Origin of the sequence: Kitasatospora purpeofusca, from assembly GCF_000718025.1 — a bacterium.
Taxonomy (GTDB): domain Bacteria; phylum Actinomycetota; class Actinomycetes; order Streptomycetales; family Streptomycetaceae; genus Kitasatospora; species Kitasatospora purpeofusca.
This window is the reverse complement of sequence record NZ_JODS01000056.1, coordinates 1-44,225: the sequence shown is the minus strand read 5'-3', so window position 1 is coordinate 44,225 and position 44,225 is coordinate 1. Positions and strand designations below refer to the sequence as shown.

Annotated in this window: 6 protein-coding genes and 2 pseudogenes; 7 read left to right on the top strand and 1 reads right to left on the bottom strand. The window is 76.1% G+C overall.

Features of this window, described 5'->3' with window-relative positions; all coding sequences use genetic code 11:
- On the bottom strand, nt 1-193 hold a 193-nt coding region (locus IF01_RS51705; RefSeq protein ID WP_244215787.1), incomplete at its 3' end, for a hypothetical protein.
- Between IF01_RS51705 and IF01_RS51300 the strand changes: the two genes are divergently transcribed.
- The 7 genes and pseudogenes from IF01_RS51300 to IF01_RS0139800 form a co-directional block, all read left to right on the top strand.
- Entirely contained in the window at nt 135-10,952 is a 10,818-nt protein-coding gene (locus IF01_RS51300; protein WP_375341027.1) for an SDR family NAD(P)-dependent oxidoreductase, read from the top strand. The two genes, IF01_RS51705 and IF01_RS51300, sit on opposite strands and share 59 nt — an antisense overlap.
- Before the next feature lie 16 nt (nt 10,953-10,968).
- A pseudogene (locus tag IF01_RS51845) lies at nt 10,969-11,016 on the top strand (polyketide synthase docking domain-containing protein); the annotation flags it as partial.
- A 72-nt stretch (nt 11,017-11,088) separates the two neighbouring features.
- Nucleotides 11,089-11,613, top strand: a pseudogene (locus IF01_RS50705) (beta-ketoacyl synthase N-terminal-like domain-containing protein); the annotation flags it as partial.
- A 103-nt stretch (nt 11,614-11,716) separates the two neighbouring features.
- Entirely contained in the window at nt 11,717-25,762 is a 14,046-nt protein-coding gene (locus IF01_RS43200; RefSeq protein ID WP_341845530.1) for a type I polyketide synthase, read from the top strand.
- Between the two features lie 37 nt (nt 25,763-25,799).
- Complete coding sequence (locus IF01_RS51700) at nt 25,800-31,871, top strand: type I polyketide synthase (RefSeq protein ID WP_375341026.1); 6,072 nt, start codon at nt 25,800-25,802, stop codon at nt 31,869-31,871.
- A complete protein-coding gene (locus IF01_RS51695; RefSeq protein WP_375341025.1) occupies nt 31,823-37,372 on the top strand; it encodes an SDR family NAD(P)-dependent oxidoreductase in 5,550 nt (1,849 codons plus the stop codon). Before IF01_RS51700 ends, IF01_RS51695 begins: the two co-directional genes overlap by 49 nt.
- 100 nt (nt 37,373-37,472) lie before the next feature.
- The coding region (locus IF01_RS0139800) for a type I polyketide synthase (RefSeq protein WP_030398527.1) at nt 37,473-44,225 on the top strand (6,753 nt) is incomplete at its 3' end.

The window sequence follows — 44,225 nt, the reverse complement described above, 5'->3', positions numbered from 1 at the left end:
TGAGATCGCGGCCGCCTGTGTGGCCGGCGGCCTGAGTCTCGACGACGGGGCCAGGGTCGTCGCGTTGCGTTCCCGCGCGATCAAGGTGCTGGCGGGGCGTGGCGGCGCTCGCCTTGTGGGCGGGGCGGTTGTCGGTGGCGGCGGTGAACGGTCCGTCGTCGACGGTGGTGTCGGGCGACGCGGACGCGGTCACGGCACTCGTGGAAGAACTCGTCGGCGAGGGTGTGCGGGCCCGGGTGATCGAGGTCGACTACGCCTCGCACTCCGCGCACGTCGAGGAGATCCGTGAGCAGGTGCTCGCCGACCTGGACGGCATCGTGCCTCGCTCCGGTTCGGTGCCGTTCTATTCGAGCGTGACCGGTGGCCTGTTGGACACCAAGGCCCTCGATGCCGGGTACTGGTACCGCAACCTGCGGGAGACCGTCGAGTTCGAGCGGGCGACCCGCGAGCTCCTCGCGGCCGGGCACCGCGTCTTCGTCGAGTCCAGCCCGCACCCCGTGCTGGGCGTGGCGGTGGGGGAGTCGGTGGAGGCCGCCGGCGCGGACGCTGCGGTGCTGGGCACGTTGCGGCGTGAAGAAGGCGGCCCGGAGCAGATGTTGCGCGCGGTGGGCCGCGGCTGGGAGTGCGGACTGGAGGTGGACTGGTCGGGTGCGTTCCCGCAGGGCCGGCGGGTGGACCTGCCCACCTACGCCTTCCAGCGGCGGCGGTACTGGCTGACGGCCCCCGCCGCCGTCCCGGCCGGCTCCGCCGAAGACCGCTGGGACGACCTGGAACTGCAGGACCCCGCCCAGCTCGCCGAAACCCTCGGGGTCGGCCGGGAAGCCCTGGACGAAGTCCTGCCCGCCCTGACTTCCTGGCGCTCCGTCAGGAAGCGTGAACGGAAGGCGGAGTCCTGGCGCTACCACGTCGCCTGGGCGCCCCTGTCGGTCGCGCCGGCGGACGGCCTCCCCGGTCGCTGGCTCGCCCTGCGTCCCGAGCGCGACGACGCGGCGGCAGTCCTGGACACCCTCGGCGAGGCCGGAGCCGACCTCCTCCCCTGCCTCGTCGCCGATCCGGGTGCGACCCGCGAACAACTGGCCGCTCTGCTCACGACGACCGCGGGGGAGCAGCCGATCGCCGGCGTGCTGTCCCTGCTGTCCTGGGAGGAGCGCTCCCACCCCGGACACCCCGACCTGCCCGGTGGTCCGGCGCTGACCCTCGCGCTGATCCAGGCACTGGAGGACACCGGCCTCGATGCCCGGCTCTGGACGCTGACGAAGGGAACGGCGGTCCTGGGCGGCGCGGAGCGGCCCGGACACGTCGGTCAGGCCGCGTCCGCCGCCCTGGGCCGGACGCTGGCACTGGAGCACCCGCATCGCCGGGGCGGTCTGATCGACCTGCCCGAGGTGCTGGACCTCCGGGCCGCCCGCCGCCTGTGCGCGGTGCTCGCGGGAGCCGTGGCCGACGAGGAACAGGTGGCGGTGCGCTCCACCGGGGTGCACGGACGCCGGCTGCGGCCCGCGTCGCCCGTGCACCCCGCGTCGCCCGTGCCGCCGAAGGACCGCAAGCGCGGCGCGGACGGCGCGGACGGCGGCGCCGTCCCGGAGCGGACGCGACCGCGGTGGCAGGGCACGGTCCTCGTCACCGGCGGTACCGGTGGCGTCGGCTCGCACACGGCGCGCTGGCTCGCGGGCCAGGGCGCGGAACGGCTGCTGCTGGTCGGCCGCCGCGGTGCCGACGCACCCGGTACGGACGAGCTGCGGGCGGAACTGACGGCGCTGGGTACCGAAGTGGCCTTCGCGGCCTGCGACGTCGCCGACCCGGCCGCACTGGCGGCGCTGGTCGCCGGCATCCCGGCGCGACACCCGCTGTCCGCCGTGTTCCATGCGGCGGGCGTCCTCGACGACGGTGTGCTCGACGCGCTGGACCCCGCGCGGCTCGCCGTGGTGCTGCGCGCCAAGCTGACCGCCGCACGGAACCTGCACGAGGCCACCGCGGGTCTCGACCTGTCGGCCTTCGTGGTTTTCTCGTCGGTGATGGGCGTCGTGGGCAACGCCGGGCAGGGCAACTACGCGGCCGCCAACGCGGCCGTCGACGCACTCGTCGCCTCCCGCCGGGCCGTCGGGCTGCCCGGCACGTCCGTGGCCTGGGGCGCCTGGGCCGGGCCCGGCATGCTGGCGGACGACGTCGCCGCACGGCTGCGGGACTCGGGCATGCCGGTGATGGAGCCGGAAACGGCCGTCACCGCGATCGGCCGGGCACTCGCGGAGGACGACACGCTGGTCGTGGTCGCCGATGTCGACTGGAGGCGCTTCACCACGGGCATGGGCCCGTGGTCCGCCGCCCTGCTCGACGGGATACCGGACCCGGCCGCCGCGCGGCCCGTCCCGGACACCGCCGCACCGTCGGCGGCCCGGGAGGGCGGCGGCTCCGCCGACGTCCTGCGGCAGCGGATCGCCGTACTGCCGCGCCACGAGGACCGGGTGAGGACCCTCACCGAACTGGTGCGAACCCACGCGGCGACGGTCCTGCGCCACCCCGACGTCGACACGGTCCGGCCCGGAAAGGCGTTCTCCGCGCTCGGCTTCGACTCGCTGACGGCGGTGGAGCTGCGCAACCGGCTCGCCGCCGCCACCGGACTGGCCCTGCCCGCCACCGTCCTGTTCGACCATCCCACAGCGTCGGCGCTGGCCGACCGGCTGCTCGCGGACCTCGACCTCTCCCTGCCGCACGCGGCGAGCGTCACCACCGGTTCCGTCGGCGCCGTCGGGTCCCTCGGCGCCGGGGCGGTCCGGTCGGCGGAGCCCGGCAGCAACGAGCCGATCGCGATCGTCGGCATGGGCTGCCGCTTCCCCGGCGGGGTCGCACGGCCCGAGGACTTCTGGCACCTGCTCTCGAAGGGCACCGACGCCGTCGGCGACTGGCCGTCGAACCGGGGCTGGGACACCGAGGGTCTGTACGACCCGGACCCCGACCGCGCCGGCACCACGTACAGCAGGCAGGGCGGCTTCCTGCACGACGCCCCCGAGTTCGACGCGGAGTTCTTCGGCATCTCGCCGCGCGAGGCACTGGCCATGGACCCGCAGCAGCGGCTGCTCCTGGAGACCGCCTGGGAGGCGGTCGAGGGCGCCGGGCAGGATCCGACCGCACTGAAGGACCGGCAGGTCGGCGTCTACATCGGTACCAACGGCCAGGACTACTCCGCGCTGCTGGAGGGCGCCGAGGGAGTGTCCGAGGGCCATCTGCTGACCGGGAACACGGCCAGCGTGCTGTCCGGGCGGCTGTCCTACGTCCTCGGCCTCCAGGGGCCCTCGCTCACCGTCGACACCGCGTGCTCCTCGTCGCTGGTGGCGCTGCACCTGGCCGTGCAGGCACTGCGGCGCGGCGACTGCGAGCAGGCCCTCGCGGGCGGGGTGACGGTGATGAGCACCCCGCGGCTCTTCGTGGAGTTCAGCCGTCAGCGCGGGCTCGCCGCCGACGGGCGGTGCAAGGCGTTCTCGGCGGAGGCGGACGGCACGGGCTGGGGCGAGGGCGCCGGAGTGCTGCTGCTGGAGCGCCACAGCGACGCCCTGCGTCACGGCCACCCCGTTCTCGCGCTGATCAGCGGCACCGCCGTGAACCAGGACGGTGCCAGCAACGGGCTCACCGCTCCCAACGGCCCGTCCCAGCAGCAGGTCATCCGCGCCGCCCTGGCCGACGCCGCGCTGCGCGCCGACCAGATCGACGCGATCGAGGCCCACGGCACCGGCACGAGGCTCGGCGACCCCATCGAGGCGCAGGCGCTCCAGGCCGTCCACGGACCGGAGCGTCCGGCGGACCGTCCGCTGTGGCTCGGCTCGGTGAAGTCCAACATCGGGCACACCCAGGCGGCGGCCGGGGTGGCCGGGGTGATGAAGATGGTGCTGGCCATCCGCCACGGCGAACTGCCGGGGACCCTGCACGCCGGGACGCCGAACCCGCACGTGGACTGGTCCGGCGGCGGCATCCGCCTGCTCACGACACAGACCCCGTGGCCGGAGACCGGGAGCCCGCGCCGGGCGGGGGTGTCGTCCTTCGGCATCAGCGGCACCAACGCGCACGTGATCGTCGAGCAGGCGCCCGCCATCGCGGTCGTGCCCGGCCCGGACCCGACCGGTGCCCCGGACCCGACCGCCGTCCCGGACCGGACCGGCGCCGCGGCCGGGCCCAACCCGGACGCGGCCGCCACGACGGCCGCCACGACGGCCGTCGCGGCGGTCACCGCCGGCGCCACCGCCGCCCCCACCGCCCGCCGTACCGGCCCGCCCGTGCCGCTGCTGCTCTCGGCCGGCACACCGGAGGCCCTGCGGGCCCAGGCCGACCGGCTGGTGGGCCGGCTCGATGCCGACCCGGACGTCGAACTGGCGGACGTCGCCTACTCGCTCGCCACGGGACGGGCCCCGCTCGAACACCGGGCCGCCGTCCTGGGACGGGACCGGGAATCCGTCCGGCACGCGCTCACCGCACTCGCGCGCGGCACGGCAGCGGGCCGACTGCTCACCGGCGGCGCCGTGCGCTCCGGCCGGACCGCCTTCCTCTTCCCGGGACAGGGCAGCCAGCGGGCCGGGGCCGGCGCGGAGCTCTACCGCGAGGACCCGGTGTTCGCCGACGCCCTCGACGAGGTGCTGACCGCCCTGGACCCGCACCTCGACCTGGGCCTGCGCGACGTCCTGTTCGCCGAGCCCGGAACCCCCGGTGCGGAGCTGCTCGACCGCACCCGGTACACCCAGCCCGCGCTGTTCGCCCTGGGGACGGCGCTGTTCCGGCTGGTCCGGCACTGGGGCGTACGGCCGGACCTGCTGATGGGGCACTCCATCGGCGAACTCACCGCCGCCCACGTGGCGGGCGTGCTGGACCTGCCCGACGCGTGCGCACTGGTGGCGGCCCGGGGACGGCTGATGGACGAACTGCCCGAGGGCGGGGCGATGGTGGCAGTGGAGGCCACCGAGGAGGAAGTGCGCCGGGCCCTGCTGGACGACCGCGCCGGGCACCCCGTTCCGGAGCGGGAAGCGGACCTCGGCCGGAACACGGGCCGGGACGCGGGGCAGGACGCGGTGGACATCGCCGCCGTCAACGGGCCCACCTCCGTGGTTCTGTCCGGTGACGCGGACGCGGTACAGCGCCTGGCCGGGGCCTTCCGCTCCCGAGGACGGCGCACCCGGCGCCTGAGCGTGAGCCACGCGTTCCACTCCGCCCGGATGGACGGCATGCTCGACGCGTTCCGGGACGTGGCCGAGTCGCTGGCCTACCACGCGCCGGGCATCGAGATCGTCTCCAACCTGACCGGGCGTACGGCCACGGCCGCCGAACTCCGTTCCCCCGACCACTGGGTACGCCACGTCCGGGGCACCGTGCGCTTCCTGGAAGGGGCCCGCCGGCTGCGGGCCGAGGGTGCGACGACGTACCTCGAACTCGGACCGGGCGGCGTGCTGTCGGGCATGCTCCACGCCTGCCTCCCCGACCCCACCTCCGATCCCACCTCCGACTCCGACTCCGGCTCCACGCCCGGCTCCAGCTCCGGCTCCACGTCCGGCTCCAGCTCCGCCCCGGGCGGCGCCGGGACGGTGCCGCTGCTGCGCGACGGCCGGGGCGAGTCGGACGCGGTCCGCACCGCACTCGCCTCGCTGCACCTGCGCGGCGTGGCGGTGGACTGGTCGGCGGGCTGGAGCGGCACCGACGTGCGGCGGGTCGACCTGCCCACCTACGCCTTCCAGCGCAGGCGCTTCTGGCCGGAAGCCGCACTGGACCCGGCCCCCGCCGCCTGGCGCTCCCGCCGGGGGACCGCCGTCCCCGCGGTCCCCGCCGGCCCCCAGCGCTACCGCATCGCCTGGGAGCCGCTCACCGGGCCCGCGCAGCCCGCCCTCTCCGGCCGCTGGCTGCTCGTCACCCCGGACGGACCCGGCGCCGAGGACACCGCACTCGCCTGCGAACAGGCCCTCGCCGGGCACGGTGCCGACGTGGTCGTGATCCGGGTCGGGGCCGCCGTCGAACGCGCCGAACTGGCGCTGCTGATCCCGGAGTTCGGTGCTCTGGAGGGCGTCCTGTCCCTGCTGGCCCTGGCCGAGGGACCCCACCCGGACCTGCGGACGCTCGACGCCGGCCTGACCGGGACCCTGCTGCTGCTCCAGGCCCTGGGCGACAGCGGCATCGACGCACCCCTGTGGTGCGCCACCCGCGGCGCCGTGGCGGCGCGCGGCACGGAGGAGGTCCGCCCCGAGCAGGCCCAGGTGTGGGGCCTGGGCCGGGTGGCGGCACTGGAGCACCCGCAGCGCTGGGGCGGCCTGGTCGACCTGCCGGACCTGCTGGACGGGCCCGCGCTGGACGGGCTGTGCGCGGTGCTGGCCGGACGGGACGGCGAGGACCAGGTCGCCGTACGCGGCCCGGAGGCGCTGGGCCGCCGGCTCGTCCACGCGGCGGAGCCCGCGACACCCGCGCCCGCACCGTGGACGCCGCGCGGCACGGTCCTCGTCACCGGCGGCACCGGTGGCCTCGGCGCCCAGGTGGCGCGCTGGCTGGCGGAGCGCGGCGCGGAACACCTCGTCCTCCTCGGCCGGCGAGGCCCCGAGGCCCCCGGGGCCGACGCGCTGGTCGACGCCCTGGCGGCGCTCGGCGCCCGGAGCACCCTGCTGGCCTGCGACGTCGCCGACCGGGCCGCGCTGGAACGGGTCCTGGAGCGGCTGGACGACGAGGGCGACACCGTACGGGCCGTGGTGCACGCCGCGGGCCTCACCTCGGACACCGCGCTGACGGACTGCACGCCGGAGGAGCTGGCCCTGCGGACGGCGGCCAAGACGCGCGGCGCGGCCCACCTCGACGCCCTGTTCGAGGGTCGCCCGCTGGACGCCTTCGTACTGTTCTCCTCGATCTCGGCCACCTGGGGCAGTGGCGGACAGGGCGCGTACGCGGCGGCCAACGCCTACCTGGACGGCCTCGCCGCGGCGCGGCGCGGCCGGGGCCTGGCGGCGACCTCGGTGGCCTGGGGCCCCTGGGCCGGCGCGGGCATGGCCGACGGCGCCGTGGGCGACGGCCTGCGCCGCCACGGGCTGGTGCCGATGGCCCCTGCGGCGGCGCTCTCCGCGCTCGGCCTGGTGCTCGCCCTGGACGAGGGCGAAGCGGTCGTCGCCGAGCTGGACTGGAGCCGCTTCGCGCCCATCTTCGGTTCGGTGCGGGCCGGCGCGCTGCTGCGCGACCTGCCGGCCGCCCGGGCGGCGGCCGGCGGCCCCGCGGCTGCGGACACCTCCACCGGGTCCGGACCCGGTACCGGCGGCGACCCGGCGTGGTCGCACCGGCTGCACCGGCTGTCCGGGCCGGAGGGCCGCAAACTGCTGACCGAGCTGGTCCGGAGCGAAGCGGCCGCCGTGCTGGGCCACGAGTCGGCCGCCGGCTTCGCGGCCGACCGTCCGTTCCGCGAGGTGGGCTTCGACTCGCTCACCGCCGTGGAACTCCGCAACCGGCTGGTCGAGGCCACCGCTCTGCCGCTCACGCTCACCTCGGTCTTCGACCACCCGACGGCAACCGCCCTGGCTGCCCACCTCTTCGCCGGGCTGAGCGGCACGGAACCGGACGCCGACGGCACGATGGGCACGACCAGCACGGCCGGCACCACCGCGAGGGACTCCGCGGCCGCCCCTGCGGCGGCCGACGAACCCCTGGCGATCGTCTCGATGGCCTGCCGGTTCCCGGGCGGCGTCCGCTCGCCCGAGGACCTGTGGCGACTGGTGGCCGACGGAGTGGACGCGGTCGCCGCGCTGCCCGCCGACCGCGGCTGGCCGCTGGACACCCTCTACGACCCGGACCCCCTGCACCCGGGCACCTTCTACACCGAGGGCGGCGGATTCCTGGACGGGGCGGCCGAGTTCGACGCGGAGTTCTTCGGCATCTCCCCGCGCGAGGCACTGGCCATGGACCCGCAGCAGCGGCTGCTGCTCGAAACCAGCTGGGAGGCACTGGAGCGGGCCGGACTCGATCCCGCGTCGGTGCGCGGCAGCGAGGGCGGCGTCTACGTCGGCGTCGCCGCCCAGGGCTACGGCACCGGTCCGCAGGACCCGTCCGACGAGGTCGAGGGGCACCTCCTCAGCGGCACGGTCACCAGCGTCGCCTCCGGCCGCATCGCCTACACCCTCGGCCTCGGCGGCCCCGCAGTGACCGTGGAGACGGCCTGCTCGTCCTCGCTGGTGGCACTGCACCTGGCCGGCCAGGCCCTGCGGGCCGGGGACTGCACGTTCGCGCTGGTCGGCGGTGCCGCGGTGATGGCCAGCCCGGACGTCTTCGTCGAGTTCAGCCGTCAGCAGGGCCTGTCGCCCGACGGCCGCTGCCGCTCCTTCGCCGAAGGGGCGAACGGTACGGGCTGGGGCGAAGGGGTGGGTGTCCTGCTCGTGGAACGCCTCTCCGACGCGCGCCGCCTCGGGCATCCGGTCCTCGCCCTCGTCCGGGGCACCGCGGTGAACCAGGACGGTGCCACCAACGGCCTCACCGCGCCGAGCGGCCCCGCGCAACAGCGGGTGATCAGGGCCGCGCTGGCCACGGCGGGACTGTCCGGCGCCGACATCGACCTCGTCGAGGCGCACGGAACCGGCACCGTGCTCGGCGACCCCATCGAGGCGCAGGCCCTGCTGGCCACCTACGGCCAGGACCGGCCCGCCGAACGCCCGCTGTGGCTGGGGTCGCTGAAGTCCAACATCGGGCACACCCAGGCCGCCGCCGGGGTCGCCGGGGTCATCAAGACGGTGCTCGCACTGCGGAACGGAGTGCTCCCCGCCACCCTGCACGCACAGGAGGCGTCCAGCAGGGTGGACTGGTCGGCCGGCGCGGTCCGGCTGCTCGCCGAGGCCCGCCCCTGGGACGCTCCGGACGGGGACCGGCCGCGCCGGGCCGGCGTCTCCGCGTTCGGCATGAGCGGCACCAACGCCCACGCCGTTCTGGAGGAGGCAGCCGCCGAGGACGCCCCGCTGTCCGGAGGCACCCACGGCGATCCGTCCGAGGACACCGGGACCGCGGTTCCGTGGCTGCTCTCCGCGATGACCCCCGCGGCCCTGCGCCGGCAGGCGCGCCGACTGGGCGAGCACCTGCGGGCCGACCCCGACGGGGGCGCCGCCGGACCGGCCCGCGCGCTCGCCACCACCCGCCCCGCCCTGCCCTTCCGGGCCGCCGCCACCGGCCGCGACCGCGACGCGCTGCTCGGCTGGCTGGACGCCCTCGCGGTGGGAGAGCCCGCACCCGACGCCGTGCAGGACCGGGCCCGCGGCGGCCGTACGGCCTTCGTCTTCCCCGGCCAGGGCTCGCAGTGGGCCGGCATGGCCGTGGCGGCCCTCGACACCTCCGAGGCGTTCGCCGCCGCCATAGCCGACTGCGAACGGGCACTCGCCCCGCACACCGACTGGTCTCTGACCGAGGTGCTGCGCGGTGCGCCCGGCGCACCGACGCTCGACCGCGTGGACGTCGTCCAGCCGGTGCTCTTCGCCGTGATGGTCGCGCTGGCCGCGCACTGGCGCGCCACCGGAGTCACCCCGGACGCCGTCGTCGGGCACAGCCAGGGCGAGATCGCCGCCGCCTGCGTCGCCGGAGCGTTGTCGCTCGACGACGCGGCCCTCGTGGTGGCGCTGCGCAGCCGGGCGCTGCTGAGGCTGGCCGGACGCGGCGGCATGGTGTCGGTCGCCGCCTCCGCCGAGCGGACCACGAGTCTGCTGCCCGCCGGCGGACGTGTCTGCGTGGCCGCGGTGAACGGCCCCGGAGCCGTGGTCGTCGCCGGGGAGCCCCAGGAGCTGGCCGCGCTGCTCGCGGCCTGCGAGCGGGAAGGCGTCCGGGCCAGGACGATCCCGGTGGACTACGCGGCCCACTCGGCCCAGGTCGCCGAGATCGAGGACGAGCTGCGCGAAGCCCTCACCGGGATACGCCCCCGTGCCTCGGCCGTCCCGATCTACTCGACGGTGACCGGTGGACCCGTCGCCGGAGAGTCGCTCGACGCCGCCTACTGGTACCGCAACCTGCGCGAGCCGGTCGACTTCGTCGGCGCGACCCGCGCCCTGCTGGACGCGGGTCACACCCTGGCCGTCGAGGTCAGCCCGCATCCGGTGCTGCTCGCCGGGATCGAGGCGGTGGCCGCGGAGGCCGGGCGGGAGGTGTCGGCGGTCGGCACGCTGCGGCGCGGCGACGGTGGCCGGGACCGGCTGCTGGCCTCACTGACCGAGGCGTGGGCGGCCGGCGGCGGTCCGGTGGACTGGTCGCCCTGGACGGGGGACCCCGGGCCGGACGGCCCGGCACCCGTCCTGCTGCCGACGTACCCGTTCCAGCGCGACCGGTACTGGCTGCCCACACCGGGCCGGACGGCCGCCGCGGTCACTGCCTCGGCCACCACCTCGGTGCCGGCCGAGGAGACCGCGCAGGCGGCGGGCGACGACGACGGCACCCCCGCCGTACGACTGGCCGCCCGGCTGGCCCCGCTGGACCGGCGGGCCCGCCGTCAGGCGGTGCTCGACCTGGTCGTCCGGCACGCGGCCGCGGTCCTCGGCCACCCCGGAACCGGTCCGGTGCGCGCGGAACGCGCCTTCTCCGAGGTCGGCTTCGACTCGATGCTCGCGGTGCGGTTCAGGAACGCGCTGTGCGAGGCCACCGGGCTGGCCGTCCCGCCGACGGTCGTCTTCGACCACCCGACGCCCGAGGCGCTCGCCGACTACCTGGACGCGGAGCTGTCCGCCGCGCCCGAACCGCCCTCGCCGCTGCTGGCCGAGCTGGACCGGCTGGCCGCGCTGCTCGCGGCCGTCCCGCCCGGAGCGGCCGACACCGACGGGGTCGGCGACCGACTGGACGAACTGCTGCGCGGCTGGGGCCGGCGCGCCGGCGCACCCGGCGGCGGGGCACAGCCGCCCGGACCGGTGGACGACCTGGCCGCGGCGACGGAAACGGCGACAGCGGACGAGCTGTTCGCCCTGATCGACAACGACTTCGGAAACGCCTGAGAGAGAGCTGGCCCTGATGTCCGACGACAAGAAGCTGCTCGAGTACCTCAGGCGCGCCACCGCGGACCTCGGTGACGCCAGGAGGCAGCTGCGCGAGGCCGAGCAGGCCCGCCACGAACCGATCGCCATCGTCTCGATGGCCTGCCGCTACCCCGGCGGCGTCGACACGCCCGAACTGCTGTGGGACCTGGTCTCCCGGGGCGCCGACGCGGTCTCCACCTGGCCGGTCAACCGCGGCTGGGACCTGGAGGGCCTGTACGACCCGGACCCCGAGCGGCCCGGTACCTCCTACACCCGGCACGGCGGCTTCCTGCACGACGCGGCCGAGTTCGACGCGGAGTTCTTCGGCATCTCGCCGCGCGAGGCCCTGGCGACGGACCCGCAGCAGCGGCTGGCGCTGGAGACCGCCTGGGAGGCGGTCGAGCGGGCCGCCATCGACCCCCGCACGCTGCGCCGCACCGGCACGGGTGTCTTCCTCGGGGCGATCGGCAACGGCTACGGCGCGGGCTCGCGCCACCTCCCCGAGGTCCAGGGCCTGCTGGACACCGGGACGGCGAGCAGTGTGGTCTCCGGCCGGATCGCCTACACCCTGGGCCTGGAAGGGCCCGCGGTGACCGTGGACACGGCCTGCTCCTCCTCCCTGGTCGCCCTGCACCTGGCGATCCGGGCCCTGCGGGCGGGGGACTGCACGCTCGCCCTGGCCGGCGGGGTGTCGGTGATGGATCCGGGCGGCGCTGGCGGACGCGGGGCTGACGGCGTCCGAGGTGGACGTGGTGGAGGCGCACGGCACCGGTACCACGCTGGGCGACCCGATCGAGGCGCAGGCGCTGCTGGCGACGTACGGTCAGGACCGGCCCGCCGAACGACCTTTGTGGCTGGGCTCGTTGAAGTCGAACATCGGCCACACCTCGGCGGCGGCCGGAGTGGGCGGCGTCATCAAGATGGTGCTGGCGATCGAGCACGGCGAACTGCCCAGGACCCTGCACGCGGACCGGCCGACGCCCATGGTCGACTGGTCGTCGGGAGCCGTGAAGGTCCTCTCCGAGGCCCGTGCCTGGGACGACACGGGACGCCCGCGCAGGGCCGGCGTGTCCGCCTTCGGTGTCAGCGGCACCAACGCGCACCTGATCCTGGAACAGGCCCCGGCGGAGGAAGCCGAACCGGTGGCCGAGGCCGAGGCCGGTGGCGACGCGTTCCCGCTGCCCTGGGTGCTGTCGGGGCGTACCGACGAGGCCCTGCGCGACCGGGCGGTCCAACTGCTGGCACACCTGGGCGCCGCTCCCGGACCTCTGCGGGCCGCCGACACGGGCCGCGCGCTCGCCCTCACGCGCACCGCCTTCGAGCGGCGGGCCGTGGTCGTGGGCACCGACCCGGACGGGCTGATCGACGGTGTGAAGGCCCTGGCCGAGGGCCGGACGGTGCCGGGTCAGGGTTCGCAGTGGGTGGGGATGGCTGCGGGGTTGTTGGCCGGGTCGGAGGTTTTTGCGGGGCGGATGGCGGAGTGCGAACGGGCTCTGGCTCCTTACGTCGACTGGTCGTTGACGGAGGCGCTGGGTTCGGAGGCGCTGCTGGCGCGCGTCGACGTGGTGCAGCCGGTGCTGTGGGCGGTGATGGTGTCGCTGGCGGAGGTGTGGCGTTCCTTCGGCGTCGTCCCGGACGGCGTGGTGGGTCACTCGCAGGGTGAGATTGCGGCCGCCTGCGTGGCCGGCGGCCTGAGTCTGGAGGACGGAGCGCGGGTGGTGGCGTTGCGTTCCCGCGCGATAAGGGTGCTGGCGGGGCGCGGTGGCATGGCGTCGCTGCCTCTGCCGGTGGACGTGGCGCGGGAGCGGCTCGCCTTGTGGGCGGGGCGGTTGTCGGTGGCGGCGGTCAACGGCCCGTCGTCGACGGTGGTGTCGGGTGACGCGGACGCGGTGACGGAGCTGGTGGACGCCCTGGTCGGCGAGGGTGTGCGGGCCCGGGTGATCGAGGTCGACTACGCCTCGCACTCCGCGCATGTGGAGGAGATCCGCGAGCAGTTGCTGTCCGACCTGGAGGACATCACCCCTCTCTCCGCTTCGGTGCCGTTCTTCTCGACGGTGACGGGCGACTGGCTGGACACCAAGGCCCTGGACGCGGAGTACTGGTACCGCAACCTCCGTCAGACCGTGGAGTTCGGGACGGCCACGGCGACGCTGCTGGGCGAGGGCTTCCGGTTCTTCGTCGAGTCCAGCCCGCACCCCGTGCTCACCTTCGGTGTCCAGCAGACCGCCGACGCGGCCGACACCGCCGGCTCCGCGCAGGGCCCCGCCGTGGCCGTGGGCACACTGCGGCGCGGCGAGAGCGGCCTCGACCGCTTCCTGACGTCCCTGGGCGAGGCCCACGTGGGCGGTCTGCTGCCCGACTGGGACCGGGTGTTCGCCGGACACCGTCCGGGCGGTGTCTCCCTGCCCACCTACCCCTTCCAGCGTCGCCCGTACTGGCTGGAGGACACCGGCCCCGCGGCGGGCGGTCCCTCCGGAACGGCCCCGGCGGGCGACGACCTCTGGGAGGCCCTGGGCGGGGGTGATCTGGACCGGTTCACCACGGCCCTCGGGGTGGCGCCCGAGGACCCGCTGAACGTGGTGCTCCCCGCGCTCGCCACCTGGCGCACCGAGCGCACCGAGCGTTCGGTGGTCGACTCCTGGCGCTACCGCGTGACCTGGCGGGCCCTGCCCGACGGCCCTCCGGCCGCACTGGACGGCAGCTGGCTCGTCCTGTCGTCGGACGGTCAGCCCGAGGACGGGGCAAGCCGGTCGGAGGCGACCGTCCACGTGCTGGAGCAGGCCGGGGCCCCGGTGGTCCACCTGCGGATCACCGAGGCGGAGGCCGACCGCGCCGTGCTGGCCGACCGGGTCCGCGCGTCCCTCGACGCGCTGCCCGGACCGGTGACGGGAGTGCTGTCGCTGCTGGGCCTCGACGAGCGCCCGCACCCGGCGCACCCCTCCGTCCCGCTGGGCACCGCGCTCAACCTGGCGCTGGTGCAGGCCCTCGGCGACGCCGGGACCGACGCGCCCCTGTGGTGGGCGACCCGGGGCGCGGTGTCGGTCGGGGGCACGGACAACGGGGGCACGGACAACGGGAGTCCGGTCAGCGCCGCGCAGAGTCTGCTGTGGGGTCTGGGCCGGGTCGCCGCACTGGAGTTCCCGCAGCGCTGGGGCGGTCTGATCGACCTCCCGGAGGTCCTGGACGCGGACACCGCCGCGCGGCTGTGCCGGGTACTGGCCGGCGGGGCCGGGGACGAGGACCAGGTGGCCGTACGCGCCTCCGGCTGCCACGGCCGGCGGCTGGTCCGATCTGCCCTGGGCGACACCGAACCGCGGCGGAGGTGGCGGCCCGGGGACACCGTGCTGATCACCGGCGGTACCGGTGGGATCGGCGCGCAGATCGCGCGCTGGCTGGCCCGGCGGGGAGCCGGGCACCTGGTACTGGTGAGCCGGCGCGGCGCGGACGCGCCGGGTGCGCCGGAGCTCTCCGAGGAACTGGCCGCCCTCGGCGCCCGGGTCACCCTGGCCTCGTGCGACGTCGGCGACCTGGAGGCCCTGCGCGCGCTGAAGGACGGCCTCGAACACGACGGCCACCGGATCAGTACCGTCTTCCACGCCGCGGGGGCCGGACTGCTGGTGCCGCTTCCCGACACCGACGCGGACGAGTTCGCCGACACCTTCCACGCCAAGGCCGGCGGGGCCAGGAACCTGGACCTGCTCTTCGACCGGGACACGCTCGACGCGTTCGTGCTGTTCTCCTCCATCTCCGGGGTGTGGGGCAGCGCCGTCCACGGCGCCTACGCCGCCGCCAACGCCTACCTCGACGGCCTGGCCGAGGACCGCAGGAGCCGGGGCCTCGCCGCGACCTCCGTGGTGTGGGGGATCTGGAACCCCGAGGGCGGGGCCGGGATGGCGGCCGAACTGGCGGAGGAGACCCTGCGCGGCCACGGTGTGCTCTTCATGCCGCCCGCGGTCGCGATCACCGGGCTCCAGCAGGTCCTGGACCACGACGAGACGGTGGTCGTGGTCGCCGACATCGACTGGGACCGCTTCGCGACGGTCTTCACCTCGGCCCGCCCCAGCCCGCTGATCGGGGAACTCCCCGAGGTGCGCGCCGCGCTGGCCGCCGAACCGGAGACCGGCGGGACCGGGGCCGAGGGAGCGCCCTCGGCACTGCGCGACCGGCTGGCGCCGCTTCCGGCGGCCGAGCGGACCAGGACGCTGGTCGACCTGGTCCGGACCCACGCGGCCGCCGTCCTCGGCCACGACTCGCCGGACGCCGTCGCCCCCGGCCGTGCCTTCCGCGACCTGGGCTTCGACTCGCTGACCGCCGTGGACATGCGCAACCGGCTCAACACCGCCACCGGCCTGCGGCTCCCGGTCACCGTCGTCTTCGACTACTCGTCGGCGACCGCGCTCGCCCGGCGCCTGGAGACCGGACTGCTCGGCGCCGCCGAGGAGCCCGCCACCGTCCCGCCGCCCCCGCCGGCGGCACCCGGCGCGGACGACGACCCCGTCGTGATCGTCTCCATGAGCTGCCGCTACCCCGGCGGCGTACGCACCCCCGAGGACCTGTGGCGCCTGGTCGCCGACGGCCGCGACGCCGTCTCCGGGCTGCCGTCCGACCGGGGCTGGGACCTCGACGCGCTGTACGACGCGGACCCCGACCGGCCCGGCCGGAGCTACGCCGCCGCGGGCGGGTTCGTCAGCGACGCGGACCGCTTCGACCCCGGATTCTTCGGGATCTCCCCGCGCGAGGCCCTGGCCATGGACCCGCAGCAGCGACTGCTGCTCGAAACCTCCTGGGAGGCGATCGAGCGCGCCGGCATCGACCCGGCGTCCCTGCACGGCACCCCGACCGGGGTCTTCGCCGGCGCCTCCTACCAGGGCTACGGCGGCAACCTGCGCGACGTCCCCGAGGAGTTGGAGGGCCTGTTCATCGCGGGCATCTCCACCAGCGTCCTGTCCGGGCGGGTCGCCTACCAGCTCGGCCTCCAGGGGCCCGCCGTGACCGTGGACACGGCCTGCTCCTCGTCGCTGGTGGCGGTCCACCTCGCCGCGCAGTCGCTGCGCTCGGGCGAATGCGCGCTGGCCCTGGCCGGCGGTGTCACGGTGATGGGCACCCCGCTGTCGTTCACCGGCTTCAGCCGGCAGCGCGGGCTCGCCGAGGACGGCCGCTGCAAGTCCTTCGCCGCCTCGGCGGACGGCTTCGGCATGGCCGAGGGCGTCGGCCTGCTGCTCCTGGAACGCCTCTCCGACGCCCGCCGCAACGGCCACCCGGTGCTCGCGGTGCTGCGCGGCTCGGCCATCAACCAGGACGGCGCGAGCAACGGGCTGACCGCGCCCAGCGGCCTGGCCCAGCAGCGGGTGATCCGCGACGCGCTGGCGAACGCCCGGCTGACGGCCGCCGACGTGGACGCCGTCGAGGCGCACGGCACCGGTACCCGGCTGGGCGACCCGATCGAGGCCGACGCGCTGCTGGCCACCTACGGCCAGGACCGGCCGGCCGACCGGCCGGTGCGGCTCGGGTCGCTGAAGTCGAACATCGGGCACACCCAGGCCGCCGCCGGGGTCGGCGGCATCATCAAGATGGTGCTGGCCATGGAGCACGGCGAGCTGCCGCGGACCCTGCACATCGACCGGCCGTCCCCGAACGTCGACTGGACGGCGGGCGCCGTCGCCCTGCTGACCGAGGCCGAGCCCTGGCCGGAGACCGGCCGACCGCGCCGGGCCGGAGTGTCCTCGTTCGGCCTGAGCGGCACCAACGCCCATGTCGTCGTCGAGCAGCCGCCCGCCGAGCCCGCACCCGCCGCCGAAGCGTCCGCCGTTCCGTCCGCGGTCCCGTCCGCCGAGTCGGGCGCGACGGATCCGCACACCGCGCGGGCCGCCGTCCCGTGGGTCCTGTCCGGGCGGACCGCCGAGGCGGTGAAGGCCCAGGCGGAACGGCTGCACGCGCATCTGACGGAGCACCCGGAGCTGTCCTCCGTCGACGTCGGCCACTCCCTGGCCACCACCAGGACCGCCTTCGAGCACCGCGCCGCCGTCGTCGGCGACGACCGCGCGACCCTGCTGGGCGGCCTGGCCGCGCTGGCCGCGGGGGGCCGCGCACCCGGCCTGGTCGAAGGCACCGTCGCCCGGTCGGCCAGGACCGTCCTCGTCTTCCCCGGCCAGGGCTCCCAGTGGGCCGGCATGGCCCGGGAACTGCTCGACCACGCCCCGGCCTTCGCCGACCGGATCGCGGCCTGCGAGCGCGCCCTCGCCCCGCACCTGGACTGGTCGCTGCTCGCGGTCCTGCGGGAGGAGCCCGACGCGCCCCCGCTGGACCGGGTGGACGTGGTGCAGCCGGTGCTGTTCGCCGTGATGGTGTCGCTGGCCGAACTGTGGCGGGCGCACGGCATCGTCCCCGACGCCGTGGTCGGCCACTCCCAGGGGGAGATCGCCGCCGCCTGCGTGGCCGGCGCGCTGTCGCTGGACGACGCGGCCCGGATCGTCGCCCTGCGCAGCCGGGCCCTGCTGGCCCTGACCGGGCGCGGCGGCATGCTGTTCGTGCCGCAGCCGGTCGAAGCCGTACGCGACACACTGTCCGCCCGCTACCCGGAACTCGACGTCGCCGCGGTCAACGGGCCGACCTCGGTGACGGTCTCCGGCGACCCGGCGGCACTGGAACGACTGCGCGACCAGTACTCCGAGGCCGGCGTCCTGACCTGGCCGGTCCCCGGCGTGGACTTCGCCGGGCACTCGCCCCAGGTGGAGGAGCTCCGGGAGGAACTGCTCACCCTCCTCGCCGGCACCGCGCCGCGCACGTCCGACATCCCGTTCTACTCGACGGTCAGCGGCGGCCCCCTGGACACCCTGGGCCTGGACGCCGGGTACTGGTACGAGAACCTGCGCCGGCCGGTGGAGTTCGGACGGGCGGTCGACGCACTCATCGCCGACGGGCACCACACCTTCGTCGAGTGCAGCACCCACCCCGCGCTGACCGTCTGGCTCCAGCAGGCCGTCGAAGCGGCCGGGGCCGGCGACGGGGCCGTCGTCGGCACCCTGCGCCGCGGCGAGGGCGGCCCCGGCCGCTTCCTCGCCGCGCTCACCGAACTCCACGTACGCGGACTGCCGGTGGACTGGGGCACGGTGTTCGCCGGAACCGGCGCGCGCACGCGCACCCTGCCCACCTACGCCTTCCAGCAGCAGCGCTACTGGCTGGACAGCGCCCCCGACCGGCCCGCCGACGCCCTCACCGGCACGGACGCCACGACCGGCACCGGCCCGGCCGACTCCGGCTTCTGGGAGGCGGTCGACCACGGCGACCTGGACGCCCTCGCCAGCACCCTGCGGGTCGAGGACGGTGAACTGAGGGCCTCCCTCGCCTCCCTGGTGCCCACCCTCGCCGAGTGGGCGCGCGGCCGGGCCGGCGACCGGACCGCCGACAGCTGGCGCTACCGGGTCGCCTGGAAGCCCCTGCCGGCGCCCGAGCGGCCCCGGCTCGACGGCGGCTGGCTCGTCGTCGCCCCGGCCGGCGCCGCCGACGACCCGGCCGTCGCGTTCGCCGTGGACGCCCTGCGCGGACACGGCGCCGCACCCGTCCTGGTCGAGGCGGCCCCCGACGCGACCGACCGGACCCGGTTCGCCGCACTGCTCCGCGACGCCCAGGAGCGGACCGACGGGCCGCCCGCCGGAATCCTGTCGCTGCTCGCCCTGGCCGAGGAGCCGCACGGCGACGGCTCGGCGCTCCCCCTCGGCCTCACCCTGACGGTCGCGCTCCTCCAGGCCCTGGGCGACCTCGGAACCGACACCCCGCTCTGGGGCGCCACCCGGGGCGCGGTGTCGGTCGGCCGCTCCGACCGGATCGACAGCACGCTCCAGGCCCTGGTCTGGGGCCTCGGCGCGGTCGCCGGTGTCGAGTACCCGCAGCGCTGGGCCGGCCTGGTCGACCTGCCGCGACAGCTCGACGACCGGGCCGCGACCCGGCTCGCCGGAGCACTGACGGGCCCCGACGGCGAGGACCAGCTGGCGGTACGCGCCACCGGCCTCTACGGCCGCCGGGTCGTCCACGCCGGACTCGGCGACACCGCCCCCGTGCGCGACTGGACACCCGAGGGCACGGTCCTGATCACCGGCGGCACCGGCGGCCTCGGCGCCCAGATCGCCCGATCGCTCGCCCGCACCGGCACCGCGCACCTGCTGCTCACCAGCCGGCGCGGCGCACAGGCCCCGGGGGCCGAAGAGCTGCTGGCCGAACTGCGCGGCCTCGGCGCCGAGGCCACCGCGGTGGCCTGCGACGTCGCCGACCGGGACGCACTGGCGGAACTGCTCGCCGGCATCCCGGCCGAGCGCCCGCTGCGCGCCGTCCTGCACACCGCGGGCGTCCTCGACGACGGGGTGATCGACTCGATCACCCCCGAACGCGCGGCCGGCGTCCTGCGCCCCAAGCTCGACGGCGCACACAACCTCGACGCGCTCACCCGAGGACTCGACCTGACCGCCTTCGTACTGTTCTCCTCGCTCGCCGGCACGCTCGGCGGCACCGGCCAGGGCAGCTACGCCGCCGCCAACGCCTACCTCGACGCCCTCGCCCGGCAGCGCCGCGACCTCGGCCTGCCCGGCACCTCGGTGGCCTGGGGCCTGTGGGGCGGCGAAAGCCTCGCCTCCGGAGCGGTCGCCGAACGGCTGATCCGGGACGGCCTGCCCGCCATGGATCCCGCCACGGCCACGATCGCGCTGCGCCGGGCCCTCGACCACGAGGACACGGCCGTCCTCGTCGCCGACTTCGCCTGGGACCGCTTCACCCGGGCGTTCACCGCGCTCCGGCCCAGTGCCGCCCTCGGGGACCTGCCGGAGGTGCGGGACGCACTCGCCGCCGCGGGCGGCTCCCGGAGCAGGGCCGACGGCGCCGAGCCGCCGGCCCTGCGGCTGGCCGCGCTGCCCCCGGCGGAACGGGACCGGGCCCTGCTGGACCTGGTCCGCTCCGAGGTCGCCGCCGTGCTCGGCCACCCCGGGCCCGAGGCGGTGGGACCCGACCAGGCGTTCAAGGAGATCGGCTTCGACTCGCTGACCGCCGTCGAACTGCGCAACCGGCTCGCCGCGGCCACCGGCCTGCGCCTGTCGGTGACCCTGGCCTTCGACTACCCCACGGCCACGGCGCTGGCCGGACACCTGCGAGCCGAACTGCCGGGTGCACCCGCCGCGCAGACGGCCGACGCCCCCGGGAGGGCGAGCGCGGCCGCCGCGGTCCCCGAGGGCGAGGCGATCGCCGTGGTCGCCATGAGCTGCCGCTACCCCGGCGGCGTCACCACCCCCGAGGAGCTGTGGGAGCTCGTCGCGGGCGGACGGGACGCGATCACCGGATTCCCCACCGGACGGGGCTGGGACCTGGACGGCCTCTACGACCCCGACCCGGACCGGGTCGGCAGCACCTACGCACGGGAGGGCGGCTTCCTCCACGACGCCGACCGCTTCGACCCGGCCTTCTTCGGGATCTCCCCGCGCGAGGCGCTGACCATCGACCCCCAGCAGCGGCTGCTGCTGGAACTCTCCTGGGAGGCGTTCGAGCGGGCCGGCATCGACCCGCTGTCGCTCAAGGGCAGCGCGAGCGGCGTCTTCGTCGGCTGCAGCCACCACGACTACGGATCGCGCATCTCCGAACCCTCCGAGGAGTTCGAGGGCTACCTCGGCATCGGCAGCGCGGGCAGCGTGGCGTCCGGGCGGATCTCCTACAGCCTCGGCCTCGAAGGGCCCGCGGTGACCGTCGACACGGCGTGCTCCTCGTCGCTGGTCGCGGTCCACCTCGCGGCCCGGTCGCTGCGGGCCGGCGAATGCTCGCTGGCACTCGCGGGCGGCGTGACCGTGATGTCGACACCGGGCGCGTTCGTGGAGTTCAGCCGACAGCGGGTGCTCGCCGAGGACGGCCGCTGCAAGCCCTTCGCCGCCGCCGCCGACGGCACCTCCTGGGCCGAGGGCGCCGGGCTGCTCGTCCTGGAACGCCTCTCGGACGCCCGGCGCAACGGCCACCCGGTGCTCGCCCTGGTCCGCGGCTCCGCCGTCAACCAGGACGGCGCCAGCAACGGCCTGACCGCCCCCAACGGGCCCTCCCAGCAGCGGGTGATCCGGGCGGCCCTCGCCGACGCCGGACTGACCGCCGCCGAGGTCGACGCGGTGGAGGCGCACGGCACCGGGACCAGGCTGGGCGACCCGATCGAGGCCCAGGCACTCCTGGCCACCTACGGCCGGGAACGCGACGCGCAGGAGCCGCTGCTGCTGGGGTCGCTGAAGTCGAACATCGGACACAGCCAGGCCGCCGCCGGAGTCGCCGGCATCATCAAGATGGTGCAGGCCATGCGGCACGGGGCGCTGCCGCGCACCCTCCACGTCGACGCGCCGACACCCCACGTGGACTGGGCGGCCGGCGCGGTCCGGCTGCTCACCGAGGACACCCCGTGGCCGGAGACCGGCCGCCCCCGGCGGGCCGCGGTGTCGTCCTTCGGAGTCAGCGGCACCAACGCCCACACCATCCTCGAACAGCCCGCCGAACCGGCCCCGGCCACCGCCCCCGCGCCGGTCCCGGCCGCCGCACCCGCCCTGCCCTGGCTGCTCTCCGCCCGCAGTGCGGACGCGCTGCGGGAGCAGGCGGCCCGGCTGCTCCGGCACGTGGAGCACGCCCCGACCCTCGCCGTCGCGGACCTGGGCCGCTCCCTGGCACTGAACCGCAGCGCCTTCGAGCACCGGGCCGCCCTCACCGGAACGGACCGGGAGACCCTGCTCCAGGGGCTCGCCGCCCTCGCCGCCGGCGAGCCGTCGGCGGAGCTGGTGCGCGGCGTCACCGGCGCGGCCGTGAAGACCGCCTTCCTGTTCCCCGGCCAGGGCAGCCAGCGCACCGGCATGGGCGCCGAACTGTACGCGCGGTTCCCGGTCTTCGCCGACGCCTTCGACGCGGTCTGCGCGGAACTCGACCCGCTGCTCGACCGCCCGCTGAGGGAGGTGATCGACGCGGCCCCCGGCGAACCCGGCCACGGCCTGCTGGACCGCACCGAGTACACCCAGCCCGCCCTGTTTGCCCTCGGCGTCGCCCTGTTCCGCCTCGTCGAGCACTGGGGCGTGCGTCCCGACCGGCTGCTCGGCCACTCCGTGGGAGAGCTGGCCGCCGCCCATGTCGCCGGGGTGTTCGCCCTGCCCGACGCCGCGGCGCTGGTGGTCGCGCGGGGACGGCTGATGCAGGCCCTCCCGGAGGGCGGCGCGATGGCCGCCCTCGCCGCGGGGGAGGAGGAGGTGCTGCCGCTGCTCGCGGGCCGCGAGAGCGAGGTCGGCCTGGCCGCGGTCAACGGCCCGGCCTCGACCGTGATCTCCGGCGCCGCCGCGGTGGTGGACGAGATCGCCGCCGTGCTCGCCGCGCGCGGCCGCAAGACCCGACGGCTGCGGGTCTCCCACGCCTTCCACTCGCCCCTCATGGAGCCGATGCTCGCCGAGTTCCGCGAGGTCGCGGCCCGGATCGTCGCGGGGGAGCCCACCGTCCCTGTCGTCTCCGACCTGACGGGCCGGCCGGCCACCGCCGAGCAGCTCGGCTCCCCGGACTACTGGGTGGAGCACGTGCGCGGCACCGTCCGCTTCCAGGACGGCGTACGCCACCTGGAACGCGACGGCGTGACCGCGTTCCTGGAGCTCGGGCCCGACGGCGCGCTCACCGCGATGGGCCAGGACTGCCTGACCGGCGCCACCGGCGACCCCGGCGACGCCTGCGGCCCCGTGCTGGTGCCCCTGCTGCGCAAGGACCGGCCCGAAGCACCCGCGGCGACGGCCGCCCTAGCCCGGCTGCACGTCACGGGCGTCCCCGTGGACTGGAACACCGTCCACGCCGGCGGCCCGTCCCGCCCCGCCGTCGACCTGCCGACCTACGCCTTCCAGCGCGGCAGCTACTGGCTGGAGGGCGGCCCGGCCCCGGCCGGCCTGCCCGCGGCCGGACTGCTGACGGTCGACCACCCGCTGCTCGGCGCCGGAACGGAACTCGCGGACTCCGACGGTTTCCTCTTCACCGGCAGGTTCTCGGTCCGCAGCCACCCCTGGCTGGCCGACCACGGCGTCTACGACGGCGTGCTGTTCCCCGCCACCGCGTTCCTGGAACTCGCGGTCCGCGCGGGCGACCAGGTCGGCTGCGACCGGGTCGAGGAACTGACCCTGGAGGCACCGCTGGTGCTCCCGGCGGGCGGGGCCGTTGCACTCCAGCTCACCGTCGGAAGCCCGGACGCCGCCGGCACCCGCGCGCTGAGCGTTCACGCCCGGGCCGCCGCCGACGGTCCCGACGCCCCCTGGACCCGGCACGCGAGCGGCCTGCTCACCTCCGCCGGAGCCCCGGAGCCGGCGGACCGGGCGGACCAGGTCGACCCGGCGGACCCGGAGGCCTGGCCGCCGCCCGGAGCCGTCCCGCTCGACACGGACGGCCTGTACGACCGCTTCGCGGGCGGCGGATTCGCCTACGGCCCCGCGTTCCAGGGCCTGCGCGCGGCCTGGCGGCTCGGTGACGAGGTGTACGCCGTCGCGAGCCTGCCGGAGCAGCAGCAGCCGGACGCCGCCGCGTTCGGCCTGCACCCGGCCCTGCTGGACGCGGCCCTGCACGCGCTGGTGTTCGACGTCCTGGAGGGACCCGCGCAGGGCTGGCTGCCGTTCTCCTGGAACGGGGTGCGGCTGCACGCCTCCGGCGCCACCGAACTCCGGCTGCGGCTGACCCCCACCGGCCGCGACGCCGTCGCCGTACGGGCGACCGACGCCACCGGGCGGCCGGTGCTCTCGGCCCGCTCCCTCGTCCTGCGGCCCGTCTCGGCCGACCGCTTCAAGGCCGGCCGCGCCGGACACCACGAGGACCTGTTCCGCCCCGAGTGGCAGGCCCTGCCCGAGCGCGCCGCGACGGCCACCGCGCCCGACCCGGAGTCCTGGACCGTGCTCGGCACCGGGACGCCCCCGCCCTCCGGCGCCGCGCCGCTCCCCGGCCGGACGGTCCCCGACCTCGCCGCACTGTCCGCACTGCTCGACGCGGGCGCCCCGCAGCCCCGGCTGGTCCTGGCCGCCTGCCCGCCCGCCCCGGCCCCGCACGCACCGCCCGGCACTCTCCGCGACGCGGTCCACGACGGCCTCGGCAACGTGCTCGCCCTGCTGCGCGACTGGCTCGCCGACGAGCGCCTGACCGGCTCCAGGCTGGTCCTGGTCACCAGCGGCGCCGTCCCGGTGACCGGCGACGACGTCCCGGATCCGGCCGCGGCCGCGCTCTGGGGCCTGGTCCGCTCGGCGCAGACCGAGAACCCCGACCGCTTCGTCCTGCTGGACCTGGATTCCCACGACACCCCGCCCGCCCTGCTCGCCGAAGCCCTCGCCTCCGGGGAACCCCAGCTCGCGATCCGGGCCGGGGCCGTCCACGTCGCCCGGCTGGCCCGGGTACCGCTGGCCGCCGCCGGGCGCACACCCGGCTGGGGCGGCGACGGAACCGTCCTGATCACCGGCGGCACCGGCGCCATCGGCGCCCACGTCGCCCGCCACCTGGCCGCCGAACACGGCGTCCGGCACCTGCTGCTGACCAGCCGCAGCGGCCCCGCCGCCGACGGCGCGGCGGAACTCCTCGCCGAACTCGCCGCCCTGGGCGCGCACGCCGAGATCACCGCCTGCGACGCCGCCGACCGCGACGCCCTCGCGGCCCTGCTGGCCGCCCTGCCCCCCGCGCAACCTCTGACCGGGGTGGTGCACGCCGCCGGTGTCCTGGCCGACGGCGTCGTCGCCACCATGACGCCCGAGCAACTGGACCTCGTCCTGCGCCCCAAGGTGGACGCGGCGATCAACCTGCACGAACTCACGGCCGGTCTCGACCTGTCGGAGTTCGTCCTGTTCTCGTCCATCGCCGGAGTCTTCGGCGGCATGGGCCAGGGCAACTACGCCGCCGCCAACGCCTTCCTGGACGCCCTGGCCCACCGGCGCCGCGCCGACGGGCTGCCCGGCCGCTCCCTCGCCTGGGGCCTGTGGGCCAACAGCACCGGGATGACCGGCGGGCTCACCGAGGCCGACCTGCGACGGATCGCCCGGGGCGGGATCGTCGCCTTCGACCCCGCCCGGGGCCTGGAGCTCCTCGACCTGGCCGGCACCCTCGACGAGCCGGTCGTCCTCCCGCTGCGGCTCGACACCGCGGCCGTCCGCGCCCAGGCCGCCACCGGCGGCGTCCCCGCCCTGCTGCGCGGCCTGGTGCGCCCCGCCGCCCGGCGCGGCGCCGCCGGCCCCGCCGCCGGCACCGGCCCCGACGGGCCCGAGGCCCTGAAGCAGCGCCTCGGCTCCCTCAACGAGACCCAGCGCGGCCGGGTCCTCCTCGACCTGGTCCGCTCCCACGCCGCCCTGGTGCTCGGCCACAGCGGCCCGGCCGCGGTCGAGCCCGGACGCGGCCTGCTGGAGGTCGGCTTCGACTCGCTGACCGCGGTGGAACTGCGCAACCGGCTGCGCGCCGCCACCGGCCACCCCCTGCCGGCCACCCTGCTCTTCGACCACCCCACCCCGGCCGCGATCGCCGGACACCTCGCCGCCGAGCTGGTCCCCGAAGCCGGGCCCGGCCCGGTCCCCGGCCTCGCCGAACTGGACCGCCTGGAGGACGCCCTCGACGGCGCCCTCGACGACCCGGCGGACCGCGACCGGCTCGCCGAACGGCTCCGGGAGATCGTGGGCCGCCTCGGCCTGGCGGTCACCGCGGCCGGCGGCGACGGCACGGCGGCCGACTCCATCGAGGACCGCATGGACGGCGCCAGCGACGACGAACTCTTCGACCTCATCGACAACGAACTCGGCCTGTCATGACACCGACCCGACACCCGAACCAGGACGGCGGCTCCCGATGGTGAACGACGACAAGCTGAGGGACTACCTCAAGCGCGTGACGGCGGATCTGCACCACACCCGCCGGCGCCTGACCGAGGCCGAGGAAGCGGGCCGCGAACCGATCGCGGTCGTCGCGATGAGCTGCCGCTACCCCGGCGGCGTACGGTCCCCCGAGGACCTGTGGCGGCTGGTCACCGACGGCACCGACGCCATCACCGGCTTCCCCCGCGACCGGGGCTGGGACCTGGACCACCTGGACGACCCGGAACAGCTGCGCGAGGGCACCAGCCACACCGCCCTGGGCGGCTTCCTCGACGACGTCGGGCACTTCGACCCCGGATTCTTCGGGATCTCCCCGCGCGAGGCGCTCGCGATGGACCCGCAGCAGCGGCTCCTCCTGGAGACCACCTGGGAGGCGTTCGAACGGGCCGGCATCGACCCCGCGACCCTGCGGGGCAGCAGGACCGGAGTCTTCGCCGGAGTGATGTACCAGGACTACGCGGTACGGCTGCGCCAGGTCCCCGACGACGTGGCCGGCTACATCGGCAGCGGCAGCTCCGACAGCGTCGCCTCCGGCCGCGTCGCCTACACCTTCGGTCTGGAGGGCCCGGCGGTCAGCATCGACACCGCCTGCTCCTCCTCGCTGGTCGCCGTCCACCTCGCCGCCCAGGCCCTGCGGGCCGGGGACTGCACCCTGGCCCTGGCCGGGGGCGCGATGGTGATGTCGACACCCGTCCCGTTCGTGGAGATGAGCCGCCAGGGCGGCCTGGCCCGGGACGGGCGCTGCAAGTCCTTCGCCGCAGCCGCCGACGGCACCGGCTGGGGCGAGGGCGTCGGCATGCTCCTGCTGGAGCGCCTCTCCGAGGCCCGGCGCAACGGCCACCCGGTCCTCGCCCTGATCCGCGGCACCGCCGTCAACCAGGACGGCGCCAGCAGCAGGCTCACCGCTCCCAACGGCCCCGCCCAGCAGCGCGTCATCCGCCACGCCCTGGCCAACGCCGGACTCACCCCCGCCGACGTGGACGTGGTCGAGGCGCACGGCACCGGCACCCCGCTCGGCGACCCGATCGAGGCCCAGGCCCTGCTGGCCACCTACGGGCAGGACCGCGCGGACGGACAGCCGCTGCTGCTCGGCTCGCTGAAGTCCAACATCGGGCACACCCAGGCGGCGGCCGGCGTCGGCGGCATCATCAAGACCGTCCTCGCCATGCGGCACGGCACCGTCCCGCCCACCCTGCACGCGCAGGACCCGTCCCCGCAGATCGACTGGACCGCGGGCGCGGTACGCCTGGTCACCGTGAACACCCCCTGGCCCGAGACCGGACGGCCGCGCCGGGCCGCGGTGTCCTCCTTCGGCGTCAGCGGCACCAACGGACACGTCGTGCTGGAGCAGGCGGACGAACCCGTCCTGGACCAGGACGCCGGCCCCGCCGCGCCCGCCACCCCCGCCGTGCTCCCCTGGGTGCTCTCCGGACGCACCGCCGAAGCACTGCGCGCCCAGGCCGCACGGCTCCGCGACCACCTCGACGCCCATCCCGGCCCCGGTCCGGCCGAGATCGGCCACGCCCTCGCGACGACCCGCGCCGCGTACGAGCACCGGGCGGTCCTGATCGGCACCCGTCCCGAGGAGTTCCTGGCCGGCCTCGACGCCCTGGCCGCCGGCCGCACCGCCCCCGGCCTGGTCCTCGGCACCGCCGGAACCGGCGGCGAAGTCGCCCTGGTGTTCCCCGGACAGGGCACCCAGTGGGTCGGCATGGCCGTCGAACTCCTCGACTCCGCCCCCGCCTTCGCCGCCCGCGTCGCGGACTGCGAGCGCGCCCTCGCCCCCTTCGTCGACTGGTCCCTGGAAGCCGTCCTGCGCGGCGCCCCCGGCACCCCGCCGGCCGAACGCGTCGACGTGGTGCAGCCGGTGCTGTGGGCCGTCATGGTCTCCCTGGCCGAACTGTGGCGCTCCTACGGCATCACCCCCGGCGCCGTCGTCGGCCACTCCCAGGGCGAGATCGCGGCGGCGTGCGTCGCCGGGGCCCTCTCCCTGGACGACGCCGCCCGGGTCGTCGCCCTGCGCAGCCGGGCGATCCGCGCGCTGTCCGGCCGCGGCGGCATGGCCTCGGTGGCCCTGCCCGCCGAACAGGTCGCCGAACACCTCGCCCCCTGGGACGGCCGGCTCTCCGTCGCCGCCGTCAACGGACCCGCCTCCACCGTGGTCTCCGGCGACACCGACGCGCTCGACGCGTTCCTCGACCGGACGACCGCCCTGGACATCCGCAGCCGCCGCATCCCCGTCGACTACGCCTCGCACAGCGCCCACGTCGAGGACATCCGCACCGAACTGCTCGCCCGGCTCGACGGACTGGACCCCCGCCCGTCGGCGATCCCCTTCTACTCCACCCTCAGCGGCGGCCTGCTGGAGGACACCACCGCCCTGGACGCCGACTACTGGTACCGCAATCTCCGCGGGACCGTCCGCTTCGAACAGGCGACCCGCGCCCTGCTCGCCGACGGCTACCAGGTCCTCCTGGAGAGCAGTCCGCACCCCGTCCTCACGGTCGGCGTCCTGGAGACCGCCGAGGACGCGGGCGCCGACGCCACCGCCGTGGGCACCCTGCGCCGCGACGACGGCGGCCCCCGCCGGTTCACCGAGTCCCTGGCCGAACTCCACCTGCGCGGAGTCTCCCCGGACTGGGACGCCGTCTTCGCCGACCGCCGCCCCGGACGGGTGGAGCTGCCCACCTACGCCTTCCAGCGCGACCCGTACTGGCTGGAGGACGGCGCCGGGCCCGTCGCGGACGTCACCTCCGCCGGACTGGCCCCCGCGGACCATCCGCTGCTGGGCGCCGTCGTGGTCCTCGCCGACAGCGACGGCCTGCTCCTCACCGGCCGCCTGTCGGCCCGCACCCACCCGTGGCTCGCCGACCACGCCGTCGGCGGCCGGGCACTGCTCCCGGGCACCGCCTTCCTGGAACTCGCGCTCCAGGCCGGAGCCCGCGTGGGCTGCCCCCGGGTCGAGGAGTTCACCCTCGAAGCCCCCCTGGTACTGCCCGAACACGGCGGCACCGTGCTGCGGCTCACCGTGGGCGCGCCCGACGCCCAGGGCCGCCGCCCGCTCAGCCTGCACTCCCGGCCGGACGCAACCGCCGACGGCGACCCCGAGGACGACGAGTGGACCAGGCACGCCGAAGGCGTCCTGGCCCAGGACGGCGCGAACGGTGCGAACGGTGCGTACGGCGCCGGCGGCTCCGAGGCCGGCGGGCCGATGCCCTGGCCGCCGCCCGGTGCCGAACCCCTCGCCCTGGACGGGCTGTACGACCGCTTCGCGGCGGGCGGATTCGCCTACGGCCCCGCCTTCCAGGGGCTGCGCGCGGCCTGGCGGCGCGGCGACGAGGTCTTCGCGGAGGCCGTCGCGCCCGCCGGGTCCGCCCCCGACGCCGCCCGCTTCGGCCTGCACCCGGCCCTGCTGGACGCGGCCCTGCACGCCACCGGCGTGCCCGGCACCCCCGGCGCGGACGCCCACCCCGAGGGACGGCTGCCGTTCTCCTGGAACGGCGTGACCCTGCATGCCACCGGCGCCGACGCGATCCGCGTCCGGCTCGCCCCGGCCGGACCCGACGCGGTGGCGCTCACCGTCGCCGACGCGGCCGGCGCCCTCGTGGCGACCGTGGACGCGCTGGTCCTGCGGCCCGCGGGCACTGTCGGCCCCGGCGCCGACCGCGCCCCCCGGGGCGCCCGCCACCAGGACCTCTACGCGACGGAGTGGGTCACCGCACCCCGGCGCGGCAGCGGCGCACCCGTCCACCGCACCGCGGACCTGGCCACGCTGCTGGCGGCCGTCGACGCCGGAGCCCCGGTGCCCGGGACGGTCCTGCTCGCCCGCGCGGAACCCGCGGCCGCGGCCGGACCGGCCGAGGCGGTCCGCGCTGCCGTCCATCGGGCCCTCGCCGACATCCGGACCTGGCTCGCCGACGACCGCTTCGCCGACTCGCGCCTGGTGTTCGCCACCCGGGGCGCGGTCGCCGCCGGGGAGGGGGAGGACGTCACCGACCCCGCGCACAGCGCGCTCTGGGGCCTGGTCCGCTCGGCCCGCTCCGAACACCCCGGGCGCTTCGCCCTGCTCGACCTGGACCCGGACTCGGACCTCGGCGCCGGGCGCGGTACCTCCGCGGGCGTCGCCGCGGCCCTCGCCTCGGGAGAACCGGAGACCGCGGTCCGGGGCGACGACGTCCGCGTACCCCGGCTGGTCCGGGTCCTCAGGAACGACCCGGACCTCCCGGACGACGAGACAGGGCCCGTCCGGGCCTTCGACCCGGACGGCACGGTCCTGCTCACCGGCGGCACCGGCCTGCTCGGCTCCCACGTCGCCCGCCGCCTGGTCACCGGGCACGGCGTCCGGCACCTGCTGCTGCTCTCCCGCAGCGGCCCGGCCGCCGCCGGAGCCGAGGAACTGCGCGCCGAACTCGCCGCGCTGGGAGCCGAGACCGCCGTCGTCGCCTGCGACGCCGCCGACCGGGCGGCCCTGGCCGCCGTACTCGCCGACCTGCCGCCCGCGCACCCGCTGACCGCCGTGGTCCACACCGCGGGCACCCTCGACGACGGCGTCGTCACCGCACTCACCCCCGAACGGGTGGACGCCGTGCTGCGCCCCAAGGTCGACGCCGCCCTCCACCTGCACGAACTGACCCGCGACCTCGACCTCACGCACTTCGTGCTCTTCTCCTCGGCCGCGGGCACCTTCGGCGGCCCCGGACAGGCCAACTACGCCGCCGCCAACGCCTTCCTCGACGCCCTGGCCGTCCGGCGCCGGGCGGCGGGGCTGGCCGGCCAGTCCCTGGCCTGGACCCTGTGGGAGCAGCCCAGCGCCCTCACCGGACACCTGGACGAGGACGACGTCCGGCGCCTCGCCCGGTCCGGGATGCCGCCGCTCTCCACCGAGCGGGGGCTCGCGCTCTTCGACACCGCCCTCACCGTGGACCGGCCCGCCCTGGTCCCGATCCGCCTCGACACGGCCGCTCTGCGGTCCGCGGCGGCGGACGGCACCCTGCCGCCGCTGCTGCGCGGCCTGGTGCGCACACCACCGCGCCGGGCGGCCACGGCCGCGGAGGCGACGGTGGGGGACAACGCCCTGCGCCTGCGCCTCGCGGCCCTCGACGCCACCGGACGGACCCGCCTGCTCGTCGAACTCGTCCGCACCCACGCGGCAGCGGTCCTCGGCCACGCCTCCCCGGACACCCTCGACGCCGGACGGGCCTTCCGTGAACTGGGCTTCGACTCACTGGCCTCGGTGAACCTGCGCAACCGCCTGAACACCGCCACGGGCCTGCGGCTTCCCGCCAGCCTGGTGTTCGACCACCCGACCCCGGCGGTGCTCGCGGACTTCCTGGCCGCCGGACTCACGGACACGGAAGCGGGCGCGGCAACTGTCGCGGCCGTACCGGCGGTTCCGGCCGGCCGGAACCGGGACGCGGACGACGACCGGATCGCGATCGTCTCCGCGGCCTGCCGCCTCCCCGGCGGTGTCCGCTCGCCCGAGGACCTGTGGCTGATGCTGGCCGAGGGCCGCGACGGCATCTCCGGGTTCCCCACCGACCGGGGCTGGGACGTCGAAACCCTCTACGACCCCGATCCCGACCGCGTCGGCACCTCCGTCACCCGCGACGGCGGCTTCCTGCACGACGCGGCCGAGTTCGACGCGGAGTTCTTCGGCATCTCGCCGCGCGAGGCCCTGGCCATGGACCCGCAGCAGCGGCTGCTGCTGGAAACCACCTGGGAGCTCTTCGAGCGCGCCGCCATCGACCCGTCCGCCCTGCGCGGCGCCCCGGTCGGCACGTACGTCGGCCTGATGCAGCAGGACTACGCGGCCCGGCTGCTGCCCCACATCCCCGAGGACGTCGAGGGATTCCTCGGCACCGGCAACTCGGGAAGCATCGTCTCCGGACGCCTGGCCTACTTCTTCGGTCTGGAAGGCCCCGCCGTCACCGTCGACACGGCGTGCTCGTCCTCGCTGGTGGCGCTGCACCTCGCGGTACGGGCGCTGCGGTCCGGCGAGTGCTCGCTGGCCCTGGGATCCGGGCGGCGCTGGCGGACGCGGGGCTGACGGCGTCCGAGGTGGACGTGGTGGAGGCGCACGGCACCGGTACCACGCTGGGCGACCCGATCGAGGCCCAGGCGCTGCTGGCGACGTACGGTCAGGACCGGCCCGCCGAACGACCTTTGTGGATCGGCTCGCTGAAGTCGAACATCGGCCACACCTCGGCTGCCGCCGGTGTGGCGGGGGTCATCAAGTCGGTGCTCGCCCTGCGGCACGGCGTGATGCCCAAGACGCTGCACGTGGACGGTCCGACGCCCGAGGTGGACTGGTCGGCGGGAGCCGGGCGGTTGCTGACGGAGGCCCGTGCGTGGGACTACACGGGACGTCCGCGCCGGGCGGGTGTGTCCTCCTTCGGCGTCAGCGGCACCAATGCCCACGTCATCCTCGAACAGGCCCCGGCCGACCCGACAGCCCCCGCGGTCATGCTCGTCGACGGGCCCGGCACGCCGGAGACCGCACCTGCCGCCGTCCCCCTGCTCCTTTCGGCGCGCACTCCGGAGGCGTTGGGTGCCCAGGCTGCGGCACTGGCGGCCCGGATCGGTGACGGGTCCGGCGTCCGCGCCGCGGACGTGGCCTTCTCGCTGGCCACGGGCCGCAGCGCGCTGGGGCACCGCGCGGTGCTGGTGGGCACGGAGGAGGACCTCGCAGAGCACCTCACCGCGCTGGCGGAGGGTGCTGCGGTGTCCGGCGGCGGGTTGGTCTCCGGTCGTTCGGCGTTGGTGTTCCCGGGTCAGGGTTCGCAGTGGGTCGGGATGGCTGCGGGTCTGTTGGCCGGGTCGGAGGTTTTTGCGGGGCGGATGGCGGAGTGCGAACGGGCTCTGGCGCCGTACGTGGACTGGTCGTTGGCGGAGGCGCTGGGCTCGGAGGCGCTGCTGGCGCGCGTCGATGTGGTGCAGCCGGTGCTGTGGGCGGTGATGGTGTCGCTGGCGGAGGTGTGGCGTTCCTTCGGCGTCGTCCCGGACGCCGTGGTGGGCCACTCCCAGGGTGAGATTGCGGCCGCCTGCGTGGCCGGCGGCCTGAGTCTGGAGGACGGAGCGCGGGTGGTGGCGTTGCGTTCCCGCGCGATCAAGGTGCTGGCGGGTCGTGGCGGCATGGCGTCGCTGCCGCTGCCGGTGGACGTGGCGCGGGAGCGGCTCGCCTTGTGGGCGGACCGGTTGTCGGTGGCGGCGGTCAACGGCCCGTCGTCGACGGTGGTGTCGGGCGACGCGGGCGCGGTGACGGAGCTGGTGGACGTTCTGGTCGGGGAGGGTGTGCGGGCCCGGGTGATCGAGGTCGACTACGCCTCGCACTCCGCGCATGTGGAGGAGATCCGCGAGCGCCTGCTGTCCGACCTGGAGGGCATCGCCCCTCTGTCCGCTTCGGTGCCGTTCTTCTCGACGGTGACGGGCGACTGGCTCGACACGAAGGCGTTGGACGCCGAGTACTGGTACCGCAACCTCCGTCAGACCGTGGAGTTCGGGACGGCCACGGCGACGCTGCTGGGGGAGGGTTTCCGGTTCTTCGTGGAGTCCAGCCCGCACGCGGTGCTGTCGGTGGCGGTGGGGGAGTCGGTGGAGGCCGCGGGTGCGGACGCCGCGGTGCTGGGGACCTTGCGCCGTGGAGAAGGCGGCGTGGAGCAGGTGCTGCGTGCGGTGGGCCGCGCGTGGGAGTGCGGCCTTGCGGTGGACTGGTCGGGTGCGTTCCCGGGGGCGCGGCGGGTGGACCTGCCGACGTACGCCTTCCAGCGCACCCGCTACTGGCTCGACGTTCCGACCACGAGCCGGGACGTCGCCTCGGCGGGTCTCACCACGACCGGGCACCCCTTGCTCGGCGCGGCGATGCAGGTCGCGGACTCCGGCGAACTGCTGCTCAGCGGCCGGATCTCGCTGCGGACCCACCCCTGGCTCGCCGACCACGCGGTGTCGGGCGTCGTCCTCCTCCCCGGCACGGCCTTCCTCGAACTCGCGCTGCGTGCCGGGGCCGAGGCGGACTGCCCGGTGGTCGAGGAACTCACCCTCGGATCGGCGCTCGTGCTCCCGGCGGAGGGAGCCGTCCACCTGCAGCTCCGGGTGGCCGCGCCCGACGGCGACGGCCGGCGCGGGCTCAGCGTGTTCGCCCGGACGGCACAGGAGGCCGACACGCCCTGGATCGAGCACGCCACCGGCGCCCTGGCACCCCGGCCCGCCGGGGACCGGTCCGAAGGCGCGGCCGGTCTGCTGAGCTGGCCGCCGTCCGGTGCCGAACCCGTCGACACCGGCGACCTCTACGAGCGCTTCGCCGAGGCCGGCTACCACTACGGCCCCGCCTTCCGCGGCATCCGTGCCGCGTGGCTCCGCGGCGGCGAGGTGTTCGCCGAGGTGGTGCTGCCGGAGCGGCAGCACGCCGACGCCGCAGGGTGCGTGCTGCACCCCGCGCTGCTGGACGCGGCCCTCCAGACCGCCGCACTGCTCCCCGACCAGGACGGCCGGGCCCGGCTGCCCTTCAGCTGGAGCGGTGTGACCGGCGGGACCACCGGGGCCACCACGCTGCGCGTGCGGCTCGCCGCGGACGCGCCGGACGCGGTGACCCTGCACGCCCACGACCTGTCCGGACGGCAGGTCCTCGGCGTGGAGGCCCTGCTGCTGCGGCCTCCGGCCGCAGGAGGCCCGCTCTCCGCGACCGCCCACGCCGACCTGCTGTACCGCCTCGACTGGACCCCGGCCGCCGAGCAGGCCGACAGCGCCGTGCCCACCTGGGCCGCCCTCGGCGGTGCCGTCCCCGGCGCGGAGTCGTGGCCGGACCTCGATGCCCTGGGGGCCGCCCTCGCAGCGGGCACCGCCCTCCCCGAGGTGATCGTGGCGGCCGTCGCCACCGCCGACCTGCCCGACCCCGCCGACCGGGTCCGCGCCACCGCGCACCAGGGCCTCGCCCTCGTCCAGCAGTGGCTGGCCGACGAGCGGTTCGCCGAGGCCGGGCTGGCCCTGCTCACCAGGGACGCGGTCCGTACCGGCCCGCTCGACCGTCCCGTCGATCCGGCCCAGGCCGCCCTGTGGGGCCTGGTGCGCAGCGCGCGGGCCGAGCACCCCGGGCGCTTCGTCCTCGTCGACACGCCCGGCAACGGCGAGCCGGCCGACGCCCTGCCCGCGGCGCTCGCCGCCGGGGAACCCGAGCTGGCGCTGCGTACCGGCCCGCCGCTGCTGCCGCGGCTGGTCCGCGGCGGACGGCCGGACGGCACGCTGTCCCTGCCGGACGGCGCCGCCTGGCGGCTCACCACCGACGGCCGGGGCTCCGTGGAGGACATTGTGGCGGAGCCCGCTCCTGCGGCCCTCGCCCCGCTGGGCAAGGGCGAGGTGCGGATCGCGGTGCGCGCCGCCGGGCTGAACTTCCACGACGTCATCGCCGCGCTCGGCCTGGACCCCGACCCCGAGCAGCAGGGCCTGGGCAGCGAGGGCGCCGGAACCGTCGTCGAGGTGGGCCCGGGCGTGGACGATCTGGCACCGGGGGACCGGGTGATGGGAATCTTCGGGGGTGCGTTCGGCCCGACCGCCGTCGCCGACCGCCGCACCGTCGCCCGGATACCCGCGGGCTGGTCCTTCGCCCGCGCCGCGTCCGTGCCGGTGGTGTTCCTCACCGCCTACTACGGTCTGTTCGATCTCGGCGGACTGCGGCGCGGGGAATCGGTCCTGGTGCACGCCGCGGCCGGCGGTGTCGGCACGGCGGCGGCGCAGCTCGCCCGGCACGCCGGTGCGGAGGTGTTCGCGACCGCCTCCCCCGCCAAGTGGGACGTCCTGCGGGCCGGCGGACTGGACGACGCGCACATCGCCTCGTCCCGCAGCACCGACTTCGCGGAGAAGTTCCTGACCGCCACCGGCGGGCGGGGGGTCGACGTCGTACTCGACAGTCTGGCGCGGGAGTTCGTCGACGCGGGTCTGCGGCTGCTGCCGAACGGCGGCCGGTTCGTGGAGATGGGCAAGACCGACGTCCGCGACCCCGAGGCGGTCGCCGGGCAGCACCCCGGCGTGCGCTACCGGGCGTTCGACCTGATGGAGGCCGGTCCGGAGCGCATCGGCGAGATGCTCGCCGAGGTCCTGGGCCTGTTCGAGCAGGGAGTGCTGCGTCCGCTGCCCGTCACCGGCTGGGACGTCCGGCAGGCCCCGGCCGCGCTGCGCTCGCTCGGCCAGGCCCGGGGCGTCGGCAAGAACGTGCTGCTGCTGCCCGCTCCGCCGGACCCCGCAGGGACCGTCCTGGTCACCGGGGCCACCGGCACCCTGGGACGGCTCCTGGCCCGGCATCTGGTCGTCGCGCACGGCACCCGGCACCTGCTGCTGGCGGGCCGCCGGGGCGGGTCCGCCGACGGCATGCCGGAGCTGGTGCGGGAACTGACCGGTCTCGGGGCGTCGGTGACGGTCGCGGCCTGCGACGTCGCCGACCGCGCCGCGCTCGCAGCCCTGCTCGGGTCGGTGCCCGCCGCGCACCCGCTGACCGCCGTCGTGCACGCGGCCGGGGTCCTGGACGACGCCACGATCGCCGGGCTGACCCCGGACCGGCTCGACCGCGTCCTGCGGCCCAAGGTGGACGCGGCGCTGGCCCTGCACGAACTCACCCGGGACCTCGACCTCGCGGCGCTGGTCCTGTTCTCCTCGGGCGCCGCCCAGTTCGGCGCGGCCGGGCAGGCGAACTACGCCGCCGCCAACGCGGTCCTCGACGCCCTCGCCGCCGAGCGCCGGGCCGAGGGGCTGCCCGGCCTGTCCATCGGCTGGGGCCTGTGGGAGGAGCGCAGCGCGATGACCGCCGCGGTCACCGCGGGCCGGGGCGCCGGGGCGGGCGCGCTGACCTCGGCGGAGGGCCTCGCCCTGTTCGACGCGGCGCTGGACTCCCCGTACGCCTACCGGCTCGCGGCCAGGATCGCCCCGTCCGTGCTGCGGGCGGACGACCGGCTGCCCGCCGTGCTGCGCGGCCTGGTGCGCCCCGCCCGTACCGGCGCCGCCTCCGCCGCGGCACCGGCCCTCTCGGCGGCGCGGCAGCTCGCCGAGCTGCCCGAGGCCGAGCTGTTCCGGACCCTGCTCGACCTGGTGCGCGGCAACGCCGCGGCGGTGCTCGGCCACAGTTCGCCGAACCTGATCCGCCCGGCCCGGCCGTTCAAGGACGTCGGCTTCGACTCCCTCACCGGGGTCGAACTGCGCAACCGGCTGATGTCCTCGACCGGGCTGCGGCTGCCGGCCGCGCTCGTCTTCGACCACCCCACCCCGGAGGCACTGGCACGCCACCTCGCCGAGCGGGCCGTCGCCGCCCGCCCGACGGCCGACTCGGCGGTCCGGGCCGGGCTCGACACCCTGGAGACCCTGCTGGACGCCCTGCCGCCGGACGGCGTCAGCGACGAACTCGCCGCGCGGATGAGGGAAGTGCTGTCCCGCCCGCTGCCCGGCGGAACACCGGCCACCGCGGTCCGCCCGGCAGGTGACGTGGACGACCTCGCCCCCGATCTGATCGAGGCGGCCAGCGACGACGAGGTGTTCGACTACATCGACCGGCAGTTGGGATCCGCATGACCGGGGCAACGGTCCGCGCAGCCCGAGCACCCCGCGCAGCCCGAGACGAGATCCGAGCAGCCCGAGACGAAAGCAGCGGTGTCCAGTGAGCGACCAGAGGATGCGCGACTACCTCAACCGGGTGATCATCGACCTGCGGGACACCCGGCAGCGGCTCCGGGAGGCCGAGGCCCGCACGAGCGAGCCGATCGCGATCGTATCGATGAGCTGCCGCTTCCCCGGTGGTGTCCGCACCCCGGAGGACCTGTGGGAACTGCTCGCCGAAGGCCGCGACACCATCGGGCCGGTCCCCGGCGACCGGGGCTGGGAGAGCGCCTGGCCGTCCGGCGGCACGGTCCCCGGGCAGGGGGCGTTCCTCGACGGCGCGGCGGACTTCGACCCGGAGTTCTTCGGCATCTCGCCCCGTGAGGCGGTCGCGATGGACCCGCAGCAGCGGTTGCTGCTGACGGCGTCCTGGGAGGCCGTCGAGCAGGCCGGGATCGACCCGCTCACCCTGCGGGGCAGCCGTACCGGGGTGTACGCCGCGGCCATCGACCAGGGGTACGCGACGCTGGGCCCCGGCGCCGCCGAAGCCGTCCAGGGGTTCCTGATGACGGGGAACTCGATGAGCGTGATGTCCGGGCGGGTGTCCTACGCGCTCGGTCTCGAAGGCCCCGCCGTCACCGTGGACACCGCCTGTTCGGCCTCGCTGGTGGCGCTGCACCTCGCGGCGCGGGCCCTGCGGGCCGGTGAGTGCTCCCTCGCCCTCGCCGGCGGGGTCAGCGTGATGGCGCTGCCGGCGGTGTTCGTCGAGTTCAGCCGACAGGGCGCGATGTCCCCCGACGGCCGCTGCAAGCCGTTCGCGGCGGCCGCGGACGGCACCGGCTGGGGCGAGGGCGTGGGGATGCTGCTGCTGGAGCGGCTGTCGGACGCGCGCCGCAACGGCCGTACGGTGCTGGCCGTGCTGCGCGGTTCGGCGATCAACCAGGACGGCGCCAGCAACGGCCTGACCGCCCCCAACGGTCCCTCCCAGCAGCGGGTGATCCGGGCGGCGCTCGCGGACGCGGGCCTGACCGCGTCCGAGGTGGACGCGGTGGAGGCGCACGGCACCGGCACCACCCTCGGCGACCCGATCGAGGCCGACGCGCTGCTGGCCACCTACGGCCAGGACCGGCCCGCCGACCGCCCGCTGTGGCTGGGGTCGCTGAAGTCCAACATCGGGCACACCCAGGCCGCCGCCGGAGTCGCCGGGGTCATCAAGACGGTCCTCGCACTGCGGCACGGTGTCCTGCCGCGCACCCTGCACGTGGACGCGCCCACCCCGCACGCCGACTGGCCCTCGGGCGCCGTCGAACTCCTCACCGAGGCCCGCGACTGGCCCGCCGTCGACCGGCCGCGCCGGGCCGGGGTGTCCTCGTTCGGCATGAGCGGCACCAACGCGCACGTCGTCCTCGAACAGGCACCGGAGCCGGAACCGGTGGACGGACCGGAAACTGACGGATCGGAAGCCGACGGACCGCGAGCGGTGACCGACGCGCCGGACACCGCGGCCGGGGCCGTGCTGCCCTGGGTGCTGTCCGGCCGCACCGCGTCCGCGCTCGGGGACCAGGCGGCCCGACTGCGCGCCCGGCTCGCCGCGGACGCGCCCGCCCGGCCGACCGACGTCGGGTTCTCGCTGGCCACCACCCGGTCCGCCTTCGAACACCGGGCCGTGGTGATCGGCGACGGGCACCCCGCACTGCTGGGCGGGCTCGTAGCCCTGTCCGGACCGGGCACGGACCTCCCCGCCGACCCGGCCTCGCCCGCCGACGTCGTCGTGGGCACCGGCCGGGTCGTCGAGGGCCGCACGGCCCTGGTGTTCCCGGGCCAGGGCTCCCAGTGGGCCGGCATGGCCCGGGACCTGCTCGCCACCAGCCCCGCCTTCCGGGACCGCCTCGCCGCCTGCGATGCCGCCCTCTCCGCCCATGTCGACTGGCGGCTCCCCGCCGTCCTGGCGGGCGCGCCCGGGGCACCCTCGCTGGAACGGGTGGACGTGGTGCAGCCGGTGCTGTGGGCGGTGATGGTGTCATTGGCCGCGCACTGGGAGTCCTGGGGCGTCCGGCCCGACGCCGTGGTCGGACACAGCCAGGGCGAGATCGCGGCCGCCGTGGTGGCGGGAGCGCTGAGCCTGGAGGACGGGGCGAAGGTCGTCGCCCTGCGCAGCCGGGCGATCCGGGCGCTGGCCGGACTCGGCGGCATGGTCGCGGTGTCCCTGCCCGAGGACCGGGTCCGCGCCGAGATCGCCCCCTGGGCCGAGAAACTGTCGGTGGCCGCCGTCAACGGGCCCGCCGCCGTGGTGGTCTCCGGGGAGCCCGGGGCCCTGGCCGAACTGCTCGCCCACTGCGACGCACAGGGTGTCCGGGCCCGGTCCGTGCCCGTGGACTACGCCTCGCACTCGGCCCAGGTCGAACGGATCAGGTCCGAGGTGCTGGCCGCGCTGGCCGGCGTACGCCCGCTCCCGGCCCGCATCCCGCTGTACTCCACCGTCACCGGCGACCTGCTCGACACCACGGCCATGGACGCCGACTACTGGTACCGCAACCTCCGCGGAACCGTCCGCTTCGAGGCGGCTGTACGCTCCCTGGTCCAGCAGGGCCACGAGGTCTTCGTCGAGGTGTCGCCGCACCCGGTGCTGACCATGGCCCTCCAGGACACCGCCGAGGCCACCGGTGCCGCGGAGCCGCTCGTGGTCGTCGGCACCCTGCGCCGCGACGACGGCGGACTGCCCCGGGCCCTGCGCTCGGCCGCCGAACTGTGGGTGGAGGGCGTGGCCGTCGACTGGTCCGCGGTGTACGCCGGCACCGGTGCCCGCCCGACCGCCCTGCCCGGGTACCCCTTCCAGTCCCGGCGCTACTGGCTGGAGCCGGAGGCGGTGTCCGACACCGCACCGGCCGCCGACCCGCACGACACGGCCTTCTGGCACATGGTCGACCACGACGCCCCGGCCGAGATCGCCGCCCACCTCGCCGTCGACGAGAACGCCCTCGCCCCCGTCCTGCCGGCCCTGCGCGGCTGGCGCAAACAGCGGCGCGACGAGAGCGTCATCGACTCCTGGCGCTACCGCATCGGCTGGCAGCCGGTGCCCGACCCGCCGGCCGCCACGCCCGCCGCCGGCACCTGGCTCGTCGTCCTGCCCGTCGGACACGAGGACGACGCACGGGTGCGCGGCCCGCTGCTCGCCCTCGCCGAAGCGGGCGCCACCGTCGTCACGGCCGAACTCACGGACGCTGCCGTCCGCCGCACCGACCTCGCGGACACGCTCGCCACCGCCCTCGGCGACCGCGTCCCGACGGGCGTGCTGTCGCTGCTGGCCGGCGCCGACCGGCCCCACCCCGACCACCCGGCCCTGCCCGCCGGGACGGCACTCACCGTCGCCCTGGTGCAGGCCCTGGGCGACCTCGCCGTCACCGCACCCCTCTGGTGCGCCACCACCGGGGCGGTGTCCACGGGCCCGGACGACCCGGTCACCCACCCCCGCCAGGCACTGGTCTGGGGCACCGGACTGGTGGCCGCGCTGGAACAGTCCGCCCGCTGGGGCGGACTCGTCGACCTGCTGCCGGACCTCGACGCCCGCGCCCGGGCCCGGCTCGCCGCCGTACTGACGGCCGCCGGCCCCGCCCCGGACGGTGTCGGCCGCGAGGACCAGCTCGCCCTGCGCCCCACCGGCCTGCTGGCCCGCCGCCTCCGGCGCGCCCCCCGGAACGACGACGGCCGTACGAAGCAGTGGAAGCCCCGCGGCACCGTCCTGCTGACCGGCGGCACCGGAGCCGTCGGCCCGCACCTCGCCCGCTGGCTGGCCCGAAGCGGCGCCACCCACCTCGTCCTGCCCGGCCGCCGCGGCCCCCAGGCACCCGGCGCGGCCGAACTCGCCGCGGAACTGGCCGCCCTCGGCGTACGACTGACCCTGCCCGTCTGCGACCTGGCTGACCGTCAGGACGTAGCGGCGCTGCTCACCGGCCTGGAGACGGCGGGCGACCCGGTCACCGCGGTCGTCCACGCGGCCGCCTTCGTCGCGCTCGCCCCCCTCGACGGCACACCGATGTCCGCCTTCGAACAGATCGTCGCCGCCAAGGCCGCCGGCGCCGAACACCTCGACGCCCTGCTCGACCGCGAACTCGACGCCTTCGTGCTGTTCTCCTCGATCGCCGGAGTCTGGGGCAGCGGCGACCACGGCGCGTACGCCGCGGCCAACGCCTACCTCGACGCCCTGGCCCAGCACCGCCGGGCCCGCGGCCTCACCGCCACCACCGTCGACTGGGGCATCTGGCAGGCCGAGAACCCCTGGCAGGACCGCGTCGCCGGAGCGGACGCCGACCTGTTCAAACTGGAGCAGCACGGCCTGCCCCGGATCGCCCCCGACCTCGCGGTCCAGGCCCTGCGACAGGCACTGGACGACGACGAGACCGTACTCGCCGTCGCCGACGTCGACTGGGAGCGCTTCGCCGCCGTCTTCACCTCCAGCCGCCCCAGCCCGCTGCTCACCGGCATCCCCGAAGCCCGCCGCGCGCTGGCGGCCGCGACCGGCGACACGGAGGCACCCGCCGCCGCACTGCTGCGCCAACGGCTCACCGCCCTCGGCGAGTCCGAGCAGCACCGCCTGCTGCTCGACCTGGTCCGCACCCACGCGGCAGCCGTCCTCGGCCATCCCTCGGTGGACGCGATCCGGCCCGGCGCGGCCTTCCAGGACCTGGGTTTCGCCTCCCTCACCGCGGTCGAACTCCGCAACCGCCTCAACACCGCCACCGGGCTGCGGCTGCCGTCCACCCTGATCTTCGACCACCCGTCGTCCGTCGCGCTCGCCCGGGAGATCCGCGCCGAACTGCTCGGCCGGCAGACCGCCGAGCCGCGCCCCGACGACCCGGACACCGCCGCGCACACGCCCGCGTCCGATGACGACACGATCGCGATCGTGTCCATGGCCTGCCGCTTCCCCGGCGGCATCGGCACCCCCGAGGACCTGTGGCGCCTGCTCGCCGACGGCGGCGACGCCGTCTCGGACCTCCCCACCGACCGCGGCTGGGACGTCGAAGCCCTCTACGACCCCGACCCCGACCGCCCCGGCACCTCGACCACCCGGCGCGGCGGCTTCCTGCACGACGCGGCCGAGTTCGACGCGGAGTTCTTCGGCATCTCGCCGCGCGAGGCCCTGGCCATGGACCCGCAGCAGCGGCTGCTCCTGGAGACCACCTGGGAGGCGATCGAACGCGCCGCCATCGACCCGGCCGCCCTGCGCGGCAGCCGCACCGGAGTGTTCACCGGTGTCAACTACGCCGACTACGCGGCCGTCGTCGCCCGGTCGGAGGAAGGCGACGGCCACCTGCTCACCGGCAGCGCACCCAGCGTCGTGTCCGGCCGGGTCGCCTACACCCTGGGCCTCGAAGGCCCCGCGGTGACCATCGACACGGCCTGCTCCTCCTCGCTCGTCGCCATGCACGTCGCGGGCCGGGCGCTGCGCGGCGGCGACTGCTCGCTCGCCCTGGTCGGCGGCGTCGCCGTGATGGCGACCCCCGGCGCCCTGATCAGCTTCTCCCGTCAGCGGGGACTCGCCGAGGACGGCCGCTGCAAGGCCTTCTCGGACGACGCGGACGGCATGGGCATGGGCGAGGGCGTCGGCGTCCTGCTGCTGGAGCGGCTGTCGGACGCCCGCCGCAACGGACATCCGGTCCTGGCGGTGGTCCGCGGCTCCGCCGTCAACCAGGACGGCGCCAGCAACGGACTCTCCGCCCCCAACGGCCCCTCGCAGCAGCGGGTGATCCGGGCGGCGCTGGCGGACGCGGGCCTGACGGCGTCCGAGGTGGACGTGGTGGAGGCGCACGGCACCGGTACCACGCTCGGCGACCCGATCGAGGCCCAGGCCCTGCTGGCGACGTACGGTCAGGACCGGCCAGCAGAACGACCCCTGCTGGTCGGATCCCTCAAGTCCAACCTCGGCCACGCCCAGGCGGCGTCGGGGGTGGCAGGGGTCATCAAGACGGTGCTGTCCATGCGCCACAGGCAGGTGCCCCGGACCCTGCACGTCGGCAGGCCCTCCGGCCACGTCGACTGGACGCGCGGCGCGCTGGCCCTCGCGACCGAGCAGCAGCCCTGGCCGCTCCACGGTCGCCCCTTGCGGGCGGGTGTGTCCTCCTTCGGCCTGAGCGGCACCAACGTCCACGCCATCCTCGAACACACCCCCCTGGAGGACGACGGCCCGCCGGCCGAACGCACCCCCCTGCCGGCGGTGCCCTGGCTGCTGTCGGCGAAGAGCCCGAGGGCGCTGCGCCTCCAGGCCGACCGTCTGCGCGGCCATCTGGACGGCGACCCCGAGACCGACCCGCGCGACATCGGGTCCGCCCTGCACGCGCGCACCGCCTTCGAGTACCGGAAGGCACTGGTCGGGGACCAGGACCAACTGCGCACCCTGCTAGGGCAGATGGCCGACGACGACTCGGGGGCGTGGGACGGCGGCCGCCCGGTCGACGGTCGTTCGGTGTTGGTGTTCCCGGGTCAGGGTTCGCAGTGGGTGGGGATGGCTGCGGGTCTGTTGGCCGGGTCGGAGGTTTTTGCGGGGCGGATGGCGGAGTGTGAACGGGCTCTGGCTCCTTATGTCGACTGGTCGTTGGCGGAGGCGTTGGGTTCGGAGGCTCTGCTGGCGCGCGTCGATGTGGTGCAGCCGGTGCTGTGGGCGGTGATGGTGTCGCTGGCGGAGGTGTGGCGTTCGTTCGGTGTGGTGCCGGACGCTGTGGTGGGCCACTCCCAGGGTGAGATCGCGGCCGCCTGTGTGGCCGGCGGCCTGAGTCTCGACGACGGGGCCAGGGTCGTCGCGTTGCGTTCCCGCGCGATCAAGGTGCTGGCG

What these genes read in the sequence shown, in the direction of transcription:
- IF01_RS51700 (WP_375341026.1), top strand. Translation starts at nt 25,800, where the DNA reads ATGGTGAACGACGACAAGCTGAGGGACTACCTCAAGCGCGTGACGGCG.